Raw genomic sequence first — 57,671 nt, 5'->3', positions numbered from 1 at the left:
GCGCGCTGTCTTTACCAGACTGGCCATAAGGCCACGGCCAGAAGCGGATCCAACGCCCGTCGAGCGGCGCGCGCCAGTCGACCTCGCCCTCGACCTCCACCACCGGTTCAAACAGCCGAGCCTTCGGCTCCCACGCGAGCCCTGTCAGAATGGTCATGGGCCACTCCAGACCCTTCGCGCCATGGTAGGTCATTACCTGGATTGCGTCTTTGGCAAGGCTCGGGGGTCGTTTTGGATCGGCGTCCTCGAGGCTGAGGAGCAGGCCGTGCAGCGTCGCCGGTGTCCCGGAGGAGGAGCATTCGTTTTCATAGGCGGCGGCAAAGCCACGCAGCGCCTCGAGGTCGTCGAAGCGGGTAGCCGGGTCGCCCCATTGTTCGATCTGCGCCATCAGCGCCGGCAAAGCGAGCACCGAATCCACTAGTTCGGCGGGCGTAAAGTTCAGCACGCGCTCCCGGAGCCGCTCAAGCTCGTCTGCGACAGGAACTCTTGCGCGCAGTGCCGCGGCGGAGTCCTCAACGGCTGCCGCATTCAGCCAGTCGTTTGACAGCGGATCGCTGCCGAAGAACCGGGCAAGCTCAGCGAGCGCCAACCGGTCGGTGGCGTCGGCCAGCCAACGGCAGGCCGCCAGAACCAGCTCGACATGGGGTGTACGCGTCAGACCGGAGCGCTCCACGGCCACCGGCAAGCCAACTCGGCTGAGTGCCCGCGCAAACCGAGCTACATCGGTGTTCGTACGGCAAAGGACAGCGATATCGCCAGAACGAAGGGAACGATGCTCGCGTCGGCGTCCTTCGACCATCCACTGCGCGGCATCTGCCAGACAGTCACGAATTCCCTCTGCCAGCGCTTGCGCTTGTTCTTCGACTTTGCCAAGGAGCGGCCACCAGGCGATTGGCGGCTGATCGAACCCGAGATCCGAGCGCTCAGCTCCGGAAAATGCGTGCTGAGCCGCGGGCAAGCCCATCCGCTCGAAAGCCGGGGTAAACAAAGCGTTCGACAGCTCGATCACCCCGGGACGACTCCGCCAGGATTTCGAGAGCACGTCTTGCGGTTCCGCGGTGACGCCGGCGCCAGTGAAAGCGGCTTGGGTGAGTTCCGTATCGGCTCCGCGGAAGCCATAGATTGCCTGTTTCGGGTCGCCCACCCAGGTGCTTTCCTCAGCGACTTCCGCCAAAGCCGAAAACACCGCCAGCTGCAGCGGGCTGGAATCCTGAAACTCATCCACGAACACCCGGCCAACGCGTTCGCGCAGCCGCCCAACGCGAATAGGATCCTTCAACACCTCGAGGGCGAGCGCCTCCTGATCCGTGAAATCGAGAAGACCACGCTCGGCCTTCCAGTGTTGATAGGAGGTCAGGGCCTCCGCTGCACAACTGAACGTCTCACGAGCGAACTGCTCGGTCTCGGCCCGCAGCCGTGGGTGATCCACATGACGCCCGGCAGCAGCGATCAGATCGTCCAAGGCTTCTGCGTAGGCCGGTCCATCCTTGGTCCGCGCGCAGGCGACCTTCGTCAGTTTTGCCCATATCGACCAGTTGAGCGCCTCCCCGCGCAACGCGCGCTCATGCGCAGCACGAATGGTTGGCAGATGCCCTTCCGCAGTCTTGCTTAACTTTGCCGGACGGGCGGCCATGACGGCCGCGAGCGCCGCTGCGATTGCTGCGTCCAGCGCTGCGCCGTCCACAGCTGGCGGTGGCTGGAGCCCTCGGTAGGTTTCGACCGAGCGCTCTGCCGACGCTAGTAGGCCTGTGGCATCGAGACCGTTGGCTCGGGCCAAATTGACGATGGCTCGGACCGTGCGCCGCCAGTCCGGTGGCTCACCGCTATCCGGACGCCTTGGGTCATTGTAGCCGAAGCGTTCGGCCAGAAGGTTCAGCACGCCGGCTCTTGCCGCAATGGCGGCATCCGCGGCTACACTGAAGACCAAAGCCTCGTTGCCTTCGCCGATAACACTCGTTGACGGCGAGCGTCCCAGATCGATCGCAAAGTCACTGACGATCTGGCCGCACACAGCGTTCACGGTGCCAAAACTTGCCCCAAGAAGACGCACGGCGGCTTCAGTGTTCCCCCCGTCGAAGAGCTTCGCCCGGGCGCGCTCGACAAGTTCGTCAGCGGCTTTGATCGTGAAGGTCGTCGCCAAGATTTCTTCTGGCGAACGGATGGTGACCTCTCGCGCAATGTCGGCGACGATACGCGTGGTTTTGCCGGCACCAGCGGCTGCCGTGATGGTGTTAAGTCGACGCATCAGATGGTCTCCACTTGGACACGGCACAGACTCGTTAAATCGCAGAAGCGGCAAGGTTCCTTCGGCGCCTCGAACGCAAGACCCTCAGGCCGGTGCTCGGAGGCGTCCTCGAAACCGGCCGCCACCAAAACGCCCGATGAGGCGAGATCACGCCAGTGCTTCCAATCACCCGCAACCATGTCCAGCGTTTCGCTGTCAGAGCGTTCGGATTCGATCGGTCGGTCGGTGAGGATCGACCCCTCACCGGCCAGGATGCTGCGCTGGCGCAGCAGGAAGTAGCCTCCTGAACCCTGGGCGCCGGCGTCATTCGCAATCGCACGATATACGGCCAACTGAACGGCGCTCCCCTCGGCGATTTCCTCCCGATAACGCCGCTCGGAGCGGGTCCATTTCAGGTCAAGGACAGCGACCCGCGACCCGCGGCGGACGAGCAGGTCCAACCTCCCCTGAAGGGCGAGATTTTGGTGAGAACCTTCGCGTTCCAGTTCCGAGCCAACGACTTCCAGTTTGCGCTCATGCAGCAAACGCACGAGCGACACCAAGGCAGCTGGCACAAGCTCGCGGGCGGCGGAGAGCTCGCCAGCAAGTTCGGGCTGCAACAGCGGAGCGGCAATCTGCGGCAGCAGGACTTCAAACAGATCCCTGGCCGTGGCGCGAACACCCTCGAGCGGCGGCGGTGGCCCGGCAGGAAGCAACCGTCGCGCAATCTCATGGGCGAGGTTTCCGAAGAGCTGGTCCGAGCCTGGAATCTCGGCGAAGCGGCCGGGCCGCACGCCCAGCACATCCTGAGCGAACCAACCGAACTGGCAGTTGAGGAGTCGGCGAAGCGACGTCGCGCTTTCTCGCCGTCCCTCCATCAAGGCGGCCGCGCTAGAAGGCAAGGTCCACTTAGCAGCGCCAACGGGCGGTTCCGCGATCTCGGCGGTCTGACGGGCGAGAACCCGTCCTGAGAGTATTGCATCGGGTTCGCGCAGGGCACGCTCCGCTTTGAACGCCACCCCGTCGGCAGCGCCTTCAAGGATGGGCTTCAACTGGTGAGCCAGAGGGTGCAACGTGGTGTGGTCATCTCGTGAAAGCGCCGGCCGCACAAAAACCACCCGCTCTGCCGAGCGCTGCAGAACCTGAGTGTAGCCGGCTCCAATCCTACGCGCTGCCTCGGCGGAAGGCTCGAGGGTAACGCCCACTGCCTCGAGAGCCTTGACCTCGGCTCGGTCCCAAGGGCCGCGGAAGACGCGTTCGCCTGGGCCAACGAACCCCCACCAAATTATGCGGGGCGCCGCAGACCAAATTGCTCCGGGGAAACGCACAGCGCGCACGTTTCCTGCCTCCGGAACATGCGCTGGATTGGCTACGCCTTCTGACAGAACCTGACCGATGATTCGCTCAAGGAGCAATGCCGGAATGACCTCCAGCTCCAACCGGTTGAGCGCGTCCACGACGGCACCCGCCGCACCGGCGACTGCTAACAAGAGCCCGTCGTTGCGCCCGGCATCAGCGCGCAACGCCCATGCGGCCACTCGGCCCGCAATCGCCTGCGCCTCAATGAGCGGAATTCCTGCGATCTTGTCGAAGCGACCGACATCAGTCCACGTGCGCCATTCGGCAAGCACAGCGTCAGCCTTCTTCCTCGCGTCCTTCGGCTCAAGCTCGACGTGCATCTCCAAGAGCCGCGCTTCGATCTCGCCCCAAGCATTGAGCCAGGCGGCACCACCGATACCTGGCTCCGAGCTCAAGGCGCGGGCAAGTCGCCTTGCCGCCCAACGTGAGATCGGCGGACGAGGAAGCATGAGTAGATTGAGAAGGACTCGCGGATCGAATGGTTGCCAAGCAGCGGCGTATGCGAGCGGCAACACCTGGAGCGCACCACGCCAGGCCGATGAAACTGAAAGTCCAAGGGCAGGAAGGCCGCGTGTCCGCAATGCATGATCGAGTAGTGCCGTGTCTCCGCCCGGGGCCAGAACAACGGTTCCCGCGCGTTCCTCAGGCGGACTGGCAGCCAGCCAATCGGCAACAGCTTCCGCGGCCATGAGTTCCGTATCGGCCTCGACTACAACGAACGTGCCGTCTCCTTCGAGCGGCTCTCGTCTTTCGCCGGCGAGCGCGCTCTGTACCTTTCGAAGGTCGGAAGCTTCTGCGGCTGCTGCACAACCGTCGTGCTGATCGACCGAGACGCCGGCAATCCGTAGCGTTTCTACCAGCCCTCGCCACAGCGGAGGCAGCAATTCCTGCGGCTCCACCAACGTCAGCTGTTTGATCCGCAGGCCACGACGGCTTGGCAACGCGGCAAGTAAGCGAACTGCGCGATCGGTCAGACCAAGGGGCAACATCGTGCCGGCAAGCTCCGCCGCGGCCAGGTCGTCGATCCGGCCCGCCCCGACGGGATTGCCCTGCCATCCTGCCGCGATGAGATTGTCGCGCCATTCCAACAGGGTCGCCGCAGTGGACCAGGGATCCTTCTCGAAAGACCCATTCCAGAAGCGGCCAACGCCCGCAGACTGGAGCTTGGAGAGGTAGCTCGCGATCCGTACGGCACGGGAAGCGCTCGGGCCGAGCAGTCCGAGCTGGACCTCAATGGCGCTGACAAGACCGGCGGGGCCTACCACGGCTGCGTCGATGGCGCCCGCCGCCCCGGTTGCCTCGGGATACACCCGGCCGTCTGCGGACAGTCCGAATACCAAATGCATGTTTTCAGCCCCTGCTTGCGCTTAATTACACCCGCCCCCGCTCAAACAGTAAACGAACAACTCGCCGGCGCGGAGGATCAATCATTTTGAAGAGTGAGCGACGAACCTGGCGCGGCGCTGGTAGCAAATGCTTTGCCGCGCCAATCCGAACTATCGTCACGAGTTCTCTGTGTCGCGGCCGTCGGGCTCCTTGGCCACCCCTTTGAACTTGCCCGGTGTCTGCTTCACCTCCATGAACTGTCCCGTGCGCTCGTCACGTTTCTGGTACATTCCATCTTGCCGCTCAAACTGAGTTCTGCCGGTTACGGCGCCGCGTCGGTACCCGTCTCCTGTGTTCTTGGCCATCAACAAATTCCTTTCTGTTCAACCCGTCTTGGGGCGTCGAGTTATCAACTGCTTCCAGCTCGATAGTTCACCGGTTGGGCTTGCCTCTTTGGCTTAGAAGGCAGACTGTGCAAAATTCGACCCGCATCGTTATAATAGGGGTATATTTATTATACATGTCAAGTCTTGATAGGGGTGATCATGTCCGAAACCGTTGATCGACGCACATGGACGCAGCAACGACGCTTTGAATTCCTGGAATGGAAGATGTTCTGGGAGAACCGAGTAATAAGAAGCGACCTAGAATCGACGTTCGGCATTTCGACGCCGCAAGCCTCTGTGGACCTGAGGAACTACAGAGAGATCGTTCCCGGCAATCTCGAGTCGACTGCGAGAGGCTACAAGCCGGCGCACAGATTCAAGCCGCGCTTCCTGATCCCGTCCGCCGATCGGCTGTTATTGCAACTGCGGGCGGCTCTTTCAGGCGTCATCCCGAAATCCGACCTCTGGTTCAGGGACGTGCCCCCCGTTGAAGTCGCGCCGGATATAGCCCGGAGCGTCTCACCGGAATGCTTGCGCCAATTGCTGATGGCCATGCGCGAACGTGTGGCGCTCGACATCCGGTATCACGCTCTGACGGGCGCGCGCCGGCGCGCCATCGCGCCCCACGCTCTCGCATATGATGGTCACCGCTGGCACATTCGCGCCTGGTGCTGCGACAAAGAGGACTTCCGCGATTTCGTCCTCTCCCGCATTGACGAGATTGGCGACCCAATCGCCGCGCAATTCGATCCCGCTCATGACATCGAGTGGGCGACGAAGGTCATGCTCCGGCTCAGACCGCACTGCGGCCTCTCGCCAGAGCAGAGCAAGGCAATCCAGCTTGACTACGGGATGGTTGGCGGCCGCCTCGACATAGAGATGAGGGCCTCGCTTGCGTTCTATTTCATTCGCCGTATGAATCTGGATCTTGCCGCTTCATCGGCACTTACGCCCGAACGGTTACAAATCGAGCTTGAGAATCTAGATGCCGTTCTGGCTCAAATCCAAGACGCCAAAGAAAGGACAAAAGTCCTTGTTGCGAGCCTTAAAAATCGAGACGGCGATCAACAGCTATGACGCTGTGCGGAGAGAAGGCATGGGCCATGGCAATCTGGCGACAGAACGTCCGATCCATTCGTATAGAGCTGTCGTAAGGGTTTGAGCACCACCAAGGATGTGCAAACGAGCAGCAGCGATTGCATTAACCCAGATTTTTCCGCAAGGCTAACCTCTTAGTTGTATCGCTGGAGACCGACATCAGCGAGGATCGGCATATGCTCCAACAGGCCAACCACACGACCAGCAACGTCTTCCGGCTCCAAATCAAGCCCAGAGGCAAGGACAAGGTTGAACAAGTTGTGGCCGACAGTCATATCGCGATTGGTTGGAGCGATGCCTCTCAGTTGATCGACCCCGCATTGTCCAAGGAACAGTTCACCAGTATTATTCACTCGATCTACTACCCTCAGCAGGCAACGCGACGCAAAGCTGCCAGCGGCACCAAGAGCATGTGGCCTTTTCTTAGGGAAATGCGGATCGGAGACCTTGTTATGGTCCCAAACGGCTCGGGCTTCTACCTCGGCTCTGTGACAAGCGCCCGTGGTACGATGCCTCTCTTGCAAAGACCGAAGATACTGCGTTTCGCCGGCAAGTAATCTGGCTCAACGACGGTGCATTGTATCCCAAGCACATTCTTTCGCCCGAACTACAGAAGGCGCTCTCCGGACAGGGCGCCTGCCGAATGCTCCATGGGCACACGTCCGAAGTCGTCGCGCTTGCACAAGTCCGTGAAAATGGCACGAGGCGAGTCGAACACCGCGATCCCGAACGCGACGCCGAATCCGTGTACGAAATACCTTCGGCACTTTTCGCGACCAGGAACAAGGCCGAAATCAGAGGTGCTATGCAGACGTGGTACAGCGCGTTCGAGAGCATGTGCAGTCCTGATCTGTCATCCCAGAAATTACTCTGGGTTGATCCCCTCAGGATATGGATGGAGGCACGCGATTGGCTCTCTGATGAAACCGCGAGCTACTACACTCTGCTCGGTATCAGAACTGGCCTAGACGAGGTAATCACGGTTGTCGAAGTGAACCCTCCGAATGGTGGTCTGCCGAACAACCGTCGCCAAGGACTGGCCGCGTATGACGCCCGGAACGATTATTGGATCTTGCATGCTGGAGAAATGCACGTCGATGGTAAGCGGGTTCACATTAGCGATCTTTTGGATGCCGATTTACCTCCGGCCCTTGTCGATCTCGGTGATGGTAGGAAGCTCCCCTACTATCCAGTCGCTCGACTAGGCGCTTCGTCAGAGCAAATCGTTCGGGACACGAAACGTTTCGTGAATTGTTGTCTGCGAGTAAGGGCGGGAACTGAAGGGGGACCTCTGGCAGCCGAGACTCAGCGGTCGGCCCAATCGTTGGAGGAGTCCCTGAGCCTCACCCGGATCCCAGCGCAGCCTGAGAAAGTTATCGATCCCGAGCACCCACGAATTCAAAGGGCATTGGTCGCAGAACTGAAGTTAAGACACTTGGATGTTTCGAGAGACAGAGTAGGTTCATTAGGCCCTGACCTCTATACGATTGGGGGGCCTTCTCATTTTTTGTTCGAGATCAAAACAAGCTGTGGTGCCAGTGACTACTTAAAGGGCGTTGGTCAGTTGCTCGTCTACGAAAGTGCCCTGAAGCGATCGTTTCAGAAATTCCTGGTAGTCCCCACGGGCCTCGGTAAAGTTGCCGTCTCCATTCTAGCCGGCCTTCGGATTGGGGTCATTGAGTTTTCTCAGCATGGCAGTAGCTACGCGTTTGTCTTCCCCGAGGATTTTCCCACTTTCAAACAATAAATCCCGCAACCAGTCGGAGCGTCGGGCAAACGGTTTTATCTCCGCTCGCAGGGCGTCGGCGAGTCCTCGCGGCCTGTGGCGCGCAAGCAAGTCCGTTACCGAGCGTTATGCTAGCGCAATCTCTCCGCGATGAACTCACGTAGTGCCAGCCCACCGATCCTTAGCTTTGTGTTCGCCTTGAAAGGATCGGAACCAACGACCCGCCAAAGGAAAAGAGCTAACGCACTGAAATTCGTCATTGGGGCCCGTCTGCTCGCCTTGCACGCGCACGACTGACTTGGGACCGACAGTGGACCGGCTGCTAGAGGCAAGTAGTGCTGATAGCTGCCGATGACCCCAAGCTGCGCCTAGTCGACTGTGTGGCTCGGAGCCTCGATCGGACGAAAAGATAGTCCTTCGAGCGTCGGGCGCAAGTCTTAGTTGCACAGCCGCCGTTTTGGATTATCTATTGATAATGCAGTGGTGGGGGCGCCAATGGACAATGCGACGCTTGGTCGGCTACGGGAACTTTTGCTACCCGACGATTTTGAGATCGAACTCGAACACCGAGGTGTGGTCATTCGTCGTCTGAGGTCTCGCAGAAAGGTCGTAGCCGCCTCATTCGAGCCCTTGAGATTTCGTGGAGCCACATGCCGTCGAGCACTAGCCACGTTGGAAGATGGTAGCAGGTTTGTGCTCGAGTTTGCCTCCTTTGGTGACGACTATGCCGATATTGCACCGGCGAACATTTTGCGGGGGACGCCCCTCGTCGAGGGGGATCGTCTGAACTGGGAGCGGGTAGCTTTCCAACGAGGTGGAGGAGATCTCCCCGTTGCCCGGATGGAAGAATGTCGCGCGGCCTGGAGATCTTCTGGCATTAGCTATCGAAGTGAGAGACTCGCTGGCGATGGCGAAGTGCTGACGCCTGGTCTGCGGCTGCCGCAGTCCGGCGCTTTGCATGCAATAGCTGCTCATTGGACAACCGGAACGGACCGCGCGCTTGTGGTCATGCCGACCGGAACCGGCAAGACCGAGGTAATGATCGCGGCAGCCGTAGAAGCCGCGTGTGACCGCGTGCTGATCATAGTCCCGAGCGACGCCCTTCGCTTGCAGACCGCTGATCGCTTTGCTTCCTACAGCGTGCTGGAGAAGCTCGGAACCGTAGTAGGGGTTCCCAACCCCGTGGTTGGAATCCTCTCGTCCAGACCGACGCCGGAGCAGTTCGCAGCGGTTGGGGCATGCAACGTCGTGGTCGCCACGATGAGCGCCATCGGATTGGCGGGTGAGGAAACGCAGAAGCAATTCGCCGCGCTGTTCTCCCACATCTTCTTCGATGAGGCCCATCATATCGAGGCAGCGACATGGAAGCGGTTTCAAAAGGTCATCGGTCGCGCCAATGTGCTGTTGTTTACCGCGACGCCCTTCCGGGAAGACGGCAAAGCCCTCGACGGTAAGCTGATCTATGAGTTCCCCCTGTCGTTGGCGCAAGAACGCGGGTTCTTTCAATCAATCCGGTTCAAGGAGGTATTCCAGCCCAACGGTCTTCGTTCCGATGCGTCGATCGCTGAAGCCGCGGTAGGGGTATTGCGAGAGGATCTAGATGCTGGTTTCGACCATATATTGATGGCCCGGGCGAACACAATCGACGCGGCCGAAGATCTGTATCGCCAAGTTTACGCGCGTTATGACGACCTGCAGCCCATCGTGATCCATAGTCGGACTCCTAATCGCCAAGCTGTATTGTCGGATATCAAGGCTAGAAGGCACCGAATTGTCGTATGTGTCGACATGTTTGGCGAGGGTTTCGATCTCCCGCAGCTGAAGATTGCTGCGCTACATAGTCCGCATAAGAGCTTGGGCATAACCTTGCAGTTCATAGGGCGCTTCGCGCGGACGACTGCAAACGTCGGGCAGGCGACGTTCATTGCAAACACCGCCGAAGACGGCGTGCCGGAAGCCCTCGAAAGCCTTTATCTGGAGGATGCCGACTGGAATTCGCTCCTGTCGGACATGAGTTTCAATGCGATAGACCCAATGGCCAAGCTTTCCGATCTAGTCGATCGACTGGAGACTCCACCAGCAGCCCCTGATGAGGATTTGGATATCTCGACACTGGCGCTGCGACCCAAGCTCAGCACCCAGGTGTATCGGACAGAGCAATTCGAGCCCGGGAGATACGCTAAGGCTTTCCGGGCCGCGCAAAAGGTTCACCAGCCGCTCATCAGCCTGCGTGACAACTTCCTCGTCCTAGTGGTCAATCAAAAGGATGGCATCGACTGGACCGACTCGAAGGACATCTCGATCGACAGTTGGGACCTTTTCATCGCGAAGTACGATCCCGAACTGCAACTGCTCTACATCCACAGTTCGAGGAAAGGAGACGCCGGTGGTTCTCTAGCGAAGGCGATCTCCACAAATCCCGTGCTCATCAAGGAGGAGGAGGTGTTCAAGGCCTTCAGCGGCCTTCAGCGCTTGGTCCTGCACAACGTTGGTCTCTCCAGCCTTAGTCGGAATGTCCGGTACCAGATGTTTGCCGGATTGGACGTTCGGAACGCAGTCGACCCGCTCCAACAGCAATCCAAGCGGAAGTCCAACATTACTGGCGTTGGCTACGAGGATGGAGCCCGGGTCAGCGTGGGTTGCTCTCGTAAGGGCAAAATATGGTCGCTGACATCTGGCACGCTCACGGACTGGATCGATTGGTGCGAGGGGATTGGCAGGAAGCTGGTCGATCCGAACGCTCGCCATGATGACTTCCTTCGGCACACCCTAATTCCCCGAGCGATCATCGAACTACCGGATAGCGAAGCACTGTTGGTGGACTGGCCCGATCAGCTCTTCGAGAGTTCGACGTTCCGGTTTGAAGTCCTCATCGGCGGCACCAAGTTTGGCTTTCACGACTGCGGGCTCGACCTGGTCGAGTGGGTGCCTGGAAACAGCTTTGTTTTCGTCCTAAAGGCCGGCGAGGAAATATCCATTACGCTAAGGCTGACTCTGCGGGCGGAGACCCCCGACCTAGACGGGTATCTGGTTGAGAAACTGGATGGACCCGACGCCGAAATTGACGCAGCGGGAGACCGTAAGCCCGTTCAGGACTTTTTTCAGTCCAACCCTCCGCTGGTGCGACTGGCAGACGGTTCGCAGCTGTCGGGCAACATCCTTCTCAAGCCACAGGAGGACCTTCCCGAACTCTATGACCTCGCGAACATATCGTTCTTGGACTGGAACGGCGTTGATCTGCGGAAGGAAAGCCGTTGGAAAGACGGCGTCTATCGCGCGGATTCGATCCAACAGCGGTTCGTTGAGGGTCTGCTGGAAGGCCCGTCGACCTTCATCATTGACGACGATGATACGGGTGAGAGTGCCGACGTGGTGGCGATCGAAGAGACCGATGACACCATCGTCGTTTCATTTTGGCATCTGAAGTACGCCGAGGGGGAAATTGGGCGAAGGGCCAGCGATCTCTACGTGGTGTGCGGCCAAGCCCAGAAGAGCGTGAAGTGGACGTGGAGCTTGAAAAACCTTATCAACCACCTCACCGTAAGAGAAACGTCGCACCTCAAAGGCAGGGACACCCGTTTCCTTCGAGGTACTCCCAGCGAACTAACCACCCTTCGCAAAGCTTCACGGCGTAAGTTCGTCGAATATCGCATCGGCATCGTTCAGCCGGGGCTGAATGGGGAGAATATTCCCAATGAACACCTCGCCCTTCTCGCGGCGACCAGCAGCTTCATTCAGACGGTAACCGGACGACCTCTTCTGACTGTAGCGAACCGTATCGAACGCTAAAGTGGTCTGACTACCGCCTCCCCGTCGCACGCATGGTCTGCGTTAGCGCGTGACCACTAAGAGCAATCGGAGACCGGTAACTTGCCTGGGGCTAGGCGGCGCGCACGAGCGGTTTGGGGTTGAACAGGAATGGCACTTTCGGCCCTGACTCTCGGAACGGTGCCCGCAATCGATCGCGAAGCTCACCACTGATCTCGGCCGTTCGAACCTGCATGAGCATGTGAGCGCCATGGAGCGTCCAGCGCATCTGTTGCTTCGTGATCATCCGTAAGCGGCAAGCCGGGGCCGTTCAGGCGGCGTAGTTCCACGGCATGATCGCGTCAATATCGCTGCTGGGCCATCCATTTGCGAGGCGCTCAAGTGTCTGGGTAAGCCAGGCTTGCGGATCGACGGCATTCATTTTTGCTGTCTGCAGGAGTGTCGCGATCGTAGCCCAGGTCCTGGCGCCGACACCGGCGCGGAGACCCTGGCACGGGCCATGACAATAATCGAGACAGCAAAAATGAACGGCATCGATCCGCAGGCCTACCTGGCCGACGTGCTCGACCGTATCCATGATCACAAGATCAATCGGCTCGATGAACTGCTGCCGTGGAACTGGCGGCCTGCAGCCATCACATGTGCCGAGGCCGCCTGATGGCAACGATAACCCATGTGTTCACCATCAACCATGTCGCGGAAATGCTCGAAGAGGATCCAGAATTCCTTCTGGCCATCGTCAGAAACTCCGACAATCTGACCTATAATACGGCAAAGTGCTATTTCTCATCGATTTGCATACCTAATTTATTCGCTGGCCTGTGATGCCAGGCGGATAGATCGCGATGATGGCCTTCTTTCGAAGTTCAAAGGCCGAGCTTGAATGCCCGTTCAGCCATCGCGACACCGGGGCGATCAGATCGTCGTTCGGTTTGGTCTCGACGGCCCGCCCCAGAATATCAATCCGTCGGCCGGCGAACGAGACATCATCCGGGTGCTTCCCGAACTTCGATACGCCGAAATCTGCAGTCCATCGCGCCCGCACGGGGAAGGGCTTGTCTAAGCCGCCCTTGAAGAAAGCCCAAATGTCAATGTCCTTAAGCCCTGTTTGTCTGTCCAGGAAATGCAAAGCTCCCCCTTGGGCCAAGGCAAGGACGAGCAGGCGTTCACGGTACTGCCCGGCAACAGGTGCTCTGTGATAGACTTCGGAAAGTCTGGCAAGGACCTTGCTTGCAAAGGCATGCAAGTCAACCATTTCAATCGTCTCATATGATCTATGGTTTGAGCTCGTCATTATTCTCCCTTTGTACCTTCGTCAAAGATCATGCTGCGAAGATCCTCGACAGAGAGCCAGTCAGTCTTAGCGTGGATCATGCGGTGGCAGTTGGCACATACGAACCGAAGATTTTGCGGATCGGTAATTGCTCCGTCCTCAGGGTAAGAAGACAACGGAACATCGTGATGAACTTCGATATAGTCGCGTCCGCGGTCACCGTATGTTTTATGGAAATCGAAACCGCATGCTTCGCATTTCCATGGTTTCGGGGACGACCGCCTTTTAAACAGTGCTATCCCGGCCTTCCGCTCTCGAACGAGATGCGTGACCAGCTTCTTCCTTCCCTCAAACGATGGCGGCGGCGGCTCCATTACCATCAGTTCTATGATTTCGTCGTCCAGAGGATCTTCCTGACGGAAGGCCTGGAGAACTTGAGCCAGAAAACCTGCCCGTTGATGGGGGTCGGGCTTCCACCACTGGGCTTGCCCCATCCAGCCTCTTCCCCTTTCAAGACGGATCGTCCGCTTAGGGGAAGGGACAAGCAGCGCGTCGTCGTTCGCGCATCGGGCACGGAAGGTCTTAGTCTCCGTCTTGGATGATGCAAGGCTCACCCGTTCTCTGTACAGCCTAGCATTTCGATAGAAGCCGACTACACGTCTGCCACCCTCGGTGGGATGGGTAGCCACCCAAACGATGTTGATCCCGTCAACGTAGTCATCGCCGGGGAGGGCACCGAATCGATCGATGTTGATCTTGCGATCGATCTCGCCCTTGATCGTCTCGACGTGGCCGTAGGTGAAGCCGCTCTTCGTCGGCTCGAAATTGTAGATTTCGCCCCCCGTTCCGGTTTGTTTGGGGTACTTACCACCGTTAAAAAGCCTGTCGCCGTTCTGAAAGCCGCGATAGTGGTCCATCCAGCCGATACCTAGGAACACGAACATCTTTAAACCTTCAGACTCAGAATGTTGAGCATCTCTAAACATTTCTCGTCGGCAGGGAATAGCTAGTTGCTATCAAACCACAGGTAGTGATTTCACCATTGCCAGGCATTTGGATTGGCCAGACGGCGAAACCTGACAAGATAACGGTCCTTTGATTGCAGTTCCCTTGAAACACTTGATCGACCGCCGCACATTTCGCAGCGTGAGATTGTCGTTTGCGCAGTGAGTGGATCGCCGCGACAGAAATCGAGATTCAGCACCTCCCGCAGCGTACCGTATCCGCTCAATTGGTCGTGCGGCGCCGAACCACTCTTGACCTGATCGCAAACAGGTTGAATCTTCCGCAAGGGTTGGGGCGTATTCACATGTTCAGATTGCTTGCGGCACTTATGATATCAGGGGCACTGGCTACCGCCGCCCACGCAGATCTCCTTCGGACGGGCGGCGACCGGTGGGCTGTAATAGCGAGCACGCGAGACCTCGACAACGCCATCGGAATTGCGAACCTTTACAGGCACCGTTTTGATGATGTTCGCGTGGCGGAGTCGGCGAACGGTTGGTTCGCTGTAATTGCGGGACCGGTGTTAATCCCACAGGGAGCCAAAGCAGCACGCCAAAAATTATGGAGCGATGGAGGCTTGCCCGAGGACTTATTTCTTAGCAACGGACGGAGCTTCATCCGAACAGCCTGGAGTTCGCCAGAAGCTCCTGCCATCCAGACATGGTCCTACAAGGGTGGCCAGCCCTTGATTTTTGAGGCCGGGGGCATGGAGATCGAAGCATCTAGTGTTGCCGAGGGCGATATTCGGTATCCCACGATCACACTTCGCAAAGCTGGACAGGTGCTCTTCAAGGAAGTTCTGAAGGGCGCCGAACTTTCTGCGGACAGCATGAATTCTGAGGTTCGGGTCGCTTGGCTCGACCGGTCGGCGGTCGAACCACAGATCATCTTTTCCTCCTATTGGAATGGAGCACATTGCTGCACCGTTTCAAAAATACTTACGAACAACGGTGCTAGCTGGAGAAGCGTTGAGGGAGCGACCCTTGACGGTGGAGGATACCAACTGGAGGATATTGATGGCGATGGCAGCGTCGAACTGCTTAGCGCCGACAATTCCTTTCTTTATGCATTCGCCCCCTACGTCTTCTCATCGGCCCCCGTGACGATAGCGAAACTTGACGGGATCCACTTGGTTGATGTGCGGTGGAATCCTGACTTCCGCCCATACTACCGCCGCGAACTCTTCGGATGGGAATACCGCGCAAAGTTAGATCCAGAACTCTGGCGTAAAAATGGTTTCCTGGGCGCCTGGTTGGCATTGAAGTCGGTGCTCGGCGAGGCAGAACAAGCCTGGACCGTGGTTTTGGAAAACTACGACCGCTCAAGCGACTGGCCACTGGCGATATGTGACGGCCCTCTCATCGAAGGAGTATGTCCAGAGGAAACCAAGCGCGAGGTAAACTTCCCGGAGGCGTTGCGTGACCATCTTTCGCGAAATGGATATCTAGGCCCGCAAACGGCAACAGCAAAAGAAGCATCAAAACCGTCTGAGCAAGCATCCTCCTCCGACGATACCACAGCCGCGGCGACTGCTCCGAAGCGCGTTTCAAGTGCCGGAACAGGATTCTTCGTTTCAGATCAGGGTCATTTCGTTACCAATCACCACGTGATCAAAGACTGCCGCGCGATCGATGCTCGACGCCCCGGTCAATTGAAGCAGCCCGCAAGCATAGTGGCAGTGGACCCTACAAACGATCTTGCTTTGCTCCGCGTAGAGGCCGGTAAGGGGGCATTTGCGCCTGTGCGGGTGGAGACACGATTAGGAGAGGCTGTCGCGGTCTTCGGCTACCCACTTTCCCATGTTTTGGCGAGCGGAGGCAACTTCACCCTCGGGAATGTCACGGCGTTAGCTGGCCTTGGCAACGATACCCGTTTCATTCAGATATCGGCTCCCGTCCAACCAGGCAACAGTGGTGGCCCACTACTCGATATCTACGGAAACGTCATTGGAGTCGTGACGTCAAAACTCGACGCCGTAGCTGCACTTGCCGCAACCGGCGATATTCCTCAGAACGTCAATTTCGCCCTGCGCGGATCAAGCCTTTACGCTTTCCTGCTCTCATACGGTATCTCTCCGGCAGCAGCATTGAATGAGACCAAGTTAGAAGCGCCGGACCTTGCAGAACGTGCGACTGCCTTCAGCGTGGCGGTCACATGCGAATGATCTGATATTGCTGTCGTTTTGCATTTAATCGCGAGACTCCGAATCCAATGTTTTCAACAAGATAGCGCGGCACGTAAATTGAGATTGGGCACTTAATTTGAGAACCTAGCTTCGATTTTGGCACTTAATGTGAGAATCGCCACCGTGGAAAACATGGCTACCTGCGGTCAAGCTTCATCTGAAAATGCCAAATATCACAAAAGGTTATGGCCGGATCGGACGGCGTCAAGTGCCGAAAGTCGCACCAAGAAATCTCAAATTAAGTGCCATCACCTGCCGGAACGGGCGAATTCTTACGTTTAAGTGCGAAACGACAGCTGGCACAACACCGCCGGATGAATTCGACTTCACTTTACCGCAAGATACTGACTTATTCGCAGCGATCTTCCGCAACACGGACGACGGGTCCGCTTGGTCACTCAATGATGTTTGGCAGGAAGTCCAAGCGGCACTGAATCCCTTCGGCGACACTGCAAAGGGCGCGCCGGAGAGGATGAAACTGCGTACTCTTATATGATTGTTTTCGCTATGTAATCTACGTCGTTTCCCAAAGGCGTCGGACAGCTTTCATCGTAGCCATCGCCTGCAGCCGGCAGGCCGGAATGTTCTTTTCACTGTCGCTATCGGGGGATGGTCCCCGTTCTCCGCAAAATACAGCAACGGCACCATTGTTGCCGCCAGAAGGGTGCGGGACATGAACAACCGGCGTGCCGCCGAGATGATAGGAATAGGCCCGATTGACGTTGTCAAAAAGCGGGTCGCCGCCGAGCATTGTGCGCACTTCATCGACGAAGTCGGCAGTTGCGCCCAGCATCACGACCAGTTCCACGCTGCGGGGTAGCCGGGATAGGTGACTGGCCGCGCAGGCCTTCACGAAAGGCGGGGCGAGCTTGATCGTGCGGGCGGTGATGCTGCTGCCACTCCCGACGAATTTATCGCTGCCCGGATTGGCGTAGGTAACAGTGCAGCGGATGAGAGAAGCAAAACCGAAGACCTTCTCGGTGGGCAGGAACACGGTGTCGATATTCCGGACTTTCTCCAGGACCCCCAGCTCGACGAGCAGCTTTTTCAGGTTGGGCCGCATCGCCTTCTTCTTATCGTTGAAGGGGATGTCCTCGAAGCGGACGGCCTTGCCGCCGGAGTCCAGATAGTCATCGATCAGCCCGTTTTGCTCGGGACCCTTGCTGAAGCCGAGAACAAGGACGCGAGGGGCGGCTGCGCCCCAGTATCCGGGGTTCGCGCGCAATTGCCAGCGATGGCCGCGGACGTTGAAAGACGCTTGTCCCGGTGAATGCCAGTGCGTTTCCCAGTTGTCAAAGCAAGCGCGGCACTCCAGCTCTCCGTGGCTATATGACAATCCCGATGCTCCCCAGCCAGAAACAATACTGATTCGAATCTCGTAGCGACTTGAGATTGTTCGGGAAAGAGCCGGAAAAGAAAGGTTGTTAGCCGACAAGACAAATATCGACTCACTGTCGAGCGGGCTTGAAGCAAATGCGTCAGATATTGTACGGGCTATTTGGTAGATCGACCCGCCGGCCGACCTAAGCTTCAAAGAGAAAAAGAACAAGAATGTTGACGACACAATCCCTCGGACCCCGCGCCTTTCTGAAGTCCCTCGGTTTCGCCCTCGACAAAAGACCGCACCAGATCGATCGTCTCCTTTTGAAGTCACTTTCGCCGGGCGATGCGGAAGCGCTGAGGATGATCTGGTCAACAAGGAACGCGGGATTCTCTGATGGGCTTGGCACATACCTCATCCCGAAGACCTTGAAACAGGCGGCCCTCCAGTTTTCCTATGATTGGCCGCGCGCGGTGGCCACCATGGACTGGTTCGATGAGGTCGTGCGCAGGCTCGGGCCGACCTCCATTGTCGAGATGGGTTGCGGTGCGGGCTTCCTGCTCGGCTTTCTCCGCAACCGAGATCCGGGGGTCCATCTTCAAGGGGTAGATGCCGCAAGGAATCTTGTGGACATAGGTGCTGCTCTTTCCGGGCACGCGCTTATCGCCGGAGACTATCTCGCGGCCAAGCCGGATAGAGCCTACGACCTGATCGTGTGTGATTTCGGGTTCGATATGGCGCGGTTCAAACCGTCGACCACCCCACACTCGATCGCGGCGTGCGCCGGTGCGCAATATTGTCCGGGTTGCAGCGACGATCTCAAAGTGCAATTCGACGCCTACTTGCGGGCCTGGCGCAGGTGGAGCCATGCAGGCAGTCACTTGGCGGTCGCCGGCAGGTTATCCAACTTCGGCATGCTGAGGGCGTTTGTTCTCGCGGCCTCCGATGCCGGCTGGCTACCTTGTTTGCAAGTCAGCACGGTGCTGACGGTAAAGCACGATCAAGACGCGGAGAGATTCCCGGCTCTGCTGTTCGTGCCTGCGGGAGCCGATCCGGAAGCGCCGGACATGGAGGCTATTGCCAGCTTCTTTAACCGCTAGTTCCGGGCGACGCGCGCCGCCGGGTTGAACCGGCAGTCGCCCGAAGGAAAGCTCGGGCGATCCGCAGGGCTTAGTTGGCTTGCCGCTGTTCGAACACTGCGCGAAAGATTGGAGCCGCCGAGAAGGCGTTCGGCCAGCCCACGTAGTGGGCCAGATGACTCAGCGCCTCGGACGCCTCTTTGCGAGCGAGGCCGTTATGGGCCGGCCGGATGCAACGGGGGCGGCGCTGCCGAGAGGCCTGCGGCGGACAAATATCTGGAAGGCATGAAAATTTACGTGCGCGACCTGCTCCGCACGATGGCAGACAGCCCGGCCCAGTACAACGTGCTGGAGCACGATATTGCCCAGGGACGCACAGTAGTCGAAAAATTCATCGCGGCCATGCGCGAGGCTTATCCGCCGGCGCCGTAGGCAAGCACACTGGCCGTGAGCCAGCTTGTGGTCACGACCGGCGGCGGGAGGCTCGGGAAAAATCCGCAAGCCACGACCGTGCCAACGTCCAAACGTACCGTCGCGGTCATGACGACCGAAGCAAAGAAAACACCGGCTCGCAAGAAAAGGACGAGGCGACGGAAACGCGTCGATCCCGTCTATTACATTGTCGAGGTTCAGGAATGGGACTGGAGTTTCTGGTTCGGCGTCAGCAACATGCCGGAGCGCTATGGCCCATACGACGATTATCGTCATCTGGTGTTCTGCGGAAAACTGCTGCGGCCGTCAAAGGTCAAGGCAGAGTCGGTCGAGCTGAGTTTTCTGCCCAATCAGCATCTGAACGAAGGCCAGCGCGAGCGCGATCAGCCGCTCTCAATCGGTCATCTCAGCGTTCATCGCCGCAGCATGTCGGGTGTGTTGTCCATGCCCGCCGATGCGCTGCCGTCGCTGCTGACCATGGCGACTGCCGGTCGTCTGCGCTACGTCGTAATGCAGGGCGAGAAGCTGCACTATGGTCAAGCCAGCCTGAAGAGCTTTCGCTTTGAAATGAAGATCGACGAGGACGATCTGCCGCCGGAAACGTGAGCAATCACGGCAACGAGCCTGACCAGCTTGTGGCCAAGATCACCGGCGCGGGACAATTCATAACAGGTGCAACTCGAACGAAAGGAGTTGCACAATGACAAATCATCCTGCCAACCATTCCGCCGGCCTGATGCTCGACGAGGGTTTCGTAAGACGCGCCATTGCGATGCGTGGCGGCCGGAATCTTGACGGCGAATTCCTGATGGATCTCCTTGAGGCCGGACTGGCCATCATGGAACTGTCGTATGCCAATCATGACGAAAGATGCAGCGATCCCGGCTGTGCCGGATGCCGCATTCGCCGGGGTGAGCAGCCGCGCCCGAGCATGGTGGCCGAGTTCACTGCGGTGCGGACGCACCTGCAGCAGGCGGCAGAAGCGCGCGAGGCCGGCACCAGTCCGGACCGGGAAGTGTCTATCGTGGTTTCAGAGGCGAGCTTGATCTTCATGACCTGGCTGGACAGGCTGCTCCAGCAGCGGGCCTCCGTGGGCCTGCGCATCGTCGGACCGGATATCGACCTGGACCGCTCGGTCGACATGGAAGGCGCGATACGTTTCCTGTCGCATATGCTGGTCGGCACGCACGAGGAAGAGATGGCCGCGTTTGCTGAAGGGCGGCACCCCCTTCTCTTTCCGCCCAGAACGGCGGAGCCGGGACCGACGGTTCAGTAACTGGAACGCAAGCAGATATTCGGGCCGGTGGTGAACGGCCCGGATTGCATTTGACGGATGGCGGTCGTCACCACCATGACGAATAGAACACCATCAAACCGGCCGCGATCGCCTCGCGGGCCTTGGCGACGAACTGCAGATCGTCATCGATCTCGGAGCCATCGGATTCGCCGAAGAAGAAGCCGCTCGTCGGCGGCAGGCTCCGCGACCGGATCGCATTTTCCAGAGCGTCGAGGTCGGCGCTCGTCAGCAGCACGTTCACGCAGTTGAAGGCGTCGTCCTGCCCGCCATTTTCGCGGTAGAGGCCAGCCATGCAGGTTCGGATGCTTGCGCCAGTAGTGGATTTCCACGGCGTCGTTGGTCGTGAAGTCCACCGGTTCTTCCGGCTCGTGAGCGGTCGTGTAGGCGTACATATCCAGTCCCATTTTCTTTTCCTTTCGTTCGTTGTTGATCGTCCCGAAGGACGCGGACGAAAGGCCGGGCGGCATGGGCTGCGGCCGTCATGGTCAACACGGCCCGCCCCTACGGCGGGGTGGTGCGGGCAGACCATTGACGGCAAAGCGCCGTCCGGCAGGACAGCGACTTTCCGAGGGCAACAATGAAACGGTAGGAGATGGGACGAACTATGTGGTTGCGTGGCTCAGCACGTCATCGAGCTTGGTGGCCTTTATGTAACGGGCCGGGTTCTCGCCCAATGCCAGCGCCTTGAAGTGCTCCTCGCCACAGGCGATTTTTGCGGCCTCCTGATCGCGCAGGTCGTCTGTAAAGAGGCTGCCCTTCGTTTCGACGACGAAATACAGGCGCTCCTGTCCATCGATTTGCATCAGCACCGCCCAGTCGGGATTGTAAGTGCCGAGCGGCGTCGGGACTTTGAACCAGCTCGGGAGCTTGGCGTAGACCTTCACCGACTCGTTCTTTTCGAGTTGCTCAGCAAACGTCCGTTCCACTCCGCCAGAATCGTAGATGACATGCTCGAACACCGATTTCTGTGTGTCTTTGAGCATGTTTTTGAGGTAGCCGATCAGTTCCTCCTGCTCGAACAACTCCTGTGCATAAAAGTGCTCGTCGCCGGCGCGCTGATACTTGATGCCGTCCACAAGCGCGAGGCGTTTGGTGCGGTTGATGAGTTCCGCCGCCTGCTCAATGAATGCCTGGGGATTGCGCTTGAAATCGCCAAGCCGGCCGCTGCCGGTCAGGATGGTCACAAGGCTGCGCCGCGTAAGCTGGGTGCGATCCTGCAGGTCGGTCAAAACGTCGGGGAGGACGATATCCCCTTCCTCGATCGTCACCGGCCCGGAGCTGGATGTTTCAGTTGTCAGAACACCGCCTTGGCCGATAGCCAGATCGGCCTTTCGGATCGTTACCCGTGCCTTTGAAATGGGCGGCCCATCGGCGATGGCCTTCGCGCAATCCTTGATGAGCTTGTCGTTATCGAAATGAACGCGATAGGTCGTCTTGTGCTTGATGCGATCCCACAAAGCCTGAAATTCGGCGCTGTGCAGAACGGCCTGCCGCGTTTTTACCGTCACGCGGTCATCGGCATTCTTGATTTCCAGCCTGCCGGCAATCTTGCGCAGGACTTCCTTAATCTGCGGCAGGTGCGCGGCGTGGGCCTCAGGCAGCACAAGGCTCCCGTCTTTCAAGGCTGTGCGCAGCTTGTCCTGCACCTTGCCCTTGCCGTCAATCATACCCTCGCCCTTCAGATAGTCGAAGATGGCCGCCGACTCGTCGAAACCGAGCATGGCGGTGGAGCCGTCATCCTTCGTGATGGGGATGGCTGCGAACTGGTGCTTCTCGACGATGCCGAAACGAATGCCGGTATCGGCCTCGATCTCCTTTTGCAGATTCTCGGCGAAGGCCTCGTAGCTCTCTGTGGCGATAACCGTCAGCGTATTGACCTCGAAGCCGCGCAGCCGCTCGCCCTTCTGGTTCACGCAAAGGCGCAAGCCGCGTCCGATGGTCTGGCGCCGCTCTCTCTCGGTGCCCATGTCGCGCAGTGCGCAGATTTGAAAGACGTTCGGATTGTCCCAGCCTTCCTTGAGGGCGGAATGCGAGAAGATGAATTTGAGCTTCGTGTCGAAGCTCAGCAGCTTCTCCTTGTCCTTCATGATGAGGTTGTAGGCGCGCTCGGCACTGTCCCGGTTTGCCTGATTGTTCTCAGCGGTGTCTGTCCAGCGCTTGTTCTTATCGATGGAGAAATAGCCGTCATGCACCTCCTCCGCCTCGGACGTCACGTCCACTTCTTTGAACAGGCTGGTGAACTCGGGGAGCTTCGCGGCGCGACGATACTCCTCCTCGAAGATTGCCGCATATTTCCCCTTCACGGCGTTGCCGTCCTCATCATACGAGCGGTAGTGCTCGACAGAGTCTATGAAGAACAGGCTCAAGACCTTGATGCCGAGCGGGGCAAGGCGTTTTTCCTTTTCAAGGTGCTCGTGAATCGTGCGGCGGATCATCAGCCGCTTGATGGCGTCGGGGTCAACGTCGCCGATACCCTGGCCCACGGACAGGAACGTTTCAGAGCCGGCGGTCTTTACCTCCAGCAGCGACTGGTCGCCGGCCGGGCGGATTTCGCCAATCCGGCAATCCTTGTAGACGGCGCGCCCTGTCAAATCTTCCAGGTCGTCGCCGTCCTGCACGGTCACGTCCTTGCGGCGGACCTGCTGTCCCTGCTGCACGTCGATCTCTACGCGAGCGGTGATCGCGCCGCGCGTGTTGCTGGCGGAGAGAAAGCGCAGATACGCCTTGTTGTGCCCGCCTTCAACTTCGAGTGAGGCAACCTCGATCTGCTTGACCAGCTTGCGCTCGTAGGCATCCACAGCATCGAGTCGGTAGACCATGTTGTGCTTCTGGATGTGCGTTGCGGAATACCGCAAGGTGCAGAGCGGATGCATTGCGTCTAGCGCCTGCTTGCCCCGGCCCTCAAGACCGCCGTCCACGCTCTGCGGCTCGTCCACGATAAGGACGGGATGTGTCGCCCGGATCAGGTCGATCGGCGCTTCGCCGCCGGTCTTTTCGCTGTCCTTGTAGAGATTGTTCACGTCCTTCTTGTTGATCGCACCGACGGTCACAACCATAATCTGAATGGTCGGACTGGTCGCGAAATTGCGCACTTGGCCAAGCTTGGCTGAGTCATAGAGAAAATAGTCGAACGGCTGGCCGGAATAGAGGCCCTTGAAGTGATCTTCGGTGATCTGGAGCGTCTTATAGACGCCCTCCTTGATCGCAACAGACGGTACGACGATGACGAATTTGGTGAAACCGAACCGCTTGTTCAGCTCGAAAATGGTGCGGAGATAGACATATGTCTTGCCGGTTCCCGTCTCCATTTCTACTGTGAAGTCACCCGAGGTGAGGTTCTCTGACGGTGGCAGCCCGTTGCGGAGTTGGATATTCTTGAGATTGCCGATGATTTCGTCATCGAGCAGCGTCAGGCGGTTGCCAATGCCGAGTTCGTTTTCGACAAGTCCAAGCTCCCCCTGCACGCCGCCGTCAGCACGGCGTGTGACGGTAAATTCGGTGCGGTTGATCTCCTGCCCCTGGAACAGATCGCAGACGGCTTCGATGGCGGTGTGCTGATAGTCGAGGTCGGGCTCAAAATGCAGTTTCATTGCTGCACCTCCCCGATCAGGGCCATGTTCTTGGCGTGACGTTCCCGGTCGAGGTCTTCGTTGGCCGGGACTGCCTCTAGGCTTGCGATGTAGTCTGCGGGAAGTCGGTGCTCTTTTGCGCCAGCGATAACCAGGGCACGATACCACGAGTAAGGTGTTAGCGCCGGATCAGTGGTCGTGGCGACATAAGCCTTTGCCCGGAGCCGGTCGGCCCCGCGAAAAACCTCAATCTCTGTTTCATCGTAGCCCGCCCCCAAGCCCTCGGCTTTGTCGAGGCCGGCCTTCTCGTTGCTGGCGATTTCATACAGCACGCCGAATACAGACGCGTCGGGCCGGTCGGTCTGCACGATGTCGCATTTGCCCGATCCATCCTTGCTTTTCTTGTGCCAGCGAAGCTCGTATCCGCGCAGTTCAGCCACACCAAGGGACTGTACGGATAAGCACCGCTCCCGGATGCGAGCAGTCGGCATGTTAGATCCATAGGCGAAGGTGATGAAACGATCCGCGCTCATTACAGGCTCCTCACGTCGAGGATACCGTTCTGATTCAGAATGGCGGCCATGTTGGTCTTAGCCACATCGTCGGCAAAACCGGAATCCTTGAACACGACGCGGGTATCGACCGCCGGCGCAAGCGCCTTGCGCCAGGCGACGATACCGTTGGCCAGCGCCTCCACCACGTCCTTAGTCAGACCGTCGGCAAGGCAAGCGATCAGCGCGCCGCCACCGATTGAATGGACGGTCTTCCCCGCGATCTCTTTCTTCTCGATCGGAACGCAAAGGTCGAGGCCAAGCTTGAGCAACAGCTCATAGAGAACATCCTGCTCACTACGCCCCTGAATAAGATGCTCGGAATTGGCGAGAAGCGTACCTTCAATGTTGGATGGCTCTGGCTCCCACGCCCGGATGTTAGACTGTGCGAGCTTGAAGACGCGGAAGCCAACGTCGCCCTGGACTAACGGACTCTCAGTTTTGACTTTTGCTCCTGCACGACGCAGCCGTTCCTTCGTCAATTCTGCAATATTGGGGGTTAGATTCAGCGCCTCACAAACGGCGGCTGCAGCCTTCTGGTTTTTGTCGTCTTTGCGAAGAGGCTCGGGCAACTGGACGAGGATGTACCGCCTACGGTTCCCGTCCTCATGGTTCAAACGCATAACGGCTTCGGCCGTCGTTCCTGACCCAGCAAAGAGGTCAAGGACGACGTCGCCATCGCTAGCGCCCATCCGAATACACGTCTTTAGAAACTCTACTGCCTTGGGAAAATCGAACGCCTCACCAGGCATCAGTTGCTTCAAAGCTCGCTTCCCGCTGTCGGTAGAAAACTCTCCCCCTATCCAAATTGATTTGGGTTTCGAAGACCGCTCGATCACATCTTCATCATCCTCACCATCCGGCTCTTCGTCATCATCCACTGCGATGGATGGATCAAGGTAAAGGCGATGTTCTACATCCAGTCTACCGGTACGTTCCGACCGTTTCGGGTGAAGCCAGTCGAGGTGGCCGCGGGCCTTGTCGATTCCCCACCGCCAACGACCCTCGCTGCCGTCGCCTCGCATCGGCAATATTTCGACGTCTGTGTCTGACGTTCGTTCGAGCGAGCATCGACCAGTCGCCTCATCCCAATAGACGGGGAAGAACATTTTCGGGCGATCTTCGCGCTTGTCGGGACCACCGCGCTTGCGCATGTCACGAAGGGCGAATACTTGGCCTTTCTCGTCCTTGAATTTGAAGGCGGCCCGCTGTTCCTCTGTCAGAGGAAGGCCATACGACCGGAAGTCCGGACCCGAGTAAACCAAAGCGTACTCGTGAGCAGCTGCAATGTACTTCTTGTCGTTTCTTCCCTTCATATTGTTTACGACCGAAACATTCGCCACAAACCGTTCTGCCCCAAAAATCTCGTCGCAGATCGTCCGGAGGTTGTGCGCTTCGTTGTCGTCAATTGAGATGAACACCACGCCATCCCTCCTAAGTAGCCCCTTAGCAAGCCGAAGTCGGGGGTAGAGCATATTGAGCCAGTCGGTGTGGAACCGACCGGATGCCTCCGAATTTGAGCTAATCTTCTGTCCGCCCTCGGCCTGCCGCGTAACTTCCAAGTATCGCGATAGGCTGTCGTGGAAACTGTCTGGGTAAACGAAATCCTTGCCGGTATTGTACGGCGGATCGATGTAGATCAGCTTCACCTTGCCAGCGTAACTTTTCTGCAAGAGTTTGAGGACTTCGAGGTTGTCGCCCTCGATCATCAGGTTCTGCGTCGTATCCCAATCAACGCTTTCCTTCGGACACGGCAACAGCGTGCCGGTTGACGGCGTCAAGGCTATCTGGCGCGCCTTGCGCTTGCCGTGCCAGTTGAGGCCGTACTTCTCGTCCCGATCATCGACCGCGCCGCCGAGGAGCTGCTTTAAGACCTCGAAATCAATCCGTCCTTCCCTGAATGCCTCCGGGAACAGCGACCGCAATGCGTCGAGGTTTTCTTCGACGACATCGGCGCTCTTGGTTTCCGGGGCATCCAGTTCCAGTTTCGTGATTCCGTGCATTCGCAGTTTCCCCTTCGTCAAAGGCGTTGCTTGTAGCTGGCGAGTTCAGCTTCGCGGCGCTGAATCTCCAGGTTTAAGTCCACGCGGCGGCCCAGCTGCTTTTCACGCTTCGCCCTGCCGCGCAGGGTGTCGATTTCCTTGGCCAGCCGCGCATGGGCGTCGAGCGCAGCGCGGCGGCGGTCAATCGCAATGGCATCGTCTGTCGCGGCGAACGCGCCCGTCAGGCGGGCCGCATTCAGCGCCTCTATGCGAGCGATCCAGCCCGCATATAGTGCATACAGATCGGATCGCGGCTGCTGCGCCAGCGGCAGGCTTTGCAGGAAGGCGGCCTCGGCGGTGTCTTCCGCTCCCAGACGCAGGCCTGTCGCGGCGACCACCTGGTCGATGACAGTGCGACCGGTCTCATTCAGCGCCCGGCGCTTGTGCGCCGCCGACACCGTGGCGCCGCTTTCATCTGTGGTAATGAGCATGACGGGATACGGGACGGCGCGGTGGATCAACTCGATCAGCCGAGCCGCTTTCGCGCTTGCGCGAAAGGCACAAGCGACAACGGCGATTTCCAGATATTCCCGCGCTTCATCGGTGAAGGCCGGGACGGCGATCGTCGCAGGCTTGCAGGCGGCAAACCATTGCAGCTCGTCGATCCCGTCCTGAATGGCACGTTTATCGGCGGATGTCGGCGCGCCTTGCTCGACCAGCAGTTTCTTCGGCACACGAGCATCGACCCGCGCTCCGGGCGGCAGCCCGAGCGCATCGATGATGGCGCAAATGCTTCCGTCGGCCGTCATGCCGCCTCCGTTTCCGGCAGGATGACGAGGAAGGCCACCACCTCGAAATCGTTGATACCGGCGAACTCGCCTTTCAGGGCGTGTGTGCCGCCGGGCGAAAACAGGCTGGCGACGGCGCGCTCCTCGCTCTTGCCCGCTATGGAAGCAACGGCCCGCGACAGAAGCTTCTGATAGGATTCCATGTCGCGGCCAAACCGCGTCACCTTGTCGAAGCGCGCGCAAGCTCCGGCGTCGGGAAGATCACGGCCGATGCTGAGCTTCTTGAGCCGGTCGAGCACCTGCTTGGCCTGGTTATAGGGCAGCAGCACCTCGCCTTCGTCGCCAACATGCACGACGAAGTGCGGGCTCAGCGGATAGCCCGGCTCCGCCGCGCGCTGCGCCGCGTCGCCGATCGCCCGCAGGCAGAAGATCGCGCCGGGCGGGATCGCGTTTTCGGGGGTGGCAGAATGATTTTCAAGAGCCGGGACGACCGCGTAGGTGCCGGGCGGCAAGGCTTCGAGCCGCTCCCTGTTTTCCTTCAAGTATCCCGCCAGATCGATCCGGAAATCGTTGAGGGTCAAATCCGCGATGGACACGCCGCTCGACAGGTCTTCGAGGTCGATCACCGCGTCCTGCAATTTCTGCAACTGGGCGCGGCGGTACTCCAGATCGTTCATCTGGTTGCCGGCCTGGAACTCGATGACGTTCTCCTCACCGGTGGCGGACACGTCGAGCAGCACCATGCGCCCGCTGACGCGAGATTCGAGATCGAGGTATTCGTCCAGCTCCATGTTGGGCCAGAAATTCACCAGCTGGATGCGGGTGTTGGTGGAACCGATACGGTCGACGCGGCCGAACCGTTGGATGATACGAACCGGATTCCAGTGAATGTCGTAATTGATGAGGAAGTCGCAGTCCTGAAGGTTCTGGCCTTCGGAAATGCAATCGGTGGCGATCAGAAGGTCGATTTCCCCTTCCGCCGCCATCTCCGCCGGTCGTTCCTTGGAACGCGGCGAAAAAGCGCTGAGGATCGAACTCATGTCCGAACGGAGGGCGGAGAGCGTCGCCTTGTTGGCCCCTGTCCCGGTCACAACGGCGGCGTGAATGCCGAGGCTGGATCGCGCCCAGGACGCAAGTTCCCGATACAGATAATCGGCGGTATCGGCAAAGGCTGTAAACAGCAGAATCTTGCGGTTTCCCGTGTTGATCGGCTCATTCAGCTTCTTGGCGATGAGCTGTTTCAGCGCGGCGAGCTTGGCGTCACGGTCGGCGGTGACGGCGCTCGCCGCCGACAACAGGGTCGCCAGCCGGTTGCGGTCCTCGATTAGATCCTGCCGCCAGCGGACGCGATCGACGTCCTGCAACAGCACCTTGACCTTACGGCCGACCAGCAGCGCCTCGAAGGACGGATCGTCGATATCGACACCGTCGATTTCCATTTCATCAACGGACTCGTCATGGGCGTCGATCTTGGCGAGGAGAGCGTTTACGTCGTCCAGCTGACGCTTGATCGTGAGCGCGAAGGACGCAACCGAGCTTTCCATGCGCTTGAGGAGGTTGACCCGCAGCAGGTGGATCAGGCTTTCCTCGCGGTCGACCTGCCGGAAGTAACTCTCGCCGCCACGAATCTTGGTGCTGTACTTCTCGTCGTAGGCGGCCTGCTTGTGCGGTAGAACGTAACGCAGCGGAGCATAGGCGCCGAGCGTGAGGCGCCTGATTTCATTGTTGATCTCGCGGATGGGCCGGAACTCTCCGGCCAGGTCCACGTCCGCCTTGATATTGACCGGCGGGAGCCGGTCGGGAAACTGACCTGTTTCGGCGGTGCCGTAGTAACGCTGCACATGCTTGCGCGACCGGGCGATGGTCAGCAGATCGAGCAGTTTAAAGTAGTCAAAGCCCAGCATGTCCATGAGACGCGACGGTCGACGCTCGTTTTCGGGAAGATCGAGCCAGCGGTTAAACTGCCCCTGGGCCTTGCGGATCGTTGCCTCGATGCTGGCGATGCCGTGATCGAACAGGGCGAGGTCGTTGCCCTCAGTCATGAAGGCGATCTGGTTCTTGAGGTCAGCGAGGCGATTATTGACCGGGGTCGCGGACAGCATCAGCACCTTGGTTTTCACGCCCGCCTTGATGATCCGCTTCATCAGGTGGTCGTAGCGGGTGTCGCGATCTTTGTGCGTCGCCTTGTTCCGGAAATTATGCGACTCGTCGATCACGACGAGGTCGTAGTTGCCCCAGTTGACGTGGGACAAGTCGATGTCGCCTGACAACCCGCCTTCGCGCGACAGGTCCGTATGGTTCAGGACGTCGTAGTTAAAACGGTCGCCGGCAAGGATGTTGCGTTTGTCATTGGCCTTGTAGAGCGTCCAGTTGTCGCGCAGGCGCTTTGGGCAGAGCACCAGAACGCGGTCGTTGCGCAGCTCGTAATATTTGATGACTGCCAGCGCCTCGAAAGTTTTGCCGAGACCGACGCTGTCGGCGATGATGCAGCCGCCAATGCGTTCGAGCTTGTCGATCGCGCCGACGACGCCGTCGCGCTGGAACTTGAAAAGCTTCTTCCAAACAGTCGTGTTGCGGATGCCGGTAGCGGACTTGACGATGCGCTCCTCGTCCAGCTCGTCGCCCAAGTCCTTGAACAGCTCGAACAGGAACTTGAAATACAGCAAGGACGGCGGGCGTTGGGATGCCGCTTCCGCAAGGAAGCATGTGAGCTGCTCGCCGGTCGCGGCCTGCCGCTTCAGGGCCTCCCAATTGACCTGGAACCAGTCGGCAAAGGCCGCGGCTTCTTCGTCGGTGTCGGTCGCCTGCACCAGTCCGAGCTGGTCGCCGGGCGTGATGCCGAGTCCCTCGGTGGTGAAGGCGCATGTGCCGAGCACGGCGCGTCCGACCATCTCGCCGTTGACAACGATCATCGATTGCGGCGGGGCCGCCGCGGCGTGGCGGATTTCAGCGTGGTTCTTGATCCAGTCATTGGCGACTCTGGCAAGCCATCGCCCCTGGAGCTTGCTGCGATAGGCAATGTCGGCGGGGCCGCCGAAAAGCGACTGGGTCAAGGAGTCCTGCTCGCCAAGAAGCAGCCGGACGCGCCCAGGCTTCGCCAGCATCTCGCGCGTCTCGGCAAAAGCGTGAAGCGAAAAGTCTGGCGACATCAGATCAACGGATGCGCCGGAAGCAAGCCAGTCGCGGAGCCGGTCGATGACGCGCTCATTGCCGGTGTTGCGCAGTAATTTCATGCTTCGCCCTTGCCTTCTAGCTGGCGCACCGGAAGTTGCGCAATCTCTTTCCCGGCCTTCTCCTCTGCAACTCGAATGTCGTAGGCGCTCTGGAGATGGAGCCAAAACTCTGGATTATTACCGAACCAGTGACCGAGCCGCAGAGCCGTGTCACCGGTGATATTGCGGCGTCCGTGAATAATCTGCGTCACGCGGTTGGGAGGAACATCAATCAGACGTGATAACTCGGTGGGCGATATATTCAGTTCGGCCAATTCCTTGGCAAGAATTTCTCCGGGATGAACGGCAGACCGGGGCATGTGTCACCTCGCAATGTCGTAGCAAACCACGAATCGTCGTTTTAGGATAAACAACCTTGACGATTTACGTCAATCGTAAATGCAATAGCGGCGCAGACAAAGGCCGCGCCCAGCTCAGAGACAAGTTCCTCAATGGCATAGCCTTCATCGCCGAACCTCTCGCGGCCAAAATCGCGGTCGAGGCGCTTGGGGTACCGCATCCAGTGGGTCAGTTCGTGCGCAAGGGTGGCGTAGTAGGCTTCCGGTTCGCGGAGCGGTCTTCTGTCATGCTGTAGAAAGCCTGATGCCTCCCTCCCTGATGGGCTCCGACGAATGCAAAGAAAGTCTCGACCCGTGCGATACGGGCGACAGGATCAAGGGCAGGCTCTTGCACGGCGTAGAAATGCGCGGGCAACCGGTCCACCTGCTCGGCGCTGATAAAGGGAATCTCACTGTCCACGTCCTCGCCGGTCGCCTCGTCCTGAAGCGCCGCGACCGAAAGGCGGGGTTCGCCCCGGCTGCGTCCGCAGAGTAGCGGAGGATGAAAGCCTTGACGCCCGTGGGGCCGCAGACCCCCCTCTTCTGAAAACGCGGGCAGCGCCCGCCGGTGAGAGCGCCGGCCATGTCGGCCTGCGACACTCGCGATCACTAGAGCATTTCCCTTTCATGCTGGATCGTATCCGCATGAGTTGAAGTAGTTTCTGCATTCTTTTGGCGCGACGAGATGGACGAGCTTGCCAATCATGNCTAGAGCATTTCCCTTTCATGCTGGATCGTATCCGCATGAGTTGAAGTAGTTTCTGCATTCTTTTGGCGCGACGAGATGGACGAGCTTGCCAATCATGTCCCACAGACCAGACACGGTCCGCTCAGCCGCCTTCCTCAGATGTGCCTTGAGCTTGGAGAAGGCCTTTTCGATGGGGTTGAAGTCGGGACTGTAGGGCGGCAGGAACACCATCGTTGCGCCCGCCGCTTCGATTAACGCTCTTGCTGCTGGCCGTTTGTGGCTGGAAAGATTGTCGAGGATCACGACGTCACCGGGTTTCAATGTCGGGACCAGGACCTGAGCGACATAGGCCTCGAACCACTCGCCATTGATCGSACCGTCGATGACCAAAGGCGCGACCATTCCGGTGTTTCGTAGACCGGCGACAAGCGTCGTCGTCTTGCGATGGCCATGCGGGAAACCCATCCGCAGCCGCTCACCTCTGGTGCATCTTCCATGAGTGCGGGCCATGTTGGTCGCGGTCCATGTTTCGTCGATGAACACGAGCCGCGACGGATCAAGATCAAGTTGCTCGTCGAACCACCGCTGACGGAGTTCCAAGACGTCTGGGCGTGCTTGCTCTATCGCGTGGCCAGTCTTTTTTTGCGCGTCTGATTGTGCCGGACAAGGAAACGGTGCAGCGCCGACTTGCTGATGGCGATGCCCTGAGCTGCAAGGGCATCACGAAGTTCGAACAAGGTGCCGTCCCGGTGTTCCTCAAGCCACGACATGATCGCGTCGGCGTTGGCTTCGGTTTTGTACGAATGACGGTCTCCACCCAGCGGACCCGGTCGAACATGGCCCTGACGGACTTGCAGGTTTCGCCACCGGCTCACGCTGGCCGCACTGACGCCAAAGCGCTCGGCAGCCTCCCGGTGCGACGCTCCGGCTGAGACGGCGGCAAGAACACGTGCGCGAAGATCAACGGAAAGGGCTTTCGACATTATCTGCCGACCTCCATCGGCAGAAAGTTTGAATCAGAACCCATCTGATTTGCAAAGCCCAAATGATTCAATCAGTCAGGGAAACGCTCTAACGTAAGGTGACGCCCCGAAGGCGCTTGTTAAGACACCACCTGAGAAAATAGCAAAAAGCCCCGGAAATCCTGGAGATTTCCGGGGCTTTTCGTTTTAGGCCTTGAGTGCGCGGTTGAAGACGCGCGACAGCCGTTCGGCAAAAGCGCGCGGATCCTGCGGCTTGTCGCCATCGAGCACGCGCGCCTGGTCGAGCAGGAGTTGTACGGCGTCAGTCCGGAACGCGATATCGCCGGCGGGGCTGGCAGCCATCGCGGCGATCAGTGCGTGGTTCGGGTTGACTTCGAGGATCGGCTTGGCCGCATCGTCGAGACGGCCGGCGCCTTGCAGCATCTTTTCGAGCTGGCGATCGGGACCGTGCTCCGGCGCGACCAGGCAGACGGCGCTTTCCGTCAGCCGGTCGGACGTGCGAACATCGGAGACCGCCGCGCCGAGTGTTTCCTTGGCGAAGGCAACGAAATCGATGACCAGCTGGCTGGCCTTCGGCGCTTCTTCCTTGTCGCCTTCAGACTTGGCGATATTGCTGAGATCAGCCGCCCCTTGGGTGATCGACTTCAGCGGCTTGCCGTCGAAGTCCGGAGCCGAGGTCACCCAGAAGCTATCGACCGGATCGGTCAAGAGCAGCACTTCGATGCCGCGGGCGCGGAAACCTTCGAGCTGCGGCGAGGCCTTGAGCTGGCCGAGATTGTCGCCCGTCAGATAATAGATCGCCGACTGGCCTTCCTTCATGTCCTTGACGTAGTCGGCGAGGCTGCGCTGGCCCTCATCCGAGGTGGTGGTACGGAAGCGTGACAGAGCGATCAGTTGTTCGCGGCGCTCGTAGTCCTCGTAGATGCCTTCCTTCAGCACGCTGCCGAAGTTTTCCCAAACTTTGTCGAAGGTCTCCGGCTCGCTTTCCGCCAGCTTCTCGATTGCTGTCAGCACGCGGTTGGTGACACCCTTGCGGATACTCGCGAGCAGCGGGCTTTCCTGGATCATTTCGCGCGAGACGTTGAGCGGCAGGTCCGAGGTGTCGACGAGGCCGCGCACGAAGCGTAGGTAGCGCGGCAGCAATTCCGCCTCGTCGGTGATGAAGACGCGTTTGACGTAGAGCTTCATCCGGCCCTTGCGGTCCGGGTCGAAGAGGTCGAAGGGCTTCGAGCCGGGCACGAAGGCAAGTGCGGTATATTCGTGACGGCCTTCGGCGCGGAAATGCACCGTGAGGGCCGGATCGTCATACTGCCCGGCGACGCCACGATAGAAGTCGGTGTACTCTTCCTTGCTGATCTCGCTCTTCTGCTTGGTCCAGAGGGCGGTGCCGTCGCCGACGGAAACCGGCTCGGCCCCGGGCTTCTCGACGACCGAGATCGGCACCGGCACATGGCCGGACTGATCCTTGACGATGCGCTCGACCGTCCAGCGCGAGGTGTAGGTCTTAGCATCCTCCATCAGATGGAGCGTGATGCGCGTGCCGCGCGCGGGGGCATCGGCGAGTTCGGCGGCAGCAACGGTGTAGCTGCCCTTGCCGTCGGAAGACCACAGCCAGGCGTGTTCGGAACCGGCGCGGCGCGACACGACATCGACCTTGTCGGCGACCATGAAGGCGGAATAGAAGCCGACGCCGAACTGACCGATAAGCTGTGCGCCTTCCTTGCCCTGGGCGGCCTCGATGCGCTCCATGAAGGCCCGCGTGCCCGAGCGGGCGATCGTGCCGAGCGCTTCGACCAGTTCATCACGGCTCATGCCGATGCCGTTGTCGTCGACGACGAGACGGCTGTTTTCCTCATCGAGCGTCAGCGTGATGCGCGGGGTGGGGTCTCCGGCAAGAAGCTCAGGCGAGACGATCGCTTCGTAGCGCAGCTTTTCGCAGGCGTCCGCGGCGTTCGAAATCAGTTCGCGGAGGAAGACGTTCTTGTCGGAATAGACCGAATGCACCATCAAATGGAGCAATCGCGCCACATCGGCTTCGAAGACATGTTTCTCTACGGACATTTCGGTTTCGCTCATCGCCTTGGCAACTCCTTGTGCTTTGCGCCCCAATTGGCAAGCTGCGTCCAGAATTTCAAGGGTCGTCTTGCGTGGTACCCATTTCTGTATGATGCTGCACTGCGAACGAACGCTGAAAACTGGCCCACGTATGCTCCTTCCACGGGGTCCAAGGCGACGGTTCGCTACGACGACAAATCGCCGTAACACTCCACTGTTATGCTCCTGCGACCTGAGCAGACGTTCTTGGGTCACCTATGTCGAGTTCATACCGCGGCTCTGCCACCCGTCTCTTTGACTAAAGTCAATGCGAGACGAATTGCATTGTTCTATAGGCTTCAAGCAGCGGGGCCGGCCTTCAATCGCACCGAGGAGTGGACATTATGCCCAAGCATTCCACCATCCCGACAATACCGACAATACCGACATTCGCCGATGCCTATTCCTATTCGCTCGATGCCTGGCAGCGCTCGGTCCTTTTTCTTGACGTGATGCGGCAGCGCGGTGCGCAATATGAGGAGCACCGGACGCAGACCGCTCCGAACGTGCTGGAGTTCGAGGCTCAGCTTGTCCGCGACGGACGCACACTCGCGCGGCCGGTGAACTATGCACTGGTGAGCATCGTTCCTCCCGACGGGGTCGCGATCGATCCGTCGAAGCGCCCCTTCGTCGTTGTCGATCCCCGTGCGGGTCACGGGCCTGGCATCGGTGGTTTCAAGGCAGACAGCGAGATCGGCGTGGCGATGAAGGCCGGCCATCCCTGCTATTTCATCGGCTTCCTTCCTGATCCGGTCCCCGGGCAGACGATCGAGGATATTGCTCTTGCCGAGGCCATGTTCCTCGAAACCGTCATCGCTCGCCATCCGGATGCTGACGGCAAGCCCTGCGTGATCGGCAATTGCCAGGCGGGCTGGGCCGTGATGATCGTTGCTGCGCTCAGGCCGGAACTCTTTGGTCCGATTATCATTGCTGGAGCACCGCTTTCCTACTGGGCCGGCGTCAAAGGGCAAAACCCGATGCGCTATTCCGGCGGGCTCCTCGGCGGCAGCTGGCTGACGGCGCTGACCGGCGATCTAGGCGCCGGCGTCTTCGACGGCGCCTGGCTGGTTCAGAATTTCGAGAACCAGAACCCGGCCAACACGCTTTGGACCAAACAATACAATCTCTATTCGAAGATCGACACGGAGGCCGCCCGCTACCTCGGCTTCGAGCGCTGGTGGGGCGGGCACGTGACGCTGAATGCCGAGGAAATGCAGTTCATCGTCGATGAGCTGTTCGTCGGCAACAAGCTTGCGGCCGGCGAAATCCGAACGTCCGATGGCACGGCGATCGATCTGCGCAACATCCGTTCGCCGATCGTCGTATTCTGCTCGAAAGGGGATAACATCACCCCGCCGCAGCAGGCGCTCGACTGGATCCTCGATCTTTACGACAGCGTCGACGAGATCCGCGCCTACGGCCAAACGATCGTCTATACCATCCACGAGACCGTCGGACATCTCGGCATCTTCGTGTCCGCCGGGGTCGCGCGGAAGGAGCATGACGAATTCGCGTCCAACATCGACCTGATCGACGTGTTGCCGCCCGGCCTGTATGAGGCCGTGCTGACGCCGGCAGCCGGTGTGGACGAGGGACGCGAACTTCTCTCTGGTGAATGGCTGATGCGTTGTGAGGCGCGGACGTTGGAGGACATCCGTGCGCTTGGCGGCAACGATATCGAGGATGAGCGGCGTTTCGCTGCCGCGGCGAAACTGTCGGAAGTCAATCTGGCGCTCTACCGCACCTATCTGCAGCCGGCGGTGAAGGCGGCGGTGACTCCGCCTGTGGCCGAAGCCATGCGCAGCATGCATCCCCTGCGCCTGCAGTATGCACTGTTCGGCCCGGACAATCCCTTCATGGCCTGGACGGCGGCTCTTGCAGAACAAGTGCGACAAAACCGCGAACCTGCGGCTTTAAACAATCCGTTCATTGCGTGGCAGGAGGCGCTGTCGCAGCAGGTGGTGGACGGCCTGGATGCCTGGCGACGGATGACGGAGTACGTGTCCGAGCAAACCTTCCACACAGTTTACGGCGCCCCGGCTCTTCAGGCGGCACTCGGTGTGGATGCCGCCCATGCTCCGCGCAAGGCAGCAAAGAGCCTGCTGCATCAGGAACTTGTTGACGCGCGGATCGCAGACCTTAGGGCCAGGATGGCGGAGGGTGGCACTTGCGAAGGTCTCGCCCGAGCGCTGATCTTCGTCGGCATGGCGCGAGGCGGTGCCGACGAACGCGGCTTTGAGGCGGTTCGGCGACTTCGACGCGCTCACCCGGATGCCAAGCAACTGGATCTCGCCACATTCAAAGCAGTGCTTCGGGAGCAGTATTTCATGCTGCTGATCGACGAGGATGCTGCCCTTGCGGCGCTTCCAAATCTGCTGCCCGAAGCGATCGAGGAGCGTCGCGCCGCCTTCACTGCTCTTCGCGAGGTCCTCGATGCCTCCGGCGCGCTGACGGGTCTTGCGGCCGAGCGGCTGCAACGGGTGGCGGCGATGTTCCGGCTGGACAGCGAGCCTCCGGTGGCGATTAATGCTGGCAAGGCCGTCCGCAATCGTGCCGCATCCTGATCGAGAAGGAGCTTCGACATGTCCGAGGCAACCGCACTGCCGCTTGAGCAGTCCAAATACGATCTGCTGATTGCCACCGCGCGAGACGAAACGCCGGCGGTCACCATCGTCGCGCACCCTTGCGACGAAACCTCGCTGCGTGGCGCACTTGAGGCGGCCGAGACGGGACTGATCAAGCCCGTGCTCGTCGGCCCGGAAACGAAGATCCGCAGCGTCGCTGCCGAACACCGGCTCGACCTCGGTAGCTACGAGATCGTCGACGTGCCGCACAGCCATGCGGCGGCGGCGAAAGCGGTGGCGATGATCCGCGAGGGCCTCGGCGAACTGCTGATGAAGGGCAGCCTGCATACGGACGAGCTGATGCGCGAGGTTGCTGCCTCCGCAACGGGACTCAGGACCGATCGGCGGATCAGCCATGTCTTCATCATGGATGTGCCGGGCCATGCCGAGACGCTGTTCATCACCGATGCTGCCATCAACATCTTCCCGGATCTCGAGGCCAAGCGCGACATCGTGCAGAACGCCATCGATCTTTGGGTCACGATCGGTCTTGGCGAGCCGCGCGTCGCCATTCTTTCGGCTGTCGAGACCGTGACGACGAAGATCCCATCGACGATCGAGGCGGCAGCACTTTGCAAGATGGCCGAGCGCGGCCAGATCACCGGCGGCCTGCTCGAAGGCCCGCTTGCCTTCGACAATGCGATCGACCCGGAGGCAGCACATATCAAGGGCATAAAGTCTCCCGTTGCCGGCCGGGCGCAGATCCTGGTGGTACCCGATCTTGAGGCCGGCAATATGCTGGCGAAGAATCTCACCTTCCTGTCCCATGCCGACGCCGCCGGCATCGTCCTTGGCGCCCGCGTGCCGATCGTGCTGACGTCGCGGGCGGACTCCGTGCGCACGCGTCTTGCCTCCTGTGCCGTGGCCTCGCTCTACGCGGCGCGGCGGCGGGCGACGCAAGTCGCGGCGGTGTAGCCATGGACGCGCTCCTCGTCGTCAACGCCGGATCGTCCAGCCTGAAGTTTCAGGTTTTCGGGATCACGGATGCCGGTCTAGAACGCCGGGTGAAGGGGCAGATCGGGGGCATCGGCACGCGTCCGCGCCTTCAGGCGAAGGCGGCCGACGGAACTGTGCTGATCGATCGAAACTACGAAGCCGACGTCGTCTCCGATTTGCCGGCGGCCATCGCGGCGGCGCGGGACTGGCTGTTGACCCTTCAGGGCTTCACCCTGCGTGCGGTTGGCCACCGGGTGGTGCATGGCGGGCCCGACTATGCCGAGCCGGTGCTCATCGACGCGACAGTGCTGGATCGTCTGGCGAGTTACCAAGATCTCGCGCCGCTGCACCAGCCCAACAACCTCGCGCCGATCCGCCAGGCCATGGCGATCAATCCGGATGTGCCGCAGGTCGCCTGTTTCGATACCGCCTTCCATCACGGCCACCCGAAAGAGGTGAACTGCTACGCCATGCCGCGCAGCTTCTATGACGAAGGCGTTCGGCGCTATGGCTTTCACGGCCTCTCCTACGAATACATTTCGGAGCGCCTGCGCGACGTGGCGCCGGAGGTGGCGGGTGGCCGTGTCATCGTTGCGCATCTCGGCAGTGGCGCCTCGATGTGCGCCCTCAACAACGGCCACAGCATCGAGAGCACCATGGGCTTCACCGCGCTCGACGGCTTGCCGATGGGAACGCGGCCTGGCCAGCTCGATCCGGGCGTCGTGCTTTACCTGATCCTCCAGCGCGGCATGAGTGCCCAGGCCGTTTCGGATCTGCTCTATCATGAGGCAGGTCTGAAGGGGCTCTCCGGTGTGTCGAACGATATGCGCGATCTTCTCGCAAGCGAGGACCCGCATGCCAAACTCGCGATCGATCACTTCCTCTATCGCAGCGGGCTCAATGCCGGGATGCTTGCGGCCGCGCTCGGCGGCATCGACGCTTTCGTCTTCACGGCGGGCGTCGGCGAGAACTCCGCTCAGATCCGTGCCCGCATCGCGGACAACCTCACCTGGCTCGGCGCGGAACTCGATCCGGCCGCGAACGAGGCGGGTGCCACGCTGATCTCCACGCCTTCAAGCCGCGTCGCGCTCTACGTCATCCCAACCGACGAGGAACTGATGATCGCGCGCCACACGCTGGCGCTCCTTCGAACTCGTGCAGCCTGATCCATCGGAGACAATCCATGTCCATTCCTGTCGCCAAGGCCAAACTTCTGGATGGCCGCAAAGGTCTGATCGTTGGCATTGCCAACGATCGGTCGATCGCCTGGGGCTGCGCCCGCGCCTTTCGCGCCTTCGGGGCGGAAGTGGCCGTCACCTATCTGAACGACAAGGCAAAGCCCTATGTGGAACCGTTGGCGCGTGAAATCGAAGCGCCGCTGTTCTTGCCGCTCGTGGCCGTTCCGGGCCAGATGGAAGCCGTGTTCGAGGAGATCGACAAGACCTGGGGGGAGCTCGATTTCCTCGTGCACTCGATCGCCTTTTCGCCGAAGGATACGCTCGGCGGCCGCGTGGTCGACGTGCCGCGCGAGGGGTTCCTCAAGACCATGGACATCTCCTGCTGGTCATTCATCCGCATGGCGCATCTGGCCGAGCCGCTGATGAAGAATGGCGGCACGCTCTTTACCATGACCTATCACGGCTCACAGGTGGTGGTAGAAAACTACAACATCATGGGTGTGGCCAAGGCGGCGCTTGAAAGTGCGGTCCGCTATCTGGCAGCCGAGCTCGGCCCCAAGGGCATCCGCGTCCACGCGATCTCGCCGGGGGCGCTTGCGACGCGCGCCGCTTCCGGTATCCCGGAATTCGACGCGCTGCTCGAAAAGACGAAGGTCAAGTCGCCGTCGCGCGAACTCGTCGATATCGACGATGTCGGCGTTGCGACGGCCTTTCTGGCGCATGACGCCGCCCGGCTGATAACGGGCCAAGTGCTCTATGTCGACGGTGGCTACCACATCATCGACTAGCTGCTGGCTGACCGGCCGGTGCCTGCACGGGTCAGATGTTGCCCATGCAGAGATATTTCATCTCGAGATAGTCTTCGAGGCCGTGGCGGGAGCCTTCGCGGCCGATGCCCGATTGCTTAATGCCGCCGAAGGGCGCGGCTTCCGAGGACATGCGGCCGGTGTTGATGCCGACCATGCCGTATTCCAGCGCCTCGGCCACGTGCCAGACCCGCTTCAGGTTCTCGGCGTAGAAATAGGCGGCAAGCCCATAGATCGTGTCGTTGGCTTCGGCGATCACCTGCTCGGCCGTCTCGAAGCGGATGATCGGAGCGATCGGGCCGAAGGTTTCTTCCTGCGCGACCCGCATGTCGGTCGAGATGCCGGTCAGGACGGTCGGCTCGAAGAAGGTGCCTGACGCGCCGATTCTGTGGCCGCCAGCGCGCACCTTGGCACCCTTGGAAACGGCGTCGGTGACATGGGCCTCGATCTTCTCGATCGCATGCTTGTCGATCATCGGGCCGATGGTGATGCCCGGGGTGAAGCCGTCGCCGACGGTGAGCTCGGCAACTCGGCTGACAAATTTCTCGGCAAAGGCGTCATGCACGCCGGACTGCACATAGATGCGGTTGGCCGAGACGCAGGTCTGGCCGGCATTGCGGAATTTCGCCTGGATGGCGCCGTCCACAGCCTCGTCGATGTCGGCGTCGTCGAAGACGATGAAAGGGGCGTTGCCGCCAAGCTCCAGGCTGACCTTCTTGATCTGGTCGGAGCATTGCCGCATCAAAAGCCGCCCGACCTCGGTCGAGCCTGTGAAGCTGATCTTGCGCACCTTCGGGTTGCTGCAGAGCTCGCGGCCGATCGCGGCACCTTCCGAGGCATAGAGCAGGTTGACGACGCCCGTAGGGAAACCGGCCTTTTCGGCGAGCACGAACATGGCGCCGGCAACGAGCGGGGTCTGCTCGGCGGGCTTCAAGACGATGGTGCAGCCGGCGGCAAGGGCCGGCGAGATCTTGCGGGCGACCATCGAAGCCGGGAAGTTCCACGGCGTGATGGTGCCGACGACACCAACCGGTTGCTTGATGACAAGCATGCGGCGGTCGTTGGCCGGTGCCGGGAAGGTCTCGCCATAGATGCGCTTCGCCTCTTCCGCGTACCATTCGACATAGGCCGCGGCGTGCAGCACCTCGCCCTTCGATTCCGCAATCGGCTTGCCCATCTCGGCGGTCAGGATCGCGGCGAGATCGTCGGCATGTTCCACGATCAGGTCATGCCAGCGCCGGAGCACCGCGCTTCTGTCCTTGGCGGGTTTTGCCGCCCAGAGAACCTGCGCCTTTGCCGCGGCTTCGATCGCCCCATGCGCCTCTTCGATCCCCATCTCCGGAAGGGTCGCCAGCAGCTCACCGGTCGAGGGGTTGAAAACGTCGAAGGTTGCGCCGGTCCAGCCTGCGGCGGCATGTGCAATGGTGTGTAGCGGCGCGAACAGTTCGGCGGCGCGCAGGTGCTTGGTCAAGGCGGGGGTCAAGGTCATTGGCGGGCATCCTCCGGCGATGGTCCGCCGGGAGGCGGCAGACCCGCTTTTGCTTGTTATTGCGGGTGCCGATCGACGTCGGCACCCGAGCTTCACGCGTCTGAATAGACGCGCTAAGTCGCTGTAGCACTTTGAATTGCTGCATAATTTTGTCCTCAAGTCGATCCCGATTTGAGGAATTATGCACCGGGCAACCGCGTTAGCGGTCGCCTGGTCGGGCGTCAACCACGCGCCGCGAGGATCGACGCTTCGAGAATGTCGAGCGCTTCGGCGAAGACTTCGTCCTGGATGGTGATCGGCGCCAGGAAGCGAATGACGTTGCCATGCACGCCGCAGGTCAAGAGGATCAGTCCCTTTTCCAGCGCGATCAGGCGAACCTTGTTGGCGAAGTCGGCGCTCGGCAGGTTGGTCTTCACGTCGTTGAACTCGACGGCATTCATGAAGCCGGGGCCGCGGATGTCGACGATCTCGGGTGCCTGTTCGCGGATGGCGGCAAGGCGCTGCTTGAGCCGGCCGCCGAGCTGCTCGGCGCGTTCGCACAGCTTCTCTTCGGCGATGACATCGAGCACCGCATGGGCGGCGGCGATACCTAGCGGGTTGCCGCCATAGGTGCCGCCAAGGCCGCCGGGGGCCGGCGCATCCATGACTTCGGCGCGGCCGGTGACGGCGGCGAGCGGGAAGCCGCCGGCAAGGCTCTTGGCCATGGTGATGAGGTCAGGCGCAACGTCGTGATGGTCCATGGCGAACATCTTGCCGGTGCGGGCAAAGCCGGTCTGGACCTCGTCGGCGATCAGAAGGATGCCATGCTGGTCGCAGATTTCGCGCAGCGCCTTCATGAAAGCGGCGGGCGCGGGGTAGAAACCACCTTCGCCCTGCACCGGCTCCAGGATGATCGCGGCGACACGGCCCGGATCGACATCGGCGGCAAAGAGCTTCTTGAGTGCTGCGAGCGACTGTTCGGTAGTAATGCCGTGCAGTTCGATCGGGAAGGGGGCGTGGAAGACGTCGCCCGGCATCGCGCCGAAGCCGACCTTATAGGGAACGACCTTGCCGGTCAGTGCCATGCCCATGAAGGTGCGGCCATGGAAGCCGCCGGAAAAGGCGATGACCGCCTGGCGACCGGTCGAGGCGCGCGCGATCTTGACGGCATTTTCGACAGCTTCGGCACCGGTGGTGACGAAGATCGTCTTCTTGGCGAAGTTACCGGGCGTCAGCGCGTTCAGGCGCTCGGCGAGGTGCACGTAGGATTCGTAAGGCACGACCTGATGGCAGGTATGGGTGAAGCGATCGATCTGCGCCTTGACCGCCTCAATGACCTTGGGGTGACGATGGCCCGTGTTGACGACCGCAATGCCGGAGGCGAAGTCGATGTAGCGATTGCCTTCCTTGTCCCAGATCTCCGAGTTTTCCGCGCGATCGGCGTAGATCTGGGTGGTCATGCCGACGCCGCGGGAGATGGCGGCGTTCTTGCGGTCGGTGAGGCTGGTCATGGCGCGTTCCTGTCACGTCTGGAGCTAATATATTGCATTTTTTCTGCAAGTTTATTCTGGAAGTGGTACACCTTTCACAGTCGATTGCAAATCAAATTTGGTGATCGAGACAACACGGGCGCTGATGCGGCGTCCTTGTCAGATCTCAATCGTGACGGGTAAGGTTGCGGACACGTCTGAACTGCACGGATTCGTGCAGCGCCGGCGGGCGGTAAAGGGAAGTTGGAATGGGCGCTGTGCGCTACAAGGTTGCCGAGGCGGCGCGTCTGGCGGGGGTCTCCGCTTCGACTCTGAGGTTATGGGAGACGCAAGGGTTGGTCGTGCCCGAGCGCTCGCCGACGGGACATCGGCAATATACGGAGGGCGATCTTGCCCGGCTGAAGCGCATCGCCTGGTTCCGCGTCGAACGTGGGCTGAACCCGGCCGCGATCCGCGAGGCGCTTGAGGCGGAAGGTGCCGGGGACGACGCTGTTTCGAGCGCGGGCGAGGGCGGCGACAATCAGGTCGGCCGCAAGCTCAGAAGCTTGCGGCACGCGGCAGGAAAGACGCTCGAGCAGGTTGCCGGCGACATCGGCATCGCCGCATCGGTGCTCTCGACGCTGGAACGCACCTCGCAGGGTGTCTCGGTGGCCGTCCTGCACAACATCGCGGAATACTTCGGAACCACCGTTTCCAGCCTCTCCGGCGAGGAGGAAGCGGATGCGCGGGCCGTGGTGCGAGCCGGCGAATGGCGGACCTGGCCGCGCACGACGCCCGGCGTCACCGTGCAACTGCTGGCCGACGGCCGCAACCAGATGGATTGCCACCGCTTCGTGCTGGAACCGGGGGCTTCCAGCGAGGGCGCCTACCGGCACGAGGGCGAGGAGTTCGTCTATGTTCTCTCGGGCCGGGTTGAGTTCATCCTCGACAGCGACCAGTTCTACGACCTCGGCGTCGGCGACTCGCTCTATTTCGAGAGCAAGAGGCGCCATGCCTGGACGAACCGGCACGACGGTGAAACCGTCCTTCTTTGGGTCAATACGCCACCGACATTCTAAGGCCCCGGCCGACTTGAGGCGCTTTCGTTTCTGAAACAATACAAGGGCTTGCGGCCTCGGCCCGGCGGCGGTGACCGGCGCCTCGGTCGTCACGGTCGACCGCCCGCAGGCGAGCTCGGCGCGCTGCCGCCATTCCAGCGGTCAAAGTTTGGCCCTATTCGACCCTAGAGTTTTAGGGGCCGCCTTCAATGCGTCGTGCGACCGATCAGACCTTTCACGCTTCTCTTGAAGCAAATGGCAACCTTGCGGCAAAAATCGTAGCTGACCAGAGAGTTGGCTCCACAAGGAACAGGGCCCGCAAGGGTCGGAACTCCGAGGGGATGTTCAATGTTGAATACGCGCGACCGTCAGTTGGACGGGTTGCGGGCCGCTGCCGTTTCCATGGTTCTGTACGCGCATTTTTTTGCCGCGGACGATTCCCATTGGGGACACATCGGTGTGCGGCTGTTCTTCATTCTCAGCGGCTTTCTGATCACGCGGCTATTGCTCGACGCCCGTTCCGCCGCTCAGTTCGAACCGGCGACGGCTCTCAGATCCTTCTACGCGCGTCGCGCCTTGCGTATCTTCCCACCCTATTTCGGCATGCTGGGCGTCCTGTGGCTGTTCAACCTGGAGGGCGCCAGGGAAGGCTGGGTCTGGCACGCGCTTTACCTCTCGAACTTCTGGTACGCGGTCAAGGACGCGTGGACACCGTGGGTGCTCTGCCACACCTGGAGTCTCAGCATAGAAGAGCAGTTCTATATCGTCTGGCCGCTTCTCGTTCTGCTGACGCCGCGCCGTCTGCTCGGGCGGCTTTGTGTCGGTGTGATTGCCTGTTCGCTGGCCTACCGCTTCTATTGGCCGCTGACAGGCGCCCCCTCGCTCGCGCGCGATCTGCTGCCGCCGGCCTCGATGGATGCGCTGGCGGCGGGTGCCCTCCTGGCCGTCCACCGATCGCATGTCACAGCCTGGCCGCGATGGATGGCGGCCAGCTGGCTGCCGCTTTCCATCCTGTCGCTCGTCCTCCTTTGGGCGCGCTCGACTGCAATGGGGCCGGTGCCCGATTGGCTGGTGTGGATCGGCCTTGAAGTTTCGCCCCTGGTTCCGCTTGCAATGTTGGTGGGCAGCGCCTCCGCCGGGTTCCGCAACGATTTCGGCAGGCTGCTCGAACTCCCGCCGCTGACGGCGCTCGGGCGCGTCAGTTATGGCGTCTACCTGTTTCATCCGGTCGTGTTGGCGCTGGTCGTCAAGGCGCAGGCGTGGATACCGGTCAATGTTTCCGAACAGGGCTTCGGGCGTTTGCTCGTTGCCGGTTCCGCCACTTTGGTCGTCGCGGCCGTCTCCTGGCTCGCCTTCGAGAAACCGCTCAACGCCCTGAAACGGTACTTCCCCTACCTTCGCGCGGGCGGCCGGCGGAGTAGATCGGCCCCAAATGCCGGAAGCTCTGTCAACTGGCTGCAGGGGAAAAAGGGTGAGCGGCCGCAGCCGACCTATCGCACGGACGCCGCTGGCAGGGAAAATGCGCTCCATGCTTCAGATCTGCAATAACGTTCGAGAATGCCCATGACCGTTCCGTTGGTTTCCGTCCTGCTGCCCGTCTACAACGCCGAGCCCTATCTGGCTGCGGCGCTTGAGAGCATTCTGAAGCAGGATTATCGACGGCTGGAGATCATCGCTATCGACGACGGTTCGCGCGATCGTTCGCTGGAAATCATGCGACGCTATCAGCAGGCGGACGACCGCATCACCATCGTCTCGCGCGAAAATCGCGGTCTGATCGCGACCTTGAACGAAGGCCTCACGCTGGCGAAGGGCGACCTCATTGCCAGAATGGACGCGGACGATATTTCCTATCCCTCGCGACTGTCACGCCAGGTGTCGCTGTTCCAGCGGCAGCCGGAGCTTGCGCTGTGCGGCTCGGGTATCGACACGCTGCTTGGCGACCGTATCATCCGCGGCACGCCCAACCCGATCTATCAGCCGGCGAGCCTGCGGGCGCTGTCGAAGTTCTTCACGATCTTCATCCACTCGACCGTCGTCTTCAACAGGCGCGTCATCCCGCAGGATATGCTGACCTATGATGCGCATTACGTGCATGCGGAGGATTTCGATCTCTTCCGAAGGGTTGCCGAGCGTTTTCCGGCCGTGATGATCGACGAGGCGCTGATCGCTTACCGCATTCACGGCAACAGCGTTACGAACACGCATAAGCGCCAGATGCGCCGCACGCATTTGCAGATCGTCGGCGAAAATCTCGAACGCGAAGAGCTTTGCGACGGTCCCTCTGCCTTGAATGATATCGGCCTCGCAGTGACGTCGGAAACGATAGGGCGTGCCGCTGCGTGTATTCTCTCGCTTGAGGCCAGGGTCTCGGCGCTTCCTGCGGAAACCCGCGCCGGATACGAGGCGGGCGCGCTGAATTTCTTCTATTTTCTCTATCAGCTCGTCAGCGACGAGCGGCGGCCGGAACTCACCCACGAGTTTTTGACGCAGACGAGAAAATGGGGGCTCATCCGTCGCCGGGAACGATATGGCCTAATCGCCGGCGCTCGAGTGCCATGGTGCAGCCGCATGACGTTGGCTGCTTCAAGCCGGCTGGATGCTGTGTCGCGGTATCTGCAATCCGTGCCTGCGACGAGCGTCCTTCCGCAGCAAGGGATGCGCTAGCATGACCGTCGAGGGCCTGAAGTGGACAGCGGCGGAACGCAGCGACATGGTGGAGACGCCACGGCCGCCGTCGCCCCCCGCACGCAACGCGCTTTTCGCAAGCTTTATCGTCTGCACGCGCAATCGTGCGGCGGCGCTCGAGACCTGCATTCGATCGATCGAGACAGTTTGTGGCACCCATGCTGCCGGCCGGTGCGAGTTGATCGTTGTTGACAACGGTTCGACCGATGACACGCCTGAACGCATTGCCCGGATGGTTTCCGCTTCCCCGCTGGCAATCACGCACCTCATCGATACCCGACCGGGCCTCGCTGCGGCGCGCAACACGGCCATGGCACGCGCGCGTGGCGGCATTCTGGTTTTCATCGACGACGATTGTGAAATCGACACGAACTATCTGGCTGACCTGGAGCGCCACTACGCAAGCGGCGAAAGCGGAATCATTCGCGGCGGCCGCGTGGAACTCGGAGATGCCAGAGACCTGCCCTTCACGATCAAACGATCGAACGCGCGTGAGCGGTTGACGTGTGACATTCATCCGGGTGGCTTCGTCTTGGGCTGCAACATGACGATGCATCGCGAGGTTGCGCTGCGTGTCGGGGCATTCGACGAACGCTTCGGCGCCGGCACCTCCCTGCAGTCGGCCGAAGACACCGACTATCTGCTGCGCGCCTACAGGCTCGGTATCCCGATCGAATATGTCCCCGACATGCTCGTCTTCCATCACCACGGCCGACGCACCCGCCTGGCAATCGAGAGGCTTCACCGCAACTACAGTTTCGGCAACGGCGCGCTTTGCATGAAGCATATCCGCACGACACCATGGTTGCTGCGGCATTTCTGTTGGACCGTCCGGTCGGCTATCAGGGAAGTCTTCGGCGGCCCCCGGTTCGACCCCGTCCTGCACCTGTCGCATTGGCCAATCGTTTTCATGAACCTGCTCGGCGCTCTCAAGTTCATGAGCCTGTCCGTCGCCGAGCGGACAACGGGCCCGGTCGAACAACGGGCCCGAGAGCAACTCCAGCGCTGAGGACGGCCGCGATGTTCAGAATTCTCTTGCCGAGCCTGCAGCTGTTGCGCAATGCACTGGATGGCCAGATGCGTCTGCTTCCGCTCGTGGTGGTCCTCGGCCTCTGCAGCGCGGCACTGGAGGGCGTCGGTATCGGCCTCATCATTCCCATGCTGGGCATTATTGCCGGCGACCAAGATCCGGCGGCACTGAGCGGCGTCTCCTCTCTTTTCCAGCAGGTCGGATCGGGACTGGACGATCGCGAAAGGCTGATCGTCATCGCCGCTGCTGCCTTTGGGCTGATCTGTCTCAAGAACGTCCTGGCTTTTGCCAACACGGTGCTTGCAACCTTCATCTACGGCAAGGCTGGCCACGCGATCCGAAGCGCACTGTCGGGTCAGTTGCTGCGCATCGGCTACCCGTTCTTCATGAAGGAGAATCCCGGGCGCTTGCTCAACATCATTTCGAACGAGTCCTGGCGAGCATCCGACGCGATACAAACCGTACTTGCTGCCCTTGTGAATGGCGCGGCCGCCGTCATCCTGCTCGCGTTCCTGCTGCTGTTGTCCTGGCAGATGACGTTGTTCGTGGCGCTCGGCCTCGTTCTCGTGCAGCTCGTACACTACGTCCTGTCTGCAACCCTCACGGGGCCGAGCCGCGATGTCACCTCCTTCAACGGCGAGCTGGCGGCACGCATGCTCCACCTGGTCCACGCCGGCCGCCTGATCCGGATATTCGGGCAGGAGGCGCGGGAGAAGGCCGCGTTCGATGGGGCGTCGGATTCGGTCAGGCGCGCCGCCTTCGCACTACAGGCCCGCCAGGGCATGCTGCCACCGCTGACCGAGACGCTCCACTCCGCTCTCTTCCTTGGAGTGGTCGTCAGTGCCTGGTCTGCCGGCATCAGTTTTCCTGTGATCGTTGCCTTCGTGGTTCTGCTCTATCGTTTGCAGCCGCATGTGCGTGCCTTGCAATTGTCCTGGAGCCAGATCCAGGGCTGGAGCGGATCGCTGGAGGAGGTGCATTGGTTGTTGGACTCGTCCGGCAAGCCGCGGCCGCCGGAGGGGAGGGAGCCTTTCAGCGGGCTGCGGCAGCGGCTCAGATTTGATGACGTCACTTTCCGCTATCCGAGCTCGGGTTCCCGAGACGTCGTGCTGCAGTCGGCGGCGTTCGAAATCCGAGGCGGCCGTTCGACGGCGCTTATTGGCCGGTCCGGTGCCGGCAAGACGACGATCGTCAATCTGCTATGCCGCTTCGTCGAGCCGGATGAGGGAAACATTCTCGTCGACGATGTCCCGCTGAACCGGATCGACCCGGTGCAATGGCGAAGCCGGATCGCGCTCGCGAGCCAGGACCTGGAACTGGTTGATGGAACGATCCTGGAGAACATCACCTATGGCCGGGAGGCGACCACCGCAGCCGAAGTGGAGCATGCGGCCAGGATGGCCGAAGCGCATGGCTTCATCGAAGGCTTGCCGCAGGGCTATCAAACCGTCGTCGGCTATCGAGGTGCCAGCCTTTCGGCCGGGCAGCGGCAGCGGGTCGCGCTCGCCAGGGCCCTGGTGCGTGATCCGGATATCCTGATCCTGGACGAAGCCACCAACGCGGTCGACGGGCTATCGGAAGCGGCCATCGTCGAGACGCTGAAGTCGAGAGCGGGACGCCGCACGACGATCGTCATCAGCCATCACCGCAGCACGATCTCGTTCTGCGACGAGGTCGTCATTCTCGGCGGCGGCCAAGTGAAAGGTCAGACAGCTTTCGCCGACGTGGCCGCCTTGAGCATGGATCAGCTTTACGAGCACGAAACCGCGAAAAGGCAGCGGGCTTGAGGGGGGGCCTTGTCCCCGTTCTCTCCAGTTCGCTTGGCCGATCCCAGCCTTCGATGACCGAAACGAAATCGGCGCGCGGCCGTATGATCACGGGCCGCGCCGGTTTGTTTCTCATAGGAATAGGCCGCCCGCTTCCCGTGGTCTCAATGATGTAAGCGGAAAGCGGGCGGGTCCTCGGGATCAGGCTGCCGCGTAGCGCTTTGCCATTTCCGGCAGGCGCAGCGTGCGGATCTTCGATGCCTTGCCGGCCGTGCGGAAGGCTTCGAAGCGCTCCTTGCAGACCTCGGTCATCAGCGCGGTTGCCGGCTTCAGGTAGTTGCGCGGGTCGAAATTCTCCGGGTTTTCGGCGAAGTTCTTGCGGATCGTGCCGGTCATCGCGAGGCGCAGGTCGGTGTCGATGTTGACCTTGCGCACGCCAAGCGGGATCGCCTTCTGGATTTCAGAGACCGGAACGCCCCAGGTCGGCTTCATCTTGCCGCCATAGGTGTTGAAGAGATCCTGAAGATCCTTCGGCACCGACGACGAGCCATGCATGACCAGATGCGTGTTCGGCAGCTTCTTGTTGATCTTGGCGATCGTCTCGATCGACAGGATGTCGCCATCGGGCTCGCGGGTGAACTTGTAGGCGCCGTGGCTGGTGCCGATGGCGACGGCCAGTGCATCGACACCGGTCTTGGTGACGAAATCGAGCGCCTGGTCCGGATCGGTCAGTAGTTCCTCGCGCGACAGCTTGCCTTCGAAGCCGTGGCCGTCTTCCTTGTCTCCGGCGCCGGTCTCGAGGTTGCCGAGGCAGCCGAGTTCGCCTTCGACCGAAACGCCGGCCGCATGCGCGATCTTCACGACCTCTGCGGTGACGGCGACATTGTATTCATAGCTGGCGACGGTCTTGCCGTCCTTTTCGAGCGAGCCGTCCATCATGACGGAGGTGAAGCCGTTGGTGATGGCCGAGATGCAGGTCGACGGCTGGTCGCCGTGGTCGAGGTGCAGACAGACGGGGATATGCGGGTATTCCTCGGCAGCACCCAGGATCAGGTGGCGCAGGAACGCATCACCCGCATAGGAACGGGCGCCGCGGCTTGCCTGAAGGATCACCGGACTGTCGGTGGCATCGGCGGCGCGCATAACGGCCTGAATGTATTCGAGATTGTTCACATTGAACGCCGGCAGCGCGTAATCGTTCTCCGCCGCATGGTCGAGCAGTTGCCGCAATGTGATCAATGCCATTCGGTATTCTCCCTTGGTGCTCGGCGCAGCCTTCCCGGTGCGCCACAAAAACAATCCCGGCTTGAAGCGCCGCATGAACATCATCGCAGGCAAGCGATGGCCGGAATTTCCGTGCGGCGTGACAGCGCGCGCGAATTGGTCGCGCCCACCGAAGTCAGGCGCACAATAGTTCATCGAAGTGGTTTGACAACCGGGCAAAAGGCAGGTTGCCAGAGGTCGAAACGCGCTTCAATCGATTTTACTGTGGACTGGATGCAACACCTTTCCGGTGAACTGGTTTCACTTTCTGGTGGTGCCTTTGAGGGGAGGAAGGCAAGAGTCGCATTTGCGACCGGTGCGTGTATATTTCGTACTGCACACCATGCCGGTCGAGTGCGCGGTGGAAACAGTCTGTCTACATGAAGTGAGGGGTTCGCAAGAAGATTGCGGCGAACGGCGCCATTCTTTACGCACATTACGTAAACTGCCGGCAAAATTCACAAAGTTTGCACGGTCGATGATTCGACGGTGGCTGCGGCCGTGTTTTGTCGACAAAAATTGCCGACCTAAAACGTTGCAGGAGATTTCCCGAAATTGCCCTGCTTCCGTCACACGTCCGTCGCAAAGGCGACGAAAAGAATCGCAAACGAAATACAACCTATAGGATAGAAGGAATTCTGTCCTATAGATAAAGATGCAGACAGCCGCAGAATCCGCCTTGCGTTTGAGGACGATTTGCACTTCTCTCCTGCGATCACAAACCCAAAACAAGGGGAAGGAGAGAAACAAAATGGCATCACTGAAACTCAACCTTAGCGCTGCCGCGCTGATCGGTTCGCTGCTCATCGGAGCAAGCCCGGCGCTCGCCGAAGCTGTCCTGCATCGCGGCAATGCGGGTGAGCCGCAAACCCTGGATCAGGCCCATACCTCGATCAACATCGAAGCGTTCATCCTCAAGGACCTCTACGAGGGCCTGACGATCTATGACGCCGCTGCCAAGATCGTCCCAGGTGTCGCTGAAACGTGGGAGCTCTCGGACGACGGTACGGTCTACACCTTCAAGCTGCGCGCCGATGCAAAGTGGTCGGACGGTTCGCCGGTAACGGCAGAAGACTTTGTCTTCTCCATCCGCCGCGTCGAAGATCCGAAGACCGCGGCCGGCTATGCCAACATTCTCTTCCCGATCAAGAACGCCGAAAAGGTCAACAAGGGTGAACTGCCGACCGACCAGCTCGGCGTGAAGGCTGTCGACGAAAAGACGCTCGAAATCACGCTTGAGCGCCCGACCCCGTTCTTCCTGGAACTGCTGGCGCACCAGACCGCGCTTCCGGTCAGCAAGGCAAGCGTCGAAAAGAACGGCGCTGACTTCGTCAAGCCGGGTGTCATGGTTTCGAACGGCGCGTTCACGCTCGCCGCCCACGTTCCGAACGACAGCCTGACCGTCGTCAAGAACGCCAACTATTGGGATGCGGCCAACGTCAAGCTCGACAAGGTCATCTTCTACCCGATCGACGACCAGGCCGCTTCGGTTCGCCGTTTCGAAGCCAAGGAAATGGATCTCGTCTACAACTTCTCGGCTGATCAGATCGGGCGTCTGCGCACGTCCTACGGCGATCAGGTCCATGTTTCGCCGTCGCTCGCGACGTATTATTACGCCTTCGACACCCGTCAGGAGCCCTATAGCGACGTGCGCGTCCGCCAGGCTCTGTCCATGGCCGTCGACCGCGACTTCCTCGCCAAGGAAATCTATGCCGGTTCGCAGCTCCCCGCCTATTCGATGGTCCCCCCGGGCATCGAAAGCTACGGTGAGCCGTCCAAGGCCGAGTTCGGCACGCTGTCGCAGCTCGACCGTGAAGACAAGGCCGTCGCCCTGATGAAGGAAGCCGGCTACGGCGAAGGTGGCAAGCCGCTCGATATCGAGTTGCGCTATAACACCAACCCGAACCACGAGCGTGTTGCGACCGCTGTCGCCGACATGTGGAAGAACACCTTCGGCGCCAAGGTGTCGCTGGTGAACCTCGACGTGTCCTCGCACTACGCCTACCTGCAGGAAGGCGGCAAGTTCAACGTTGCCCGTGCCGGCTGGCAGGCGGACTACGCGGACGCAGAGAACTTCCTGGCACTCAGCGTCGGCTCCAACAAGACCTTCAACTACGGCCACTTCGAAAACGCTGAATTCGACGGCCTGATGAAGAAGTCCTACGACGAGCAGGATCCGGCAGCCCGCTCGAAGCTGATGCATGAAGCAGAAGCGCTGCTGATGAAGGAACAGCCGATCGCTCCGCTTCTGACCCAGGCCGACCTGTGGCTGGTTGCCAGCCGCGTCAAGGGCTGGGCGGACAATGCTCCGAACGAGCACCTCAGCAAGTTCCTGAGCATCGCCGAATAACGAACAGAGACGACGCGCGGTAACAGGCCGCGCGTCGCCTCCGGAGCACGTCCATGATTTCCTTCATCCTCCGCCGATTGGCGAGTGCGGTGCCGACCTTGTTTATCGTCGTCACCATATCCTTCTTCCTGATGCGGTTCGCCCCTGGTGGCCCCTTCAACCTCGAGCGTCCTCTTCCGCCACAAACGATGGCGAACCTGATGAAGACGTATCAGCTCGACCAGCCCCTTTGGCGCCAATACACGCACTATCTCAGCAATGCTGTGACCGGCGACTTCGGCCCGAGCTATGTCTATAAAGACAACAATGTCGCTGAATTGATCAGCAAGGGTCTGCCCTATTCGATGGAGCTCGGCTTCTACGCGCTGTTGCTTGCTCTCATCGGCGGCGTGACTGCCGGCACGATCGCCGCGCTCAGGCAGAACAGCATTCTCGATTTTGCGATCATGTCGGTCTCGACGATCGGCGTCACCGTGCCGAACTTCGTTGTCGGTCCGGTGCTCGTGTTGATATTCGCGGTCGGCCTTTCGTGGGTTCCCTCCGGCGGTTGGGGTGATGGATCGTTCCGCTCCCTGATCCTGCCGATGATTGCGCTGGCACTGCCGCAGGTTGCGGTTTTCGCGCGCCTGACACGCGGATCGATGATCGAGGCGCTTCACACCGACCACATCCGAACCGCCAGGGCCTACGGCCTACCTGCGCGAACGGTTGTGGTGACCCACGCGATGCGCGGCGCGATGCTGCCGGTCGTGTCCTATCTCGCACCCTGTGCCGCGGCGCTGCTGACCGGTTCGGCTGTCGTCGAGACGATCTTCACCATTCCGGGTGTCGGCCGTTACTTCGTCCTCGGCGCGATCAACCGTGACTATACGCTGGTGATGGGCACGGTCATTCTCGTTGCAATCTTCGTCATCGTTTTCAATCTCCTGGTCGACATTCTCTACGGCCTGCTCGATCCGAGGGTTCGCCATGACTGATATCGTCCAGACCCCGGTGGTGACACCGGAAACCAAGGGGCGCAGCCTCTTCCAGCTCGCCGCCATGCGCTTCAAGCGCAACCGTGCCGCCATGGCCGGTTGCGTGATGCTGGCACTGATCGCGCTGTTCTCGTTCTTAGGTCCGCTGTTTGTGCCGCATACCTATGACCAGGTGTTTCCGTCATACGTCACGAAAGCCCCCAGCCTCGAGCCGCGGCCCGACGTTTCGACGTTGCAGGGGGTGATGGAAGGCATCGCGACCCGCGCCCGCGTCACGCTCAAGGAGTTCAATCTCGAGGGTGAGACCTTCACCGCGACGATCACCTCGGAACAGCCGATCGATGCGCGCGCAACGCGCTATTTCGATCGCGCCAACGAGTTCCGCGACACCCAGGTGGTGGCAACGGAAGATGACGGCCGCACGCTGAAAGTGACCGGTCAGGTCGACCGGGAATACTTCCCCTTCGGCACCGATTCCAACGGTCGCGATCTTCTGGTCCGCGTCATGCTCGGTGGCCAGATCTCGATAGCCGTCGGCCTGCTGGCGAGCCTCGTTTCGCTCGGCATCGGCGTCGTCTACGGCGCGACATCGGGCTATATCGGCGGCCGCGTCGACAACGTCATGATGCGACTGGTGGAGATCATGTATTCTCTGCCCTTCGTCTTCCTCGTCGTCGTTCTCGTCGTGTTCTTCGGTCGCTCGTTCATCCTGATCTTCCTGGTGATCGGGGCGGTGGAATGGCTCGACATGGCCCGTATCGTGCGCGGCCAGACGCTTGCGCTCAAGCGGCGCGAGTTCGTCGGCGCCGCGCAGGCACTCGGCCTGACCGATTGGCAGATCATCCGCCGGCACATCATCCCCAATACGATCGGTCCGGTCATCGTTTTCGTGACCGTCGTCGTGCCCAAGGTGATCCTGCTCGAGAGCTTCCTCTCCTTCCTTGGCCTCGGCGTTCAGGCGCCGCTGACGAGCTGGGGAGCGCTGATCTCGGAAGGCGCAAACAACATCCAGTCGGCGCCGTGGCTGCTCATCTTCCCGGCCATCTTCTTTGTCCTGACGCTGTTCTCGCTGAATTTCGTTGGCGACGGCCTGCGCGACGCGCTCGACCCGAAGGATCGCTGACATGGCAGATACCAAGGAAACCATCCTGGCCGTTCGCGGCCTCAAGGTGAACTTCTCGACGCCTGATGGCACGGTGGAAGCGGTCAAGGGCATCGATCTCGACGTCCGTACCGGTGAAACGCTTGCGGTCGTCGGCGAGTCCGGCTCCGGCAAGAGCCAGACGATGATGGGCATCATGGGCCTGCTCGCCAAGAACGGTGAGGTCACCGGCTCCGCGCGTTACCGCGGCCAGGAGCTTGTGGGCCTGCCGCCCAAGGCGCTGAACGAGGTGCGCGGTGCGAAGGTCACCATGATCTTCCAGGAGCCGATGACCTCGCTCGATCCGCTCTATCCCGTCGGCCGCCAGATCGCCGAGCCGATCGTGCACCATCGGGGCGGCACGTTCAAACAGGCGCGGGCGCGCGTGCTTGAACTGCTCGAGCTCGTCGGCATCCCGGAACCTGGGCGCCGCATCGACAGCTATCCGCATGAACTTTCGGGTGGCCAGCGTCAGCGCGTGATGATCGCCATGGCGCTTGCCAACGACCCGGATCTCCTGATCGCGGACGAACCGACGACGGCGCTCGACGTGACGATCCAGGCGCAGATCCTTGATCTGCTCAAGTCGCTGCAGAAGCGCTTCGGCATGGCGATCGTGCTGATCACGCACGACCTCGGCATCGTCAAGCACTTCGCGGACCGCGTTGCGGTGATGCGTCGCGGCGAAGTGGTGGAGAGAGGCACGACGGCTGACATCTTCGAGCGGCCGCAGGCCGACTACACGAAGATGCTGCTCGCGGCCGAGCCGAGCGGCCGCAAGGCGTCGCCGGCCGACAGCGCGCCGATCATTCTCGAAGGCCGCGACGTCTGTGTCGACTATCAGATCGGCGGCGGGCTTTTCCGGGGTGGGAAGTCTGTCTTCCGTGCGGTGGACAACGTCAATCTGCGCCTGCAAGAGGGGCAGACGATCGGCGTCGTCGGCGAGTCCGGTTCCGGCAAGTCGACGCTCGGTCGTGCGCTTCTAAGGCTTCTGCCGAGCAGCGGCTACTATCGTTTCGGGACGACGGATATTTCCGGCTTCGACCGCGGGCAGATGCGGCCGCTGCGTCGCACGTTGCAACTCGTCTTCCAGGATCCGTACGGCTCGCTTTCACCCCGGCGCACCGTCGGTGAGATCATCACCGAAGGCCTGCAAGTGCACGAGCCCGAGCTCAGCCGTGCCGATCGCGACCGCCGGGCGTCAGAAGCGCTGAAGGAAGTGGGGCTCGACCCTGCGTCCCGCAACCGCTACCCGCACGAGTTCTCGGGCGGCCAGCGGCAGCGCATCGCGATCGCCCGCGCAATGATCCTGAAGCCCAAGGTCGTCATTCTCGACGAACCGACCTCGGCGCTCGACCGCTCGGTTCAGGGTCAGGTGATCGAACTCCTGCGCGACCTGCAGCGCTCGCATGGGCTCTCCTACATCTTCATCAGCCACGATCTTTCGGTGGTGAAGGCGATGTCGGACTATGTGATCGTCATGAAGAACGGCAAGATCGTCGAGGAAGGCGAAACGGACGCGATCTTCGAGGCGGCGAAGCAGCCCTATACCAAGACGCTGATCGGCGCAGCCTTCAACGTCTGAGCCGGCCGATACCGCAGTTGACAGGGACGCGAGCGATCGCGTCCCTGCTTTATTCCGGGCACTTGCGGTTTCGGCGCGGGCTCTGATCAGAGTTCGCCATCGGCCGGGAAATCTGCAGCGACAAGCTTCTTGTCGAGCCCGAACTTCTGCATTTTCTCGTAGAGCGTCTTGCGCGAAATGCCGAGAGACTCGTAGACCGGCTTCAGGGCGCCGCCATGCGCGGCAATGGCGCTGGCGATGAGACCCTTTTCATAGGCTGCCACCTTGTCGGCAAGCCGGCCGCTCTCTTCCTTCGCGGCATCGAGCGGTGCTGAATCAAGCCCGAGCACCAGCCGCTCGGCGGCGTTGCGCAGTTCGCGCACATTGCCCGGCCAGTCGCGCTCCGCCATTTCCGCCAGCATGGCTTGCGAGACCTCGACTTCATCGCGGCCATAGCGTGCCGCAGATTCCCTTACCAGTTGCAGGAAGAGCAGCGGGATATCGGCGCGGCGCTGGGCGAGCGAGGGAACCCGAAGCGTTGCGACGTTGAGGCGGTAGAGCAGATCGGCGCGGAAGCGCCCCGCGGCAACTTCCCTTTCGAGATCGACCTTGCTGGTGGCGATGAAGCGCACATCGAGCGGTACGACTTCGTTCGATCCGAGGCGGGTG

41 protein-coding genes and 2 pseudogenes (2 of these 43 only partly in view) are annotated in these 57,671 nt (G+C 60.4%); 23 read left to right on the top strand and 20 right to left on the bottom strand.

Translation table 11 applies throughout. From position 1 onward, the window contains the following. Nucleotides 1-2,245: the 5' portion of a UvrD-helicase domain-containing protein gene (locus tag ASE60_RS04605; protein WP_057248563.1), read on the bottom strand. It extends 902 nt beyond the left edge of the window; the window shows 2,245 of its 3,147 coding nt (coding positions 1-2,245); its start codon is at nucleotides 2,243-2,245; its stop codon lies off the left edge, out of view. Beyond that, entirely contained in the window at nucleotides 2,245-4,929 is a 2,685-nt protein-coding gene (locus ASE60_RS04600; protein WP_057248562.1) for a PD-(D/E)XK nuclease family protein, read from the bottom strand. The genes ASE60_RS04605 and ASE60_RS04600 overlap by 1 nt, the downstream gene beginning before the upstream one ends. Before the next feature lie 525 nt (nucleotides 4,930-5,454). Between ASE60_RS04600 and ASE60_RS04590 the strand changes: the two genes are divergently transcribed. The 4 genes from ASE60_RS04590 (at nucleotide 5,455) to ASE60_RS04575 (ending at nucleotide 11,908) form a co-directional block, all read left to right on the top strand. After that, the gene (locus ASE60_RS04590) at nucleotides 5,455-6,372 is read left to right on the top strand and encodes a WYL domain-containing protein (protein WP_057248560.1); all 918 of its coding nucleotides are present in this window, start codon (nucleotides 5,455-5,457) and stop codon (nucleotides 6,370-6,372) included. Between the two features lie 197 nt (nucleotides 6,373-6,569). Next, nucleotides 6,570-6,950: a hypothetical protein gene (locus tag ASE60_RS04585; RefSeq protein ID WP_057248559.1), complete on the top strand. Its 381-nt coding sequence runs from the start codon at nucleotides 6,570-6,572 to the stop codon at nucleotides 6,948-6,950. A gap of 20 nt (nucleotides 6,951-6,970) precedes the next feature. Continuing rightward, entirely contained in the window at nucleotides 6,971-8,140 is a 1,170-nt protein-coding gene (locus tag ASE60_RS04580) for a hypothetical protein (RefSeq protein WP_057248558.1), read from the top strand. Between the two features lie 474 nt (nucleotides 8,141-8,614). After that, a complete protein-coding gene (locus ASE60_RS04575) occupies nucleotides 8,615-11,908 on the top strand; it encodes a DEAD/DEAH box helicase family protein (protein WP_082615733.1) in 3,294 nt (1,097 codons plus the stop codon). Between the two features lie 289 nt (nucleotides 11,909-12,197). On the opposite strand, the pseudogene ASE60_RS33425 reads toward ASE60_RS04575, so the two are convergent. After that, nucleotides 12,198-12,350 (bottom strand): annotated as a pseudogene (locus ASE60_RS33425) (transposase domain-containing protein); the annotation flags it as partial. 39 nt (nucleotides 12,351-12,389) lie between these two features. On the opposite strand from ASE60_RS33425, the pseudogene ASE60_RS04570 reads away from it, so the two are divergent. Beyond that, nucleotides 12,390-12,545, top strand: a pseudogene (locus ASE60_RS04570) (transposase domain-containing protein); the annotation flags it as partial. A gap of 144 nt (nucleotides 12,546-12,689) precedes the next feature. Here the strand turns inward: ASE60_RS04570 and ASE60_RS04565 are convergent. Continuing rightward, nucleotides 12,690-13,142 (bottom strand): hypothetical protein, encoded by a 453-nt coding sequence (locus tag ASE60_RS04565; RefSeq protein WP_156414577.1) that lies wholly within the window; start codon nucleotides 13,140-13,142, stop codon nucleotides 12,690-12,692. A 38-nt stretch (nucleotides 13,143-13,180) separates the two neighbouring features. Continuing rightward, the gene (locus ASE60_RS04560; RefSeq protein WP_057248555.1) at nucleotides 13,181-14,104 is read right to left on the bottom strand and encodes an HNH endonuclease; all 924 of its coding nucleotides are present in this window, start codon (nucleotides 14,102-14,104) and stop codon (nucleotides 13,181-13,183) included. A gap of 215 nt (nucleotides 14,105-14,319) precedes the next feature. Here ASE60_RS04560 and ASE60_RS04555 point away from each other — a divergent pair, with 215 nt between their 5' ends. Next, the gene (locus ASE60_RS04555) at nucleotides 14,320-16,329 is read left to right on the top strand and encodes a serine protease (RefSeq protein WP_244495535.1); all 2,010 of its coding nucleotides are present in this window, start codon (nucleotides 14,320-14,322) and stop codon (nucleotides 16,327-16,329) included. A 535-nt stretch (nucleotides 16,330-16,864) separates the two neighbouring features. Here ASE60_RS04555 and ASE60_RS04550 read toward each other — a convergent pair. Then, a complete protein-coding gene (locus ASE60_RS04550) occupies nucleotides 16,865-17,686 on the bottom strand; it encodes a hypothetical protein (protein WP_156414576.1) in 822 nt (273 codons plus the stop codon). A gap of 215 nt (nucleotides 17,687-17,901) precedes the next feature. Here ASE60_RS04550 and ASE60_RS04545 point away from each other — a divergent pair, with 215 nt between their 5' ends. The 4 genes from ASE60_RS04545 to ASE60_RS04535 all read left to right on the top strand — a co-directional run bounded on the left by ASE60_RS04545 (nucleotide 17,902) and on the right by ASE60_RS04535 (nucleotide 20,458). Next, the gene (locus ASE60_RS04545) at nucleotides 17,902-18,771 is read left to right on the top strand and encodes a class I SAM-dependent methyltransferase (protein ID WP_057248553.1); all 870 of its coding nucleotides are present in this window, start codon (nucleotides 17,902-17,904) and stop codon (nucleotides 18,769-18,771) included. Between the two features lie 264 nt (nucleotides 18,772-19,035). Beyond that, complete coding sequence (locus ASE60_RS34400; protein ID WP_156414575.1) at nucleotides 19,036-19,182, top strand: hypothetical protein; 147 nt, start codon at nucleotides 19,036-19,038, stop codon at nucleotides 19,180-19,182. Nucleotides 19,183-19,197: 15 nt separating this feature from the next. Further along, nucleotides 19,198-19,788, top strand: coding sequence for a hypothetical protein (locus ASE60_RS04540; protein ID WP_057248552.1), 591 nt, complete (start codon nucleotides 19,198-19,200; stop codon nucleotides 19,786-19,788). Nucleotides 19,789-19,882: 94 nt separating this feature from the next. Then, nucleotides 19,883-20,458 carry a hypothetical protein gene (locus ASE60_RS04535; protein WP_057248551.1) on the top strand — a complete coding sequence of 192 codons (576 nt, stop codon included), beginning with the start codon at nucleotides 19,883-19,885 and terminating at the stop codon, nucleotides 20,456-20,458. Between the two features lie 67 nt (nucleotides 20,459-20,525). Here the strand turns inward: ASE60_RS04535 and ASE60_RS04530 are convergent, their stop codons facing one another. The 10 genes from ASE60_RS04530 to htpG form a co-directional block, all read right to left on the bottom strand. After that, nucleotides 20,526-20,771 (bottom strand): hypothetical protein, encoded by a 246-nt coding sequence (locus ASE60_RS04530; RefSeq protein WP_200964156.1) that lies wholly within the window; start codon nucleotides 20,769-20,771, stop codon nucleotides 20,526-20,528. A gap of 310 nt (nucleotides 20,772-21,081) precedes the next feature. Continuing rightward, nucleotides 21,082-24,069 carry a DEAD/DEAH box helicase family protein gene (locus ASE60_RS04525; protein WP_082615731.1) on the bottom strand — a complete coding sequence of 996 codons (2,988 nt, stop codon included), beginning with the start codon at nucleotides 24,067-24,069 and terminating at the stop codon, nucleotides 21,082-21,084. Next, nucleotides 24,066-24,581 carry a gamma-glutamylcyclotransferase family protein gene (locus ASE60_RS04520; protein ID WP_057248550.1) on the bottom strand — a complete coding sequence of 172 codons (516 nt, stop codon included), beginning with the start codon at nucleotides 24,579-24,581 and terminating at the stop codon, nucleotides 24,066-24,068. The genes ASE60_RS04525 and ASE60_RS04520 overlap by 4 nt, the downstream gene beginning before the upstream one ends. Continuing rightward, the gene (locus ASE60_RS04515; RefSeq protein WP_156414574.1) at nucleotides 24,581-26,602 is read right to left on the bottom strand and encodes a site-specific DNA-methyltransferase; all 2,022 of its coding nucleotides are present in this window, start codon (nucleotides 26,600-26,602) and stop codon (nucleotides 24,581-24,583) included. Before ASE60_RS04515 ends, ASE60_RS04520 begins: the two co-directional genes overlap by 1 nt. A 17-nt stretch (nucleotides 26,603-26,619) precedes the next feature. Next, nucleotides 26,620-27,390, bottom strand: a complete 771-nt coding sequence (locus ASE60_RS04510) for a DUF4391 domain-containing protein (protein ID WP_057248549.1) — start codon at nucleotides 27,388-27,390, stop codon at nucleotides 26,620-26,622. Next, a complete protein-coding gene (locus ASE60_RS04505; RefSeq protein WP_057248548.1) occupies nucleotides 27,387-30,602 on the bottom strand; it encodes a helicase-related protein in 3,216 nt (1,071 codons plus the stop codon). The genes ASE60_RS04510 and ASE60_RS04505 overlap by 4 nt, the downstream gene beginning before the upstream one ends. Continuing rightward, entirely contained in the window at nucleotides 30,599-30,901 is a 303-nt protein-coding gene (locus ASE60_RS04500; RefSeq protein ID WP_057248547.1) for a HigA family addiction module antitoxin, read from the bottom strand. Before ASE60_RS04500 ends, ASE60_RS04505 begins: the two co-directional genes overlap by 4 nt. Before the next feature lie 41 nt (nucleotides 30,902-30,942). After that, entirely contained in the window at nucleotides 30,943-31,101 is a 159-nt protein-coding gene (locus tag ASE60_RS36170) for a zincin-like metallopeptidase domain-containing protein (protein ID WP_348272218.1), read from the bottom strand. A gap of 542 nt (nucleotides 31,102-31,643) precedes the next feature. Then, nucleotides 31,644-32,590 (bottom strand): IS630 family transposase gene (locus ASE60_RS33405; protein ID WP_156414573.1). Its coding sequence is split into 2 segments (ribosomal slippage): nucleotides 31,644-32,242 and nucleotides 32,242-32,590, totalling 948 coding nucleotides; the frame shifts between segments, so codons are not numbered across the junction. Nucleotides 32,591-32,776: 186 nt separating this feature from the next. Beyond that, entirely contained in the window at nucleotides 32,777-34,666 is a 1,890-nt protein-coding gene (gene htpG, locus ASE60_RS04475) for a molecular chaperone HtpG (RefSeq protein ID WP_057248543.1), read from the bottom strand. A gap of 362 nt (nucleotides 34,667-35,028) precedes the next feature. Here htpG and ASE60_RS04470 point away from each other — a divergent pair, with 362 nt between their 5' ends. From ASE60_RS04470 to fabI, 4 genes are read left to right on the top strand one after another with little or no spacing between them, the layout of a single operon-like run. After that, on the top strand, nucleotides 35,029-37,248 hold the full coding sequence (locus ASE60_RS04470) for a DUF3141 domain-containing protein (protein WP_057248542.1): 2,220 nt from the start codon (nucleotides 35,029-35,031) through the stop codon (nucleotides 37,246-37,248). Between the two features lie 18 nt (nucleotides 37,249-37,266). Next, nucleotides 37,267-38,223: a phosphate acetyltransferase gene (locus ASE60_RS04465; RefSeq protein WP_057248541.1), complete on the top strand. Its 957-nt coding sequence runs from the start codon at nucleotides 37,267-37,269 to the stop codon at nucleotides 38,221-38,223. A gap of 2 nt (nucleotides 38,224-38,225) precedes the next feature. Continuing rightward, the gene (locus ASE60_RS04460) at nucleotides 38,226-39,410 is read left to right on the top strand and encodes an acetate/propionate family kinase (protein WP_057248540.1); all 1,185 of its coding nucleotides are present in this window, start codon (nucleotides 38,226-38,228) and stop codon (nucleotides 39,408-39,410) included. A 17-nt stretch (nucleotides 39,411-39,427) separates the two neighbouring features. Then, a complete protein-coding gene (gene fabI / locus ASE60_RS04455; protein WP_057248539.1) occupies nucleotides 39,428-40,210 on the top strand; it encodes an enoyl-ACP reductase FabI in 783 nt (260 codons plus the stop codon). A gap of 31 nt (nucleotides 40,211-40,241) precedes the next feature. Here the strand turns inward: fabI and ASE60_RS04450 are convergent, their stop codons facing one another. Both ASE60_RS04450 and ASE60_RS04445 read right to left on the bottom strand, forming a co-directional pair. Continuing rightward, entirely contained in the window at nucleotides 40,242-41,717 is a 1,476-nt protein-coding gene (locus ASE60_RS04450; RefSeq protein ID WP_057248538.1) for an NAD-dependent succinate-semialdehyde dehydrogenase, read from the bottom strand. Between the two features lie 221 nt (nucleotides 41,718-41,938). Continuing rightward, on the bottom strand, nucleotides 41,939-43,207 hold the full coding sequence (locus tag ASE60_RS04445; RefSeq protein WP_057248537.1) for a 4-aminobutyrate--2-oxoglutarate transaminase: 1,269 nt from the start codon (nucleotides 43,205-43,207) through the stop codon (nucleotides 41,939-41,941). Nucleotides 43,208-43,434: 227 nt separating this feature from the next. Between ASE60_RS04445 and ASE60_RS04440 the strand changes: the two genes are divergently transcribed. From ASE60_RS04440 to ASE60_RS04420, 5 genes are all read left to right on the top strand, one after another. Next, nucleotides 43,435-44,244, top strand: a complete 810-nt coding sequence (locus ASE60_RS04440) for a MerR family transcriptional regulator (RefSeq protein WP_057248536.1) — start codon at nucleotides 43,435-43,437, stop codon at nucleotides 44,242-44,244. A gap of 327 nt (nucleotides 44,245-44,571) precedes the next feature. After that, nucleotides 44,572-45,771, top strand: a complete 1,200-nt coding sequence (locus ASE60_RS04435) for an acyltransferase (protein ID WP_057248535.1) — start codon at nucleotides 44,572-44,574, stop codon at nucleotides 45,769-45,771. A gap of 15 nt (nucleotides 45,772-45,786) precedes the next feature. Further along, a complete protein-coding gene (locus ASE60_RS04430) occupies nucleotides 45,787-46,890 on the top strand; it encodes a glycosyltransferase family 2 protein (RefSeq protein ID WP_057248534.1) in 1,104 nt (367 codons plus the stop codon). Between the two features lie 46 nt (nucleotides 46,891-46,936). After that, a complete protein-coding gene (locus tag ASE60_RS04425; RefSeq protein ID WP_057248782.1) occupies nucleotides 46,937-47,920 on the top strand; it encodes a glycosyltransferase family A protein in 984 nt (327 codons plus the stop codon). A gap of 11 nt (nucleotides 47,921-47,931) precedes the next feature. Continuing rightward, entirely contained in the window at nucleotides 47,932-49,728 is a 1,797-nt protein-coding gene (locus ASE60_RS04420; RefSeq protein ID WP_057248533.1) for an ABC transporter ATP-binding protein, read from the top strand. 180 nt (nucleotides 49,729-49,908) lie between these two features. Here the strand turns inward: ASE60_RS04420 and fba are convergent, their stop codons facing one another. After that, complete coding sequence (gene fba, locus ASE60_RS04415) at nucleotides 49,909-50,952, bottom strand: class II fructose-bisphosphate aldolase (protein WP_057248781.1); 1,044 nt, start codon at nucleotides 50,950-50,952, stop codon at nucleotides 49,909-49,911. A 769-nt stretch (nucleotides 50,953-51,721) separates the two neighbouring features. Between fba and ASE60_RS04410 the strand changes: the two genes are divergently transcribed. The 4 genes from ASE60_RS04410 to ASE60_RS04395 are packed head-to-tail and all read left to right on the top strand — an operon-like array spanning nucleotide 51,722 to nucleotide 57,023. Then, nucleotides 51,722-53,320 (top strand): peptide ABC transporter substrate-binding protein, encoded by a 1,599-nt coding sequence (locus tag ASE60_RS04410; RefSeq protein ID WP_057248532.1) that lies wholly within the window; start codon nucleotides 51,722-51,724, stop codon nucleotides 53,318-53,320. Nucleotides 53,321-53,373: 53 nt separating this feature from the next. After that, on the top strand, nucleotides 53,374-54,297 hold the full coding sequence (gene oppB / locus ASE60_RS04405; protein WP_057248531.1) for an oligopeptide ABC transporter permease OppB: 924 nt from the start codon (nucleotides 53,374-53,376) through the stop codon (nucleotides 54,295-54,297). Continuing rightward, entirely contained in the window at nucleotides 54,290-55,420 is a 1,131-nt protein-coding gene (locus tag ASE60_RS04400) for an ABC transporter permease subunit (protein WP_057248530.1), read from the top strand. Before oppB ends, ASE60_RS04400 begins: the two co-directional genes overlap by 8 nt. Before the next feature lies 1 nt (nucleotide 55,421). Then, nucleotides 55,422-57,023 carry an ABC transporter ATP-binding protein gene (locus tag ASE60_RS04395; protein ID WP_057248529.1) on the top strand — a complete coding sequence of 534 codons (1,602 nt, stop codon included), beginning with the start codon at nucleotides 55,422-55,424 and terminating at the stop codon, nucleotides 57,021-57,023. 86 nt (nucleotides 57,024-57,109) lie between these two features. Here the strand turns inward: ASE60_RS04395 and ASE60_RS04390 are convergent, their stop codons facing one another. After that, nucleotides 57,110-57,671: the 3' portion of a sigma-54 dependent transcriptional regulator gene (locus tag ASE60_RS04390; RefSeq protein ID WP_057248528.1), read on the bottom strand. 797 nt of this gene lie beyond the right edge of the window; only the last 562 of its 1,359 coding nucleotides appear in the window; its start codon lies off the right edge, out of view; its stop codon occupies nucleotides 57,110-57,112.

This window comes from Ensifer sp. Root278, assembly GCF_001429285.1.
Taxonomy (GTDB): domain Bacteria; phylum Pseudomonadota; class Alphaproteobacteria; order Rhizobiales; family Rhizobiaceae; genus Ensifer.
The sequence above is the reverse complement of the archived record's forward strand: the minus strand, read 5'-3'. Positions and strand labels throughout refer to the sequence as shown.

What these genes read in the sequence shown, in the direction of transcription:
- ASE60_RS04565 (WP_156414577.1), bottom strand. Translation starts at nt 13,142, where the DNA reads ATGGTTGACTTGCATGCCTTTGCAAGCAAGGTCCTTGCCAGACTTTCC.
- ASE60_RS04600 (WP_057248562.1), bottom strand. Translation starts at nt 4,929, where the DNA reads ATGCATTTGGTATTCGGACTGTCCGCAGACGGCCGGGTGTATCCCGAG.
- ASE60_RS04460 (WP_057248540.1), top strand. Translation starts at nt 38,226, where the DNA reads ATGGACGCGCTCCTCGTCGTCAACGCCGGATCGTCCAGCCTGAAGTTT.
- ASE60_RS34400 (WP_156414575.1), top strand. Translation starts at nt 19,036, where the DNA reads ATGAAAATTTACGTGCGCGACCTGCTCCGCACGATGGCAGACAGCCCG.
- ASE60_RS04575 (WP_082615733.1), top strand. Translation starts at nt 8,615, where the DNA reads ATGGACAATGCGACGCTTGGTCGGCTACGGGAACTTTTGCTACCCGAC.
- fabI (WP_057248539.1), top strand. Translation starts at nt 39,428, where the DNA reads ATGTCCATTCCTGTCGCCAAGGCCAAACTTCTGGATGGCCGCAAAGGT.
- ASE60_RS04530 (WP_200964156.1), bottom strand. Translation starts at nt 20,771, where the DNA reads ATGGCTGGCCTCTACCGCGAAAATGGCGGGCAGGACGACGCCTTCAAC.
- ASE60_RS04470 (WP_057248542.1), top strand. Translation starts at nt 35,029, where the DNA reads ATGCCCAAGCATTCCACCATCCCGACAATACCGACAATACCGACATTC.
- ASE60_RS04430 (WP_057248534.1), top strand. Translation starts at nt 45,787, where the DNA reads ATGACCGTTCCGTTGGTTTCCGTCCTGCTGCCCGTCTACAACGCCGAG.
- ASE60_RS36170 (WP_348272218.1), bottom strand. Translation starts at nt 31,101, where the DNA reads ATGCGGTACCCCAAGCGCCTCGACCGCGATTTTGGCCGCGAGAGGTTC.
- ASE60_RS04435 (WP_057248535.1), top strand. Translation starts at nt 44,572, where the DNA reads ATGTTGAATACGCGCGACCGTCAGTTGGACGGGTTGCGGGCCGCTGCC.
- ASE60_RS04560 (WP_057248555.1), bottom strand. Translation starts at nt 14,104, where the DNA reads ATGTTCGTGTTCCTAGGTATCGGCTGGATGGACCACTATCGCGGCTTT.
- ASE60_RS04450 (WP_057248538.1), bottom strand. Translation starts at nt 41,717, where the DNA reads ATGACCTTGACCCCCGCCTTGACCAAGCACCTGCGCGCCGCCGAACTG.
- ASE60_RS04535 (WP_057248551.1), top strand. Translation starts at nt 19,883, where the DNA reads ATGACAAATCATCCTGCCAACCATTCCGCCGGCCTGATGCTCGACGAG.
- ASE60_RS04465 (WP_057248541.1), top strand. Translation starts at nt 37,267, where the DNA reads ATGTCCGAGGCAACCGCACTGCCGCTTGAGCAGTCCAAATACGATCTG.
- ASE60_RS04425 (WP_057248782.1), top strand. Translation starts at nt 46,937, where the DNA reads ATGGTGGAGACGCCACGGCCGCCGTCGCCCCCCGCACGCAACGCGCTT.
- ASE60_RS04440 (WP_057248536.1), top strand. Translation starts at nt 43,435, where the DNA reads ATGGGCGCTGTGCGCTACAAGGTTGCCGAGGCGGCGCGTCTGGCGGGG.
- ASE60_RS04420 (WP_057248533.1), top strand. Translation starts at nt 47,932, where the DNA reads ATGTTCAGAATTCTCTTGCCGAGCCTGCAGCTGTTGCGCAATGCACTG.
- ASE60_RS04395 (WP_057248529.1), top strand. Translation starts at nt 55,422, where the DNA reads ATGGCAGATACCAAGGAAACCATCCTGGCCGTTCGCGGCCTCAAGGTG.
- ASE60_RS04410 (WP_057248532.1), top strand. Translation starts at nt 51,722, where the DNA reads ATGGCATCACTGAAACTCAACCTTAGCGCTGCCGCGCTGATCGGTTCG.
- htpG (WP_057248543.1), bottom strand. Translation starts at nt 34,666, where the DNA reads ATGAGCGAAACCGAAATGTCCGTAGAGAAACATGTCTTCGAAGCCGAT.
- ASE60_RS04400 (WP_057248530.1), top strand. Translation starts at nt 54,290, where the DNA reads ATGACTGATATCGTCCAGACCCCGGTGGTGACACCGGAAACCAAGGGG.
- fba (WP_057248781.1), bottom strand. Translation starts at nt 50,952, where the DNA reads ATGGCATTGATCACATTGCGGCAACTGCTCGACCATGCGGCGGAGAAC.
- ASE60_RS04445 (WP_057248537.1), bottom strand. Translation starts at nt 43,207, where the DNA reads ATGACCAGCCTCACCGACCGCAAGAACGCCGCCATCTCCCGCGGCGTC.
- ASE60_RS04510 (WP_057248549.1), bottom strand. Translation starts at nt 27,390, where the DNA reads ATGACGGCCGACGGAAGCATTTGCGCCATCATCGATGCGCTCGGGCTG.
- ASE60_RS04520 (WP_057248550.1), bottom strand. Translation starts at nt 24,581, where the DNA reads ATGAGCGCGGATCGTTTCATCACCTTCGCCTATGGATCTAACATGCCG.
- oppB (WP_057248531.1), top strand. Translation starts at nt 53,374, where the DNA reads ATGATTTCCTTCATCCTCCGCCGATTGGCGAGTGCGGTGCCGACCTTG.
- ASE60_RS04590 (WP_057248560.1), top strand. Translation starts at nt 5,455, where the DNA reads ATGTCCGAAACCGTTGATCGACGCACATGGACGCAGCAACGACGCTTT.
- ASE60_RS04500 (WP_057248547.1), bottom strand. Translation starts at nt 30,901, where the DNA reads ATGCCCCGGTCTGCCGTTCATCCCGGAGAAATTCTTGCCAAGGAATTG.
- ASE60_RS04525 (WP_082615731.1), bottom strand. Translation starts at nt 24,069, where the DNA reads ATGAAACTGCATTTTGAGCCCGACCTCGACTATCAGCACACCGCCATC.
- ASE60_RS04505 (WP_057248548.1), bottom strand. Translation starts at nt 30,602, where the DNA reads ATGAAATTACTGCGCAACACCGGCAATGAGCGCGTCATCGACCGGCTC.
- ASE60_RS04545 (WP_057248553.1), top strand. Translation starts at nt 17,902, where the DNA reads ATGTTGACGACACAATCCCTCGGACCCCGCGCCTTTCTGAAGTCCCTC.
- ASE60_RS04585 (WP_057248559.1), top strand. Translation starts at nt 6,570, where the DNA reads ATGCTCCAACAGGCCAACCACACGACCAGCAACGTCTTCCGGCTCCAA.
- ASE60_RS04515 (WP_156414574.1), bottom strand. Translation starts at nt 26,602, where the DNA reads ATGCACGGAATCACGAAACTGGAACTGGATGCCCCGGAAACCAAGAGC.